The organism is Kitasatospora sp. NPDC001261 (assembly GCF_042896795.1).
Lineage (GTDB): Bacteria > Actinomycetota > Actinomycetes > Streptomycetales > Streptomycetaceae > Kitasatospora.
This window is the reverse complement of the sequence record NZ_JBIAXP010000008.1, coordinates 223,830-280,842: the sequence shown is the minus strand read 5'-3', so window position 1 is coordinate 280,842 and position 57,013 is coordinate 223,830. Positions and strand designations below refer to the sequence as shown.

Below are 57,013 nucleotides of genomic sequence, written 5' to 3'. Positions count from 1 at the left end.
TCCGCACGACCCTCAATGCTGAGCTCGGCATCCGCGACCTCTTCCGGAACCCGACCGTCGTCGGGGTGATGGAGAAGCTGAAGGAGGGCCGTCCGGCGCGTCCCGCGCTGGTGGCGGGTGAGCGTCCGGAGGTGCTGCCGCTGTCGTTCGCCCAGCAGCGGCTGTGGTTCCTGGATCAGCTCGAAGGCGCCTCCGCCACCTACAACAGCCCGTTCGCGTTCCGCCTGCACGGTTCGGTGGACGTCGAGGCCCTGCGCGGGGCGATCGGTGACGTGGTCGGCCGCCACGAGGCCCTGCGGACGGTCTACCCGGCGGTCGACGGCCAGCCCCGCCAGCTGGTCCTGCCCGCCGAGGACGTCCAGGTGCCCTTCAGGGTCGAGCCGTGCACGGCCGACGAGGCCGCAGGGCGGATCGAGGCCGAGGCCTTCGCCACCTTCGACCTCTCCGCCGAACTCCCTCTGCGGGTGGCCCTGTTCACCCTCGGCGCGTCTGAGTCCGTCCTAGTCCTGACCCTGCACCACATCGCCAGTGACGGCTGGTCCTCCGGTCCGCTCTGGCAGGGCATCGCCTCGGCCTACCGGGCCCGTCTGGCCGGTCTCGTCCCGCAGTGGGAGTCGCTGGCCGTCCAGTACGCGGACTACACGCTCTGGCAGCACAACGAGCTCGGCGCGACCATGGACCAGCAACTCGCGTACTGGTCCGAGGCATTGAGGGGTTCGCCGCAGGAGGTGGCTCTGCCCTTCGATCGGCCCCGCCCCGCCACCGCCTCGCACGAGGGTGAGCTGCTGGAGTTCCACGTCGGCCCCGAGCTGCACGCCGAGCTGGACGCGGTGGCGCGTCGGCACGGCGTGACGCTGTTCATGGTCCTGCACGCGGCTCTGGCGGCTCTGCTGTCCCGCCTGGGCGCCGGCACGGACATCCCCATCGGCACCGTCGTCGCCGGACGCTCGGACCAGGCGCTGGACGACCTGGTCGGGTTCTTCGTCAACACCCTGGTCCTGCGGACGGACCTCTCGGACGCCCCCAGCTTCGGCGACCTGCTGGGCCGGGTCCGGGACACCGACCTGGCGGCGTTCACCCACCAGGACCTGCCGTTCGAGCGGCTCGTCGAGGAGCTGAACCCCGTTCGCTCCAGCTCCGTGCATCCGCTGTTCCAGGTGATGCTGGTCCTGCAGAACAACGACGAGGGCACCCTTCAACTCCCGGGCCTCACCGCCCAGCCCGAGTCCTTCGGGATGCCGCCCGTCAAGTTCGACCTCAACCTCACCTGCGTCGAGAACCGCGACGCCGCCGGCGCCCCCTCCGGCATCCTCGCCGTTCTCCACTACGCCACCGAGCTCTTCGACCGCGACACCATGGCCCTGCTGGCGGACCGCCTGCTCCGGCTGCTGACCGCCCTGGTCGCGGACCCGGACCAGTCGATCGAGGCGGTCGACATCCTGAGCCCGGCCGAGCGCCGGCAGATTCTCGTCGAGTGGAACGACACCACGCGCGTCCCGGCGGACACCGGGCTGGCCCCGGAGGTCTTCGAGGGGCACGTCCGGCGGACGCCGGACGCGACCGCGCTCGTCTTCCAGGGCGAGGTTCTGACGTTCCGTGAGCTCAATGCGCAAGCGAACCGCCTGGCGCGGCTGCTGATCGACCGCGGGGTGGGGCCGGAGCAGTCCGTGGCCGTCCTGCTCCCGCGGGGCACGGACCTGGTCGTCTCGCTGCTGGCGATCCTGAAGGCCGGGGCCTGCTACGTCCCGGTCGACCCGGAGTACCCGGTCGAGCGGGTCGGGTACATGCTCGACAACTGCCGGCCCGGCCTGGTGATCACCGGCGGGGACACCGCCGAGCGGTTCGCCGGTCTGGCCGGGCGGGTGCCGCACCTGCTGGACCTGGCGGAGCCGTCGCTGGGCGCCGAGCTGGCCCGCCGGTCCGAGGCCGACGTGTCGGACGCCGACCGGCTCGCGCCCCTGCGTCCCGGGCACGCCGCGTACGCCATCTTCACCTCCGGGTCGACGGGGACGCCGAAGGGCGTGCTCGTCGAGCACCGCTCCCTCGCCAACCTCGTCCACAGCCACCGGGAGGACGTCTACCGGGCCGACATCGCCTCGGCCGGCCGCCCCCTGCGGGCCGCCATGATCGGGGCGACGACCTTCGACGCCAGCTGGCTGCTGCTCTTCTGGCTGCTGGACGGCCACGAGCTGCACCTGGTGGACGACGAGACGCGCCGGACGCCGGAGCTCCTGGTCGACTACATCGACGGCGAGCGGATCGACTACCTGGAGACGACCCCGACCTACTGCCGGCAGCTGGTCGAGCTGGGGATGCTCTCCGAGCAGCGCGCCTCCCGCCCGCGGATCGTGGACGTCGGCGGTGAGGCCGTCGACGAGGCGCTGTGGGATGTTCTGCGGCGGGCCGGGGTCACCGCCAACAACCAGTACGGTCCCACCGAGTGCACCGTGTACAGCACGAACGCCGTGATCGGCGAGTACGAGCGGCCGGTCATCGGCCGGCCGATCCGCAACACCCGGCTCTACGTCCTGGACGACCGCCTGCGGGTGGTCCCGCCGGGCGTTCCCGGCGAGCTGTACATCGCCGGGGAGAGCCTCGCCCGCGGCTACCTGGGCCGGCCGGGCCTGACGGCCGAGCGCTTCGTGGCGGATCCGTTCGGTGCGGCGGGCGAGCGGATGTACCGCACCGGCGACCTCGTGCGGTGGCGCGCCGACGGCGCCCTGGAGTACGTGGGGCGTGCGGACGACCAGGTGAAGATCCGGGGCTTCCGGATCGAGCCGGGCGAGGTCGCCGCGGTGCTGATGGCGCACGAGGCGGTGGCGCAGGCCGCCGTGGTGGTGCGCGAGGACCAGCCGGGGGAGAAGCGCCTGGTGGGCTACGTGGTGCCGGTCGCCGACCGGGCGGCCGACCCGGAGGAGCTTCAGCGCTTCGCCGCGGGCCGTCTGCCGCGGCACATGCTGCCGTCGGCGGTCGTGGTGCTGGCGGACCTGCCGATGACCTCGCACGGCAAGCTGGACCAGCGGGCGCTGCCCGCGCCGGTCGCCGGTGCGGGAGGCGGCGGACGGGCCGCGCGCTCGGCGCAGGAGGAGATCCTGTGCGCGGTCTTCGCCGAGGTCCTCGGGGTGCCGTCGGTGGGCATCGACGACGACTTCTTCCTCCTGGGCGGGCACTCGCTGCTCGCGGCCCGGCTGATCGGCCGGATCCGCACCGCCCTCGGCGCCGAGATCGGCATCCGGGACGTCTTCGACGCCCCCACCGTCGCCGCGCTCGCCGGCCGGCTGGACGACGCGGGGGACGGGGACGGCGCGCTCGCCACCCTGCTGCCGTTGCGCAGGAGCAGCGGCCCGGCGGCCCGGCCGCTGTTCTGCGTGCACCCCGCGGCCGGCGTCAGCTGGGTCTACTCGGGCCTGCTCCGCCACCTCGACGGCGGCCGTGCCCTGTACGGTCTCCAGGCCCGCGGCCTGCTGGCCCCCGAGGCCGTTCCGGCCGGCCTCGACGCCATGGTCGACGACTACCTGGCGCTGATCCGCTCCGTCCAGCCGCAGGGCCCGTACGCGCTGCTGGGGTGGTCGTTCGGCGGGGTCGTGGCGCACGAACTCGCCGTCCGGCTCCAGGAGGAGGGCGAGGAGGTCGAGGCGCTCACCCTGATGGACAGCTTCCCGAGCGGGGGCGGCGGCGGATCGACCGAACCGGCCCGGGAGTTGACCGGTGCGGAGGCCGTCGGGGCGCTCCTGGAGTCGCTCGGCCACGACCCGGAGTCCGCGCGGGCCGCGGACGGTCCGTTCGCCCTGCTCGGCGACGCCGCGCTGGAGGCGATGGCCAGGGTCTTCCTCGCGAACATCGCGGTGCTGGACTCCTTCAAGTCCCGTACGTTCAGGGGCGATGTGCTGTTCTTCGAGGCGACCCGGGAGGAGCCGCGCCCCCCGGTGCGGCCGGAGGACTGGCGGGCCCACGTCACCGGTCGGATCGAGGTGCACCGGGTGACCGGGCGGCATGGTGAAATGACGAGGCCCGATCAGCTCGCCCAGATCGGCCCCGTTCTCGCCGCCTGGCTGGCCGGCGGGCGCGACCGGTCCTAGCCGGCGGGGCCGGCGGCCCGTGCGCCGACCGGCGTACGGGCCGCGCGGCGGTCCTGCTCCCCGCGCCGGCGTCGGCCGCGGGGTGCCGGAGGGGACGCAACCAGTGGGCGGCTCCGGGCAGTTCGGATTTCCTACCGCGACAGATCGGAGCGTTCAATGGGCAACGGCACACGTGGCGGCTTGCTCCGCCGCCACCGGGACTTCCGGCTCCTCTGGTTAGGCGAGACGGCGGGGCGCTTCGGCCAGTCGGTCACGGTCCTCGCCGTTCCGCTGATCGCCGTGTCGACTCTGCACGCCGACACCTTCGAGGTCAGCCTGCTGAGCGCGGCGCCCTGGGTGCCGTGGCTGGTCATCGGCCTTCCGGTGGGCGTCTGGGTGGACCGGCTGCGGCGCAGGCAGGTGATGTTCTGGGCCAACGTCATCTGCTTCGCGCTCTTCGCCAGCGTCCCGGTCGCGGCGTGGGCCGGAGTGCTGGGGGTGACCCAACTGCTGCTCGTGGCCCTGCTCGCGGGCGCCGCCACGGTGTTCTTCCAGACCGCGTACACCGCCTACCTGCCGGACCTGGTGAAACCGGAGGACCAGGCCGAGGGCAACGCCAAGCTCCAGGGCAGCGCCTCCGCGGCGCAGATCGCCGGGCTCGGCTGCGGCGGCCTGCTCATCCAACTCGCGGGCGCCGCCAACGGGATGCTCGTCAACACGACGACCTTCCTGCTGGCGACCCTCTGCCTGGTCGCCATCCGGCACCGGGAGTCCGCACCCGAGCGGGTCCAACGGCCGCGCGGCGCCATGGCCAAGGAGATCCGGGAGGGGCTGGGACTGCTCTTCGGCGACCCCTTCCTGCGGAGCCTGGCGCTCTTCGGAGCGGCGTCCAACCTCGCCCTGACCGGGTACCAGTCGCTCATGGTCGTCTTCCTGGTCCGTGAGGTCGGCCTGTCCTCCGGCGAGATCGGCAGCCTCGCGATGGTCAGCGGAATCGGCGGTGTGCTGGGGGCGTTCGTCGTGCGCCGGGTCAGCGCCAGGCTGGGCAGCGGACGCGCCCTGCTGGTGTTCGAGCTGGTGCTGCCGGCGCTGGCCCTGCTCATCCCGCTGGCCGGCCCCGGGTGGGGCCTGCTGATGATCGTCCTCGCCTACAGCGGGGTGGCGATCGGCATCGTGGCGGGCAACGTCATCAAGTCCGGGTTCGTCCAGAGCTACGTCCCGAGCGCCGTGCTCGGCCGGCTCGTGGCGAGCTCCGCGTTCCTCAACTACGGCACGATGCCGCTGGGCGCCCTGCTCGGGGGTGCGCTCGGCACCTGGCTCGGCCTGCGCCCGGCCCTGTGGATCCTGACCGCGGGCGTACCGGCGGCGGCCCTGTTCCTCTACTGCTCCCCGATCCGCCGCCACCGGGACCTGCCGACCGGGCAGCTGCCCGGGCACCGGCCGCAGGCCGAGCCGGAAGCGGTCGAGGCGGTGCGGTAGAGCTTGTCGCGGAAGGTTCGGGCGCCGGGTCGGGGCACCTGAACGGGGGAGTCCCCCGCGCGGCGGGCGGGTGCGGCCGGTGAGCATGTAGTCCGACCGCCCGTGGCGCCGGGCCGGGTCCGCGGCGCGCGTCGGCGGGCGGGCACGGCCGCCCCGGGAACCCGCGGCGCAGGCCCGCGAGCCCCGCCGGGGGACTCCCCGAGGAAGGACGTACCCGCCATGGAGGCATCGGCACAGATCGGCGTGACGGGGCTCGCGGTGATGGGCCGCAACCTGGCGCGGAACTTCGCCCGCAACGGCTACACGGTCGCGGTGCACAACCGGAGCGAGGGCCGGACCAAGTCCCTGGTCGAGGAGTTCGGCCACGAGGGCGCGTTCGTCCCGGCGTGGTCGCCGCAGGAGCTGGTGGCCGCGCTGGAGCGCCCCCGCCGGCTGCTGATCATGGTGAAGGCCGGCCGGGCCACCGACGAGGTCATCGAGGAGTTCGCCCCGCTGCTGGAGGCGGGCGACATGCTCATCGACGGTGGCAACGCCCACTTCGCCGACACCCGCCGCCGGGAGCGGGCGCTGCGCGAGCGCGGCATCCACTTCGTCGGGACCGGCGTCTCCGGCGGGGAGGAGGGCGCGCTGCACGGCCCCTCGGTGATGCCCGGCGGCTCCGCCGAGTCCTACGCCGTGCTCGGCCCGATGCTGGAGCGGATCAGCGCCCACGTGGACGGCGACCCGTGCTGCACCCACATCGGCACCGACGGGGCCGGCCACTTCGTGAAGATGGTGCACAACGGCATCGAGTACGCCGACATGCAGCTCATCGCCGAGGCCTACCACCTGCTGCGGGAGGTCGGCGGGTACGCCCCCGCCGAGATCGCCGAGACCTTCCGGCGCTGGAACGAGGGGCGGCTCGACTCCTACCTGATCGAGATCACCGCCGAGGTGCTCGCCCACACCGACGCCGCCACCGGCGAGCCCTTCGTCGACGTCGTCCAGGACGCCGCGGAGCAGAAGGGCACCGGACGCTGGACCGTCCAGACCGCCCTCGACCTCGGCTCCCCGGTCACCGCCATCGCCCAGGCCACCTTCGCCCGGGTCGCCTCCGCCCGGGCCGAACTGCGGGCGGCCTACCGGCCGCTGCCCGGGGGCGGCCGGCAGGAGTTGCGCCCGCACGAGGCCGAGCGCTTCACCCGGGACGTCGAGCAGGCCCTCTACGCGTCCAAGGTCATCGCCTACGACCAGGGCTGGACGATGATCCGCGACGCCGCGGCCGAGTACGGCTGGGACATCGACCTGGGGGCGGTGGCGAGGATCTGGCGCGGCGGGTGCATCATCCGCGCCGCGTTCCTCGACCGGATCCGTGCCGCCCACGCGGCCAACCCCGACCTGGTCAGCCTGCTCGCCGAGGAGGAGTTCGCGGCCGAGGTCTCCGACGCCCAGGCGGCCTGGCGCACGGTGGTGGCCGGCGCGGCCCAGCACGGCATCCCGGTGCCGGCCTTCTCCGCCGCGCTCGCCTCCTACGACACCCTGCGCAGCCCGCACCTGCCCGCCGCGCTGATCCAGGGGCAGCGCGACTTCTTCGGCGCCCACACCTACCGCCGCACCGACCGCCCGGGCAGCTTCCACACCCTCTGGGCCGAGCCCGGCCGCCCCGAGGTACGGACGGACGGCGGGACGGCGTAGCCGGACGGCCCCGGCGCCCCCGGGGGGGCGGGCGTCAGGGCCTCGCCGGGGCGGGCCTCAGGGCTTCTCCGGGACGGTCTTCCGCTCCGCCGCCCGCTCGATCTCCGCGAGCATGTCGCGCGGGAACCAGAGGCTGCTCGCGCCCGCGAGGGCGACGGCCGCCGCGCCGACCAGCACCGGCACGATGCCGACCCGGGAGGCGAGCCACCCGCCGACGAAGGCGCCGACGGGCAGGGTGGCGGTCAGCACAGCCTGGAGGAAGGCGTTGACGCGGCCCAGCAGGTGGGCGGGGGTGACGAGTTGGCGCCCGGTGGTCATGGCGATCGACCAGATGGTGGCCATCAGCCCGAACAGCAGCTGGTACAGGACCAGCACGGCGAAGGACAGCCCCAGGGACGCCGCCGGGATGAGGAAGAGGGCGGCGCCCGCGCCCACGGCGCACAGTCGGATGGCCCGGGCCATGCCCAGCGCCCGGGTCACCGAGGTCGCGACCAGCACGCCGGTGCCCATGCCGACGGCGTACGCCGCGTAGACCGTGCCGAGCTGCCACGGGGACAGTTGCAGCTCCCGGTCGGCGTACAGGACGAACAGGCCGCCGCCGGCCCCGCCGCCGAGGTTGAGCCCGGCCGCGGCCAGCGCCTGGCGGCGCAGCAGGGTCTCGCGCCGGATGACCGCGAGGCCCTCCCGCAGTGCGTCGAGGCGGGAGCGCGCGCCGCTGCCCGCCTCCTGCGCGGACCGGTTCAGCGTGGCCGGCAGCGCGAGGAACAGGGCCCCGCCGACGAGGTAGGCGGCGCACTCGACCAGCAGCGCCGGGGCCGGGTCGATCAGGCCGATCAGGATGCCGCCGAGCGCCGGCCCGCCGATCAGGCCGATGGTCCGGGCCCCGGTGAGCGAGGAGTTGGCCGGCAGCAGGCGGTCCGGGGGCACCACCCGGGGCAGACAGGACTGCAGCGCGACGCCCTGCGCGGAGTTCAGCGCCCCGGAGGCGGCGGCCGCGGCGAACAGGTGCGGCCAGGTCAGGCCGTCCAGCGCGGCGGCGAGCGGCACGCTGCCGATGGCGGGGACCTGCAGCCAGGACACCGCTACCAGCATCCGCCGCAACCGGGCCCGGTCGACGGCCACGCCGATCAGCGGGCTGAGCAGGACGCCGGGCAGGTAGGTCATCGCCATCAGCGCCGAGGCGCCCAGCGGGCCGGCGTGCAGGTGGGCGATGGCCAGCAGCGGCAGCGCCAGCGCGGTGACCTGACGCCCCACCGAGCTGGTCGTCTGCTCCGTGACCAGCAGCAGAAGCGGCCGGTGCCGGCGCAGCGGTACGGATTCCGGGGCCTTGGCCGGGGCCGGGGTGGCGGCCGGGGTCGCGGCCGGGCCGGACTCTGGGGGTATGGACGACTCCTCGGCCGTGGAGGATCCCATGTATCAAACTCCTGTGTCGGGCACGGGCCAGTGGCGGATGCGGGGCGGGAGCGTCACCGCCCAGCCCCGGGTGACGAGCACGAGGCCCTCGGACGCCGGCACGGACACCGCCTCACGGCCCGTACTGCCGAGGTCGTCCAGGGCGGTGGGGGTCAGGCAGGCCCGGAAGGTGGCCACCAGGTCGGGGTGGTCCAGGGCGAAGCGGGCCGAGGCGTCCGGGGTGCGGCGGTCGCGGACCTGGAGGACGTCCGGTCCCCGGATGCGCAGGCCCCACGTGCTCTCGGCGGCCCGTGGCGGGGAGTCACGGAAGTAGTCCATGCCGATGATGTTGTCGACCGTGATGACGTCGAGCAACTTGTGCTGGTGGACGAGCCGTTCGGTCTCGGACTACGCCCGGCTCGCGGCCGTGGAGAAGGCGTACGACCCGGCCGACGTCCTGCGCGGCAACCTGAACATCCGACCCGAGGACGAGATAGGGGCAGGCGGCGTCGGCGGTCCGGGCCTAGTCCGGGGCGGAACCGCCCGGCCCGGCGACCAGCCAGTGCGCGGGCAGCTCGATCCGGGAGCCGTCGGCGGCGGACTCCGTGGTGGCCAGCGGCAGTTCGCCGGCGGCGAGGACGTCGAGGCCAGCCGTGCGGAACAGCTCCGGGAAGACCGCGTCGGCGACCTCGGCGGGGGCGAGCCCGTGCGAGAACACCGGGCGCAGCTTCGGCGGCGGACCGTCCGGGGCGTGGACGAGCTCGCCCAGGACGCCCTTGGCCGCCTCGGCGAGCTCGAACACGAAGGCCCGGCCGCGGTCCCCGAGCAGGATGCGAACGGCCTCGACCACCCGTGGGCGGTCCGCCGGCTCGCTCTGGTGGATCACCCCGCGCACGTACACGTTGGCGTCGCCGAGGCGCTGGTGGAGCGCCCGGACGGCCTCGGGGTCGGTGGCGTCCAACCGGGTGAACTCGGCCCGCCCGGCCGGGTCGCAGCGCCGGGCGAGGTCCAGCGCGGCGGCGGACAGGTCGACCCCGAGGGCGAGCGGGAAGCGCTCGGCGAGGAAGCGGGTCTGGGTGCCGTTGCCGCAGCCCAGGTCGACGATGGGCAGCGCGGGGTCCGCCAGGTGCGGGCGGAGCAGCGTGAGGTGGCGTTCGGCGCTGCGGGCCGGCTCCGCGTCCCAGATCACCCCGCCCGGTTCCTCGGGCGCGTCGCGCCAGAAGCCCTCCCAGGCGTCCAGGTACCGACTCGTCACGCTCATGGCGGAGGCCTCCGGGTGGTGCGCGGGGTGTCTGGCTCGTGTCTATCGGTACCCGGCCGGGGCGGCAAGCGGGTACCGGCGGGCGGCGGCGGGCGCGCGCGGTCGGCGTGCGGGGGGCGCGTACGGCGGCGCGCGGGATCGGCTCGCGAGGTCAGCCCGCGGCGCGCGCCTGGCGCAGCAGGTAGAGGCCGGAGGCGGCGGCGAGCACCGCCATGCAGGCGGCGAAGACCAGGCCCGCGTGCGTCAGGCCGAGCGGCCCGGTCAGCAGGCCCACCCCGATGACCGGGATCGAGATGCCGAAGTAGGCGACCACGAACAGCGCCGAGAGGGCGCCGCCGCGGTGCTCGGGAGGAGCGGCCGCGGCCACCTCGCCCACCGCCCCGCGCAGGCCCATGCCCTGCCCGGCGCCGCCCGCCAGGGCGCTGAGCACCAGCGGCGGCAGGCTCTCCCAGGCGAGCGAGGCGGCCAGCAGGGCCATCCCGGCGATCAGCACCAGGCAGCCCAGCGGCACCGCCCGGGCGGTGCCCAGCCGGGGCACCAGGAGCTGGCCGAGGGTGGAGGCGAAGAAGGCCGTGAAGACGACCAGGCCGACCACCGCGCGGTTGTGGACGCCCAGACCGGTGGCGAGGAAGGCGGGACTGACCGAGGTGAACAGGCCCAGCAGGGAGAAGCCGGCGAACGCGGCGATCCCGGCCGGCACGAACACCCGGCGGACCTCCGGCGGCAGCGCCGGCCGGTCGGGCCGGGCCGTGCGCAGCGGACGGGCCCCGGCGACCGTCTCCGGGAGCATCCAGGTGAGGGCGAAGGAGACCGCGAGCAGCCCCAGGTGCACGACGAACGGCAGCACCAGCGGGTACGGGGCGTACTGCGAGAGCAGGCCCGACAGCAGCGGCCCGCAGCCGAGCCCGCCCATGTTGGCGGCGGTCGCGACGAAGCCCGCGCGGGCCTGGTGCCCGGGCGGGGCGAGCTCCAGCACGTATGCCGTCCCGGTGCCGGTGAACAGGCCCGCCGAGAACCCGGACAGCAGTCGGCCCAGGCAGAGCAGGGCGACGCTGTCCGCGGTCAGGAAGACCACGGCGCTGGCGGCCGAGCAGACCAGCCCGCAGAGCAGCACGGGCCGGCGCCCGACGGAGTCCGAGACGTTGCCGATCAGCAGCAGGACGCCGATGACACCGAAGGCGTACACCGCGAACACGACCGTCACCGTCAGCTCGGAGAAGCCGAGCTTCTCCTGGTACAGGCCGTAGAGCGGGGTGGGCAGCGTGGTGCCCGCCATGCAGACGGCGAACGCGGCGGCGGCGACGAGGTGGCCCACCCGGGCCGTACCAGGCCCGGCGGTCCGACGATCGGTCATTCGCCCACGATAGGCGCGCACCCGGGAGGGGGGCCGTGCCGTGCGGGGGAGCGCTGCGCCGAATGGCCGTCCGGCCGTGCTCGGCGGCTATCGGGCGCGGGAGGGCAGGGTCAGCGGTCCGGGTGCCAGGTGGATTCGAGGGCGGTGGTGCCGTCCGGCCGGGGCACGGGGTGCCAGCGGGCGCGCAGACCGGCCGGACGGGCGGCCGGCCGGGGCGCGCCCAGGGCACCGAGCACGGTGCTGTCGAGCGGGCTGGCGGCCAGCCGGTCCAGCACCCGCGCGCAGGCGCCGCGCAGGCCGTGGCCGTGGCGGCGCGCGTCGGGGACGTCGGAATGGAAGGCAGCGAGGACGGACATGCGGCTCACCTCCGGAGCGACCTGCGGGTCGTGCAGGCGTGGTCCGTCCAGCTTCGGGCCGTCCGGGGGCACCGGGCTCCGGATTGACGGGCTATTGACGGCTGCCGACACTCCGCTGACGGACTGCTGACGCGGAGGCGGTCCCCGCGCCCGCTCCAGTGGGTCCCGGACCCGCTCGGCGGAGGCCTGTCCGGTGGCGGGACGCGGGGTCAGCCCGTCGCCTGCCCGGCCTCGCCCTGGTGCATCCAGGCGATGACGTCCAGCACCCGCAGCACGCCGATGTCCTCGCCGATCCCGGCCTCCGTACGGAGCTCCGCCAACCGGGCGCGGAACGCCCCGCCGTCCGCGCGCAGGGCGTCGGCCAGCGCGGACCAGAAGGTGGTGTCGACCTTCGGCCGCCGGAAGAGCGCCTTCACCCGGATGTCGTAGACGGGTATCAGGTGCGGCCGCTTGCGGGCCAGCAGCTTGCCCGCGACGACGGGGCCGACCCCGTCCGGCTTGCCCGGGTACGCGGCGCGGGGGTTCGCCAGCCGGTCCCACAACTCGGCGGCCGGTCCGCCGGGGGCGATCAGCGGGGCACTGGCCGGGTCCTCCAGCCGGGCGTCGCGGGGGATCGCGGACAGCAGCCGGCCCCAGTGCCCGTCGGGGTCGGTGAGCAGTTCGACGGCTCCGTGGGGCTCGACCGAGACGCTCAGCATGGTGATCGCGAGCAGGTCGTCGGCGGTGAAGGCGTCCGCCGTCTCCGGGCGGTCGCCGCCGCCGGTGAGCCGCTCGAAGTGGGCGCCCGTGTAGTAGTGGTCGCCCTTCGCCCGCCGCCGGGTGAAGTAGTCGCGCAGCAGCCGGACGGAGGCCCCGGTGTCCCCGTACACCGGGGGAATCCACAGCGCCGTCATGAGGGACCCCCTTCGAATCCGTGCGTCCGGGGGCAGTGTGGCAGAGGGGTCCGACAATCCGGTCCGGAGGCCGCTGAACCGGGCCGGTGCCGGGGGCCGTAGGACCGTAGTGGGCGCGCAGCGGTGCGTCCGCGAAGCGGCGGGCGCGTCCGCGAGGAACCCGGGAGGAAGTGGATGCAGTCCCGACGCGACCAGGTGCGGGCGCACCCGGTCGTGCTGAACAGGCCGGTCCCGGATGCGTTGCGGGCGGAGCCCGACGCACCGGACACCCCCACCCGGCGCACCACCCGGGGCGCCACGACGGGCCCGGCGGAGGAGGAGTGATGGGCGCTGTGGAGGCCCCGGAGGCGGTCGGCGCCTCGACGCTGCGGGCGCTCGGCGCGCACTACGTGATCGCACCGCCCGGCGCGGAGGCCGACGGACTGGCCGAGGCGCTGGCGCCCGTACGCGCCCAGCCGGGGGCGCTGCTGCTGCTCGCCGCCGCCGAGGACGCGGCACCCGTCCTGCTCGCCTCGCTGGGAGAACTCGCCCGGGCCGCGCGCGGGCGCGACGCCGACGTGCTGGTGCTGGCCGCCTCCGGACTGGCCGCGGTCGGCCCCGACGGCCGGCGGCCCGCCGAACTGCTCGCCCGGCGCAGCGGGTTGACCGTCGTCGCACCGGACACGGTGGTCAGCGTCGAGCCGGACGGCACCCTGCCGGCCGTGGACGGGACGTGGTGGCGCTGCCGGCCCGGCGGGGGAGCGGAGCCGCTCGGCGGCCGCTGGCCCGCCGACGCGACCATCACCCCGCTGGCCGGCGGGGCGTACTGGATCACCGACGCGGCGGTGGGACCGGTCCGCCCCGCCGTGCTGGACCGGGCCTTCGCACCGCGCGACCGGCTGCTGCTGATCATCGGCGCGCCCGCCCGGTCACTGCCCAGCGGTGCCCAACTGGCCAGTGCGGCGACCCTGTTGAAGGAGCAGGCGCCCCATCGGGAGTACCTCGCGCTGAGCGCGCCGTGGGCCGCGCCGCTCGAACTCATCGAGACGGCCGCCGTGCTGGCGGCCTCGCTCGGGCAGGAGGTGCGGGCGGCGATCGGCGTGCCGGTGGCCAGGTCGGGCGTGCCGGGGGCGCCCGGGTGCGGCGTGCGGCACGTCCACGTGGCGCCGGACGGGGGCGAGGGCTGGGAACCGTACCTCATCGAGTTGTCCGCCCGCCCGCGCGAACGCACCGTCACCGCCGTCGGCTGGCGCGTCGGGCCCGGCCCGGGTGTGGGGTTTGGGGCGGAGCGCTTTCCGGCTCTCCCCGGCCCGGGTGCGGGGCCCGGTCCGGGCCGCTTCCCGGCCTTTCCCGGCCCGCCTCCGGTCCCCGGCGCGGGGCGTTTCCCGGTCTTCCCGGGCCCGGCTGTGGGGCCTGGGGCGGGGCGTTTCCCGGCTCTCCCCGGCCCGCCCGCAGGGCCCGGAGCGGGGCGGCTTCCGGCTCTCCCCGGCCCGCCCGCGGCCCCTGGGGCGGGCCGTTTTCCGGCTCTCCCCGCGCCGCCTTCGGTGCTCGGGGCGGCGCGCTACCCGGCCTTCCCCGGCTGGGAGGTGGAGGCGGTGGCGGCCGGACTGTGGCTGCGCCCGGCCGCGACCCCGGAGCGGGGCCCCCGGCTGCGTCGGCCGGACCCGGCCCAGCCCGTGCTGGTCGTGGGCACGCCGGGCCGCCCGGTTCCGGACGCGGTCTGGGACCACCTCGGTACGGTGCTGGGCTCGCTCCCGGCCGGGCCGGTACGCCTCGCGCTCGTGGTGGCGGGGGTGTTGGACGTGGAGTCGGCCGCGGTGGGGCGGTTCTGCGCGCGGCAGTACGGGCTGGACTGGCTCGGCGAGGAGGCGGTCGAGGCCGCGGAGGTGCGGGTGGCCGTGCTCGGTTCCGAGCCGGTGACGGCTCCGGAGCCCGTCGCCACGGTGCCGACTTCGGAAGGGGCGTCGGTGGCGGAGGCTCCCGGGGAGGCCCATGAGGGAACAATATTGGCCCCTGAGGTCGTCGTGGAGGAGCCTGAGGAGTCGGTTGCCGAAGTCCCGCTAGCAGAGCCCGAGTTGCTGTCCGAGCCTGAGGTGGAGGAGTCGGTCGCCGAGGCCCCGGAAGTCGATCCCGAGCCCGAGCCCGAGGTGCCCGCTGCGACGCCCCCGGCCCCGGAACCGTCCCCGGAGCCGGAGCCGTCGGAGCCCGCCACCCCCGCCGGGGACGGCGAGGCCCTGGTCGCCCAACTCGGCGCCGCCTACGAGCCCTTGGCCCGGCGGGCCGAGGACGTCGCCACCCGCCTGCCCGCCCTGCGCGCGCAGGCGGAGGACGGCGACCAGGGGCCCGAGCTGGTCGCCCTCCTGCTGCACGCCGGCGACTCCGGCCCCCTGGCCCCGCGCGCCGAACTCCTCGCGGCGGCCCGCTCCGGCGAGCCCGGCCGCTACGGCCCGTACCTGCGTTGCCTGGCCGCCGGCCTGCGGCGGCTGCCCGGGTACTACGGCGGTGTGCTGGTCGCCGGTCCGGCGCAGGCCTGCGACCTCGCCGCGTACGCCCCGGGCACGGTGCTGACCGAGCGGGCCCCGGTGACCGCCCTGGCGGTGCCCGAGGCGGACCTGGGGGAGGACGTCGGGATCGAGTTCGCCATCTGGTCCGTCGGCGGCCGCCGCAGCTCGGCCTTCGGCGAGCCGGGCGACCCGCCCATGGTGGTCTTCGTCCCGGGCGCGGAGTTCGAGGTGGTCGAGGTCCAGCCGGCGGACCCGGAGGAGGGCCGTCCGGCCCGGGTCCTGCTCCACGAGATCGGCGGCGTCCGCCCGAGCCCCGAGCGGCTGCGCACCTGGCTCGCCCGCCGCGACGCCGTCGCCCCCGCCGACCGCGTCCGCCCCGCCGACCCCTCCCGCTACGCCCTCGACCTGGGCGTCGGCTCCGGACCCGCCGACTGACTGTCGGTGGGGCCGGATACGGTGCGTCCCGGAGCCGGACCACAGGAGGGGTCATGGAAGCAGGGGAAGCATCCGTCGCCGCGCTGAAGGCCGTCATGTCGCCGCACGACGGCGCCGACGAGCAGGTGGACTGGGCCGCGGTGGGCCAGGCCTGGGGCGTCCGGTTCCCCGCCGACTACGTGGCGTTCATGGCCACGTACGGGGCCGGTGGAATCGACGAGGCGTTCGGCGTCCTGGCCCCCGAGGCGAGCACGGCGCCGCCCGAGGGCCCGGGCTTCGGCAGCGCGGCCGGGGAGACCGCCATCCTGCGGAGCCTCTGGTCGACCGAGGGCGGGCCGGCCGGCGTCGAGGCCGGGCCGGACTCGGTGATCGCGTGGGGGGTGAGCTGCGGGGCGGACATCCTCGGCTGGCTCACGGTCGACGACGACCCCGACAAGTGGCCGGTCCTGGTGTGGGAGCGTCATGGGTCGCCGAACTGGCAGCTCTACGACTGCGGGATGGCGGAGTTCCTGCGCCGCCTGTTCACCGAGGGCTTCGACCGCTGTCCGCTCAGCGACGCCTCCCTCTGGGGCGATCCGTCCCCGCACTTCGTCCACTGGCGTGAGGAGCGGCGCCGAATCGAGGAGCGGTTGGACCCGTACACCGGAGAGCCGCTCTCCTGGTCCTTCTGAACCACCCGGTGAACCCCGCACGGGCGGCCGGCCGTCGGACGGAACACAGGGACGTGGTCGGTGGGAGGGGCGCGGGGTGGGACCCGGCCGGTGGCGGGCGCGGAGCCGGTCCGGACGGTCGGGTCCGAGGCGCGCCGATTTCGGCTGAACCGGTTCGGCCGTGCGGGCCGTAGCTCCCCACAGGAGTGTCATCGAGCACAGGGGATGCATGGTGGGCGAGGAGCAGCGCGGCGGGCCGGAGCGGAGGCCGGGCGGGTTCCGGCTCCCGGCGGTGAACTGGGCGTTGGCGGCCGAGGCGGACCAGGGGAAGCCGCCGGAGGCGCCCGTGAGCGCGGAGACGGCGGCGCCGCCCGCGCGGCCGGGCGCCGGTGGCGGTACCGGCACTGGTGCCGGTGCCGGTGTCAGCGCCGGGGCCACGGGCGCTGCGACGGGCGGGGCGCGGACCGGTCCGAAGCCCGAGACCGGGTCCAAGCCCGCGAGCCCCGCACCGACGGTCCCGCCCGCACGGCTGGGTGCCGGTCCCGAGGCCGGTGCCGGGCCCAAGCCCGCGAGCCCCGCGGCGCCGGTGCCGCCCGCGGGGTCGGGCGCCGAGGCCGGTGTCAGCGCCGGGCCCAAGCCCGCGAGTTCCGTTCCGGTGGTGCCGCCCGCGACGTCGGGTGCCGGTGCCGGGGCCAAGCCCGCGAGCCCCGCGCCGACGGTGCGGCCCGCGCAGCCGGGCGCCGGCGCCAATGGCGGTGCCAGTACCGGTGCCAGTACCGGTGTCAGTGCCGGGGTCAGTGCCGGGGTCACCGGCGCTGCGACGAACGGGGCACGGCCCGGTCCGAAGTCCGAGGCCGGGCCCAGGTCCGCGAGCGCCGAGACGGCGGTGCTGCCCGTGCAGCCGGGCGCCGGTGTCGGCGCCGGAGTCGGTGTCAGTTCCAGGGCCACGGGCGCCGCGACGAACGGGGCGCGAACCGGACCGAAGCCCGCGTCCGGGCCCAAGTCCACGGTCGGAGCCAGGCCCCCGGCAGGGACCGGTATCGGGCCGGCGCCCCTGCCGTCCCCCGCCAAGGGCCCGACGGCACCCGTCGGCCCGGCGACCCCCGCGGGGCCCGTGGGTCCGGGGGACCCTGGGCCGCGCACCGGCCGGGTCTCCCGTCCGATGATCGCCGCGGCCGTCGCCGTCGGCCTGGTGCTGGTCGGCACCTCCGTGATGGTGACCCAGCGCAGCGGCAGCGACCCGCACGGACCGGCCCAGGCCGACGCCCCGCCCGCCAACGTCCCCGGCTTCGACGAGCACGGTGGCACCGCCGGCGGCGTCGCGCCCGACGGGCAGTCGGGCTCGGCGGCACCGCAGCCGGACGGTTCGGCCGCACCGGCGTCGGGCGACCAGGCGGCCTCGGCCCCGAACGGCACCGGCGGCGGCGCTGGTGGCGGTGCCGGCGGTGGCGGGGGCGGTGCCGGTGCGGCCGCTCCTCCCGGCGGCGGGGCCAACCCCGCTGGGGGCGGCGCGGGTTCGGGCGGTGGGGGCGATCGCGCGCAGGGCGGCGCGGCCGCCGCCTCGGGTGGTTCGGGCGGCGGTGGCCCGGCCGCCGGTGGCACGGGCGGCGGCGGTGCGGCCAACCCGGCGCCGAACCAGCCGGCCCCCAACCAGCCGGCTCCGAACAAGCCGGCCCCGAACCCGTCGGCGCCCCAGCAGCCCGTACCCCCGGCCGCCAAGCCGCCCGCGCCGGTCACCGTGATCGCCGGCCCGTACTGCTCGGGCGGCGGCCAGTACAAGACCAACGGCTGGTTCGACCAGGGCAGCAGCGGCTGGCGCAACAACTCCGGTGGCTACAGCGGCGACGGCTGCAACGGCACCTACGCCTCGATGCCGATGTCCGGCAACGCCAACAAGGACGACAACGGCAACTCGGTCGTCTGGACCTTCACCGTGGACAAGGTCACCAGCTGCACCCTGTCGGTCTACATCCCGGCCAGCGGCGACGTGAAGCAGGTCGGCGGCAACCCGAGCACCTACACGGTGCAGAGCGGTGGCGGCCAGGTGGGCTCGTTCACCATCAACCAGACGGCGAGCCGGGGCAGTTGGGTGAACAACGGGCCGTTCACCTACCGCGGCCCGATCTCCGTCACGCTGCACAGCCGCGGTGTGGACTGGGGCGGCTCCAGTGGCGCCCACCACGCCGCCAGCGCCGTCCGCGCCACCTGCACGGCCTGACCCCGGCACGTACCGGGGCCCGGACCCGTCGAGCCACCGAACCGCTGAGTCACCAAACCACCGAGCGACCGAACCACAACGCCCCACGACGAAGGGAACCCCAGGCATGTCGCGCCCGGTGCTGACGGTCTGCGCGGAGCAGCGGGAACCCGGCTCCTACCGGACGATCGGCGAGGCCCTCCGGGCGGCCGGCGGCGGCGCGGTGATCTCGGTCCGGCCCGGCCGGTACGACGAGAACCTGGTGCTCACCAAGGCCGTGAGCATCACCGCCGCCGACGTCCGGGGCAGTGTGCGGATCAGCCCCCGGCGCGGTTCGGTGGTCCAGGTGCTCACCGAGGCCGTCCGGTTGACCGGTCTGGTGCTCCAGGGGCAGGACGACGAGCTGCCCGCCGTCGACGTCCCGCGCGGCCGCCTCACCGTGCGGGACTGCGAGGTGATCGGCAACGCCTGGACCGCCGTGCTCACCCGCGGGCCGGGCGAACTCGCCATGTGCGGCAGCCGGGTCACCAACCCGGCCGGCGCCGGGCTGGTGGAGACCTCCACCGGCTCCAGCGTGATCGAGGACAGCGTCGTCGAGCACCTGGGCACCTCGGCCGTGGTCATCGGCGAGCGGGCCGACCCGACCGTCCGGCGCTGCGTGCTGCGCGACGCGCGCGGCAACGGCCTGTGCGCCAACGGCGAGGCGCGCGGCGTCGTCGAGGACTGCGAGATCTCCGGCACCGACAAGCCCGCCGTCGCCCTGGAGGAGCGGAGCAGCACGCGCCTGCTGCGCACCGCGATCCGGGACAGCGCGCTCGGCGTCTTTGTCGGCTCCGCCGCCCGGGTCGTGCTGGAGGACTGCACCGTCACCGCCGTGCGCGGCCACGGCTACGTCCTCACCGACGGCACCGACCCGCTGCTGCGCCGCTGCCGCGCCGTCCGCCCCCAGGGGTACGGTCTGCACATCGCGGGCCGGGCCCGGGGCACCCTGGAGGACTGCGAGGTCACCGCCCCCGCCGGGGTCGGCATCCACGTCGGCGGGTCGGCCGGGCCCAGCCTGCTGCGGACGGTGGTGCGCGACGCCGGGACCGACGGCGTCGAGCTCACCGGCGGGAGCGCCGCCGAGTTCGACCGCCTGGAGGTCCGCCGCGCGGCCGGCGTCGGCATCGTGGTGCGCGACGGCGCCGACCCGCTGCTGCGCCGCGGCACCGTCACCGCCGCCGGCCGCCACGGGATCGAGGTGCTGGGCGACGGGCGCGGCCGGCTGGAGGACGTCACCGTCGTCGACGCCGGACGGCACGGGGTGCGGATCGCCGACGGCGCCCACACCCACCTCGGCGGCGGCCTGGTGCGCGGCAGCGGGTCCTGCGGGATCTCGGTCGGCGCCGGGGGCGTCGCCATCCTGCGCGACGTCGAGTGCACCGGCAACGCCCTCGACGGCGCGAGCGTCGAACGCGGCGGCGAACTGGCCGCCACCCGCGCCCGGTTGGGGAGCAACCGGCGGCACGGGCTGCACCTGCTGCCCGGCTCCCGGGCCACCCTGACCTCCTGCCGGCTCGGCGACAACACCGTGGACGGGCTGCGCTCCGAGTCCGCGGAGCCCGTCCGGTTCACCGACTGCACGGCCGCCGGGAACCAGGGCGCCGGGCTGTGGCAGACCGCGCCGACCGACCGCCTCGTGGTGGAGAACCTCGACAGCCGGGACAACCGCTCGCCGGACGCCCACGGCACGGCGGCCGCCGCCGCCGTCGCTGCGGACGCCGCCGGCGACGGTACGGAAGCCCCCGGGGAGGAGGCCGTCGGCCCGCAGGCCGTCCTCCGGGCCCTGGTCGGGCTGGAGGGCGTCAAGGAGCAGGTCGCCACCCTGGTCAACCTCGGCAAGCTGACCCGCCGCCGCGAGCAGGCCGGGCTGCCCGCCCTGCCGATGAGCCGGCACCTCGTCTTCGCCGGTCCGCCCGGCACCGGCAAGACCACCGTCGCCCGGCTCTACGGGGCGATCCTCGCCGAACTCGGCGTGCTGCGCAGCGGCCACCTGGTCGAGGTCGCCCGGGCCGACCTGGTCGCCCCGGTCGTCGGCGGGACGGCCCTGAAGACCACCGAGGTGGTCAGGGAGGCCCTCGGCGGGGTGCTGTTCGTCGACGAGGCCTACACCCTGTCGGCGGGCTCCGGCGTGGCCGGCCCGGACTTCGGCCGGGAGGCCGTCGACACCCTGGTGAAGCTGATGGAGGACCACCGCGACGACCTGGTGGTGATCGTCGCCGGGTACGAGGCCGGGATCCGCGGGTTCCTGGCCTCCAACCCCGGCCTGGCCTCCCGGTTCAGCCGCACCGTCGAGTTCCGGAACTACCGCGCCGACGAGCTCGCCACGATCGTCGAGCAGGCCGCCGGCGGACACGGCTACGAGCTCGCCGAGGGCACCCGGGAGGCGCTCGCCGCGCACTTCGACCGGATGCCCAAGGGCGCGGAGTTCGGCAACGGCCGGGCCGCCCGCAAGGTGTTCGAGGAGATGGTCGACCGGCAGGCCTCCCGGCTCGCCGAACTGGAGCACTTCGACAACGCGGCGCTCACCCGGCTGCTGCCCGCCGACGTCGGCGAGGAGTTCGCCCCGGCCGCCGCCGGCGAGGGGCGGGCCGGGGAGCCCGGCCTGCTCGACCGGCTGCGCGCCATGGTCGGCCTCGCCGCCGCCAAGGAGCAGGTCGAGGACCTGGTCAACCTGACCCGCCAGTCCCGGCGCCGGGTCGAGGCCGGGCTGCCCGCCGCCCCCCTCGGCCACCACCTGGTGTTCTCGGGCCCGCCCGGCACCGGCAAGACCACCGTCGCCCGGCTGTACGGCGAACTCCTCGCCGAACTCGGCGTGCTGCCCTCCGGCCGGCTGGTCGAGACCGCCCGCGCCGACCTGGTCGGCCGCTACCTCGGCCACACCGCCCACCTCACCCGGGACGCCTTCGAACGCGCCCGGGGCGGCGTGCTGTTCATCGACGAGGCGTACACCCTGACGCCCCGAGACGGCAGCGGCGGGGACTTCGGGCAGGAGGCGGTGGACACCCTGGTGAAGCTGATGGAGGACCACCGCGACGAGGTCGTGGTGATCGTGGCCGGCTACCGGGAGGAGATGCGCGGCTTCCTCGCCTCCAACCCCGGCCTGGCCTCCCGGTTCTCCCGGGAGATCACCTTCGAGCACTACGCGGACGAGGAACTCGTCGCCATCGTCCGGGCGCGGGCCGAGACCGCCGGCTACACCTGCACCCCGGAGACCCTGGCCGCACTCGGCACCCTGTTCGGCGCCGTCCCGCGCGACCGCTCCTTCGGCAACGGCCGGTTCGCCCGGCAGGTGCTCGAAGCGATGGTCACCCGGCAGGCGGGCCGACTCTCCCGGGTCGACGTGGTGGACCTGGACGAACTCAGCCTGCTGCTGCCGCAGGACATCCCGGCCGAACGGTTCGGCACCTTCGCGTGACCACGCCGCCGCCCCGCCCCCGGGCGGTGGCCGACCCGGGCTCGGCCGCCGCCGTCCTCGGCTACCGCCCGGACCTGACCGTCGACCAGCCGGCCGAAGAGCGGGAAGCCGCCGCCTCCCGCTGCCCCGGCCATCAGTACGGCCACGGCACCGTCGGCCCCGTGGCCGCTGTCACCCCGGCGGTCGTCCTCACCACGCGCCCCGCTCCACCCGAGAGCGGCGCCGGCATCGAGGCGGGCCTCCTCGCCCTCACCGTCCTCGCGGCCGTTGCCCTGGCGGCGGTGGCCGCCGCCGTGGCCCCGCGCGCCCGGGGCCGGCGCCCGGGCCGTGCGGAGGCGAGCCGGTCGTCTGGCCGGGGCCGAGGGCCTGACGGGAGGAATCCGCTCGTCGTGGTGATCGGCGCCGTGGGACCATCGGGGCCCGTCGGGGACCGGACGCGCCCGGCGGGTGAGATGTCGACACGGCACGGGAACGGAGGGCCCTGATGACGGAGCGGCAGTCGCCGACGGCGAGAGAGCTGGTGCTCGGCTTCCTGTCCGCGCTCGACCGGGCGGAGGCGGCGTTGTGCGAGGCGGTGCCCCCGCTGGAGCGCTTGGCGGACATCCTGGCGGCGGCACGCTCGGGGCGGCTCAGCCGGAGTGGTGAGGCCGGCGGCTACGCGTACCTGGTGCACGGGGCGGGATGCCGGATGACCGACCTGGCCGGAGTCGAGATCGACGTGGACTTCATCGACGGCACGGCGGCGTTCGACCTCTGGCGGCTGCGCTGCTACGGGCGGAGCCTGGCGACGCCCGTCGAGTGGCCGTCGGAGGAGCCCGGTCCGGCGGTCCGGGGGCTCGACGACCTGCTCGTCGAGCTGCGGCCGGGCTGGTTCGCGCCGACCGGATCCCGCGGGGTGGCCCTGGCGTCGGGTTGACCGGTGGCCGCCCGGTCGGCTCAGCGGTGCTCGGCCATGCCGTCGCCGATGAGGGCGGCGAGTTCCAGGTAGTCGAGGCGAGCCCGGGCGCGGAGGGCGGCGGGGGCGGCCGGGAGGGTGAGGGCGGCGCGGCAGCGGGTGCGGAAGTGGGGGAGGAGGTCGCGGTCGGCGACCGGGCGGTCGGTGGGCGGGGCGGGGGTGAAGGCGGCGACCGCCCCGCGGGCCAGGCCGTGGTGGCCGAGGGCGGCGAGGTGGTCGAGGAGGGCGTCGGCGGTGCGGGCTCCGGTGGCGGAGGCCGGGGCGCAGAGGAGCAGCCGGTCGGCGTGTTCGACGGCGGCGAGCCGGACCTCGGCCGGGGCGCCGGTGGTGTCCGCGAGGACCACCGGGTAGTGGCCGTCGGCCTCGCCGAGGGCCTCCCGCAGGGCGGCCGGGTCCGGCCGAACGGACCGCAGCACCCGGCCGCCCGTGCGGCATTCGCTCCCGGCGGGCCCGGCGGTGGTGAGGACGAGCACCGGGTGGGCCCGGTGTTCCGCGAGCAGGGCGCCGAGGAGGGCGGCGGCCCCCTCGGCGGGGCCGCCCAGGACGGCGATCCGGTGGCGGGTCCGCAGCGGCGCCCGGACGCGGTCGAGCAGGCGCCGCCGCCGTGCCTCCCCGCCGCCGGGGAGGGCGAGCCGCAGGGTGCGCGGGCGGTCGGTGTCGGGGCGCGGTACGGGCGGTGCGGGCAGCGGTGCGAGGGCAGGCGGGCTCGGCGGCAGGAACGGCAGCGGCGCCGCCGAGGACGGTCCGACGGCCGGCTCCCGGGTGGACGGCCGCCGTTCGGCGGGCGGGATCAGGACGGTGCCGAGCGGGTCCAGCGGGCGCGGGGGCAGCCGGGGCAGTGGGGGCAGCAGGGCGACGGGCTCGGGCCAGACGGCCGGCGAGTAGTCGGGTGCGGCCTGGGCGGTGCCGCCCGCGCCCGCGGTGCCGTCGGAGTAAGCCATCGGACGACCTCCCGGTCCCTGGTGCGCCGGACGGGTGCCTCCGGTCCGGCCGACCGTACGGTCTACCCGTACAGCCGGGAGTACGGCTGAAGGCTACCCTCCGGTTCAGCTGAACCGCTGGTGGTGGAGGGCCCGTTGAGCGGAACAGGGCGCACGGCGCGCCCCCTGTCGCTTCGGGAGGCCCGTAACGAGAAAACCCTCCGCCCGACCGGCTACCGATCGGTACCGTCATCGGGTGGCACCCGGCGTCCGCCGAGTGTCACCGAGTCGGAAGGAGCGTGAGTCCCGTGAACGGGACGGGGGAGGGCCGCGGCATGGCCGCGGACGGGCCGGAGGCGCGGGAGTTCGTCGCGGCCCTGGTGCGGGCCGGGGCGCCGAGCGCGGCCGGGCCGGCCGGGCTGGCGGTGCCCGAGGCGGCGGCGGAGCGGGTGATCGCGGTCGCCCGGCGGCTGGCGCTGCGTGCGGCGCCGGAGGAGCGGCCGCGGCCGGAGTCGGGGCTGCTGGGCGTGGCGACGGCGCTGGTGGTGGACGAGCACCCGTCGGCACCGGTGTGGTCGGCGGCGGAGCGGCAGCTGTTGGCGGGCTGGGTCGCGGTGCTGATCGAGCACCGGGGCGAGGACGGGGTGCGGGAGCTGCTCGGGGCGCTCGCCGAGGGCTGACACCGCGGCCCGGTGCGGCGCTCGGCGGGGGGCCGGGCGCCGAACCGGGCGGTGGCGGAAGAAGCCGCAGCTCACGGCCGCTAACGACCGGCCAACAGTCGTCGGCGCCCGCCAACGGTGGCACTCGGGGGCGGCCCGAGTGCCCCGGGCGGGGGCGTTGGCGGATCCTTGGTGCGGACTTGGCGGGCTCCGGCAGTGTGCTGGTGCAGCCACCGCCGGGGATCTCCGGCGGTGCCCAGCACGCCCTGCCCGTGCTGCGTCCCCTGCCCGTGCTGCGCCCCCTGCCCGACCTGAGAGGTAGCGCGTGTCGAAGCCGTCCGTCGCCCAGCCCACGTCCGTCACCCCGCCGTCCGAGGGTCCGGCCGCCGCGCCGGAGGGCGCCACCGCCCCGGCCCGCCCGACCCTCGACCCCGACGTGCTCGCCGAGATCCACCGGCTGCACGGCGGCTACCTGCTGCGCGCGCTGCTGCGGGCCACCGGCGGGGACCGCGGCAAGGCCGAGGACATCCTCCAGGAGACCCTGCTGCGCGCCTGGCAGCACCCGGAGGCGCTGGCCGCCGGCGCGGAGGCGGCCCGGCCCTGGCTGTTCACGGTCGCCCGGCGGATCGCGATCGACCACTACCGGATGGCCGCCGCCCGCGCCAAGGAGGTGATCGGCGAGACGGTCGAGGACCGGCCGGTCGCCGACGACCCGTACGAGCAGGTGGTGGTGGCCCGGGACCTCGCGCTGGCGCTGCGCCGGGTGCAGAAGCACCACCGCGAGGTGCTGGTCGAACTCCACCTCAAGGACCGCTCGGTGCTGGAGGCCTCGGCCCGGCTGGGGGTGCCGCCGGGGACGGTCAAGTCCCGCAACTTCTACGCGATCCGGGCGCTGCGCCCGGTGCTGGCGACGGAGCACGGGTACGCCCCGACGGTGCGCGGGGCGGCCTCGGCGGCCGGCTGACGGGGCCGTCCGGCTCAGGCTGACCGGGACGAAGGCTGACCGGGGCGCGGCCCCTCGCGCCGACCGTCCGGTTCAGTCGTCCGTCGCCCGCCGGCCGGTGCGGAGGTTGAGCGACTCCTCCAGGCTGGTGGTGAACTCGCTGCAGTGGCCCGCCTGCCGGTCGTGCGAGCGGAAGCGGTCCAGCGCCGTGCGCAGCCGGCCGCGCACCTCCGGCTCCCGTCCCCGGGCCAACAGGTAGGCGGCGTAGGACTGTTCGGCCACCGCGTGCAGGTACAGCAGGCCGGCCTCCTCGCAGGCGGCGAGCAGCCGGTGCCAGGCGAGGTCGGCGGCGTCGTCGCGGACGGTCGGCGCGAGGGCCTGCGCCTCGGTCAGCAGCGACCAGAGGTGGACCTGGGTGACGGGCGTGGCCGGCAGCAGCTCGCGGGCCTCCCGGGACCGGCGCTGGGCGCCCTCCCGGTCCCCGGCGGCCAGGCTCACCCAGCCCTGGTGCACCTTGGCGTCGACCAGCCGGCGGCGGTCGCCGGACTCCAGGGCGAGCGCCGTGGCGGCGGCGGCCAGCCGCTCGGCCTCGGCGGCGTGGCCGAGCATCGCGGTGACCAGCGCCAGCGTGGCGAGCGCTCGGACGTGCGCGGACGCGGCGGCGGGCCCGGTGGCGGACTCGGCCGCTGCGACCGCCTTCCGGGCCGCCTCCGCGGACTCCTGCCGGCGTTCCAGCGCGACCAGGGCCTGCGCCCGGCAGTTGAGCAGCAGCGCGACCGCGACCGGGTCGCCGCAGCGTTCGGCCGCGGCCTGCCCCAGCCGGGCACTGGCGAGCCAGTCGGTGAAGCGGCTGGCGCCGTAGTAGAGCGAGCCGCAGGTCAGCGCGAGCCGCCAGGCCCGGGCCGGGTCGGTGTCGGGGGACGCGACCAGCGCGGAGACCGCCGGCTCCTCGGCGTCGAACCAGTCGAGCGCGGTGCGGATGTCGCCGACGGCCGGGAGGGCCTGCGCCGGACCGGCGGGCGGGGCGGTGTCCTCCTGGCCGGGGTCGAGGAAGGACCCGCAGTGCCCGAGGGCCGTGAGGTAGTGGTCGGCCAGGCGGTCGCGCAGCAGCCGCCGGTGCTGTTCGGGCTGTTCGGCGAGCAGCCCGGCGCCGTACAGCCGGACCAGGTCGGTACGGGCGTGGCGGCCGGGGGCGGTGCCGGTGAGCAGGTGGTGGGAGGCCAGCTCGCCGAGCACCCGGTGGGCGGTCGCGGTGTCGCTGCCGAGCAGGGCGGCGCCCGCCGGGGTGTCCACCTCGCGGCCGGGGTGGGCGGCCAGGGCGGTGAGCAGCTCGGCCGCGGGTCCGGAGAGCCGGCGGTGGGTCAGCCCGAGCCGGCCCGCGACGGAGAGCGTGCCGTCCGCGTCCAGGACGGCCAGCCTGGTCCGTTCGTCGGCGAGTTCGGCGACCAGCCCGGCGATCGTCCGGTCCGGCCGGTCGGCCAGGCGGGCGGCGGCGATCCGCAGGGCGAGCGGCAGGTGGTCGCAGAGCCCGGCGAGGCGGGCGGCGGCCTCCGGCTCGGCGCGCAGCCGCTCGGGCGTCAGGGCGCGCTCCAGCAGGTGCAGGGCGTCGTCCTCGGGCAGTGCGGCCAGGCGCAGCAGGGTGGCCCCCTCGACGGCGACCAGGCCCTCCAGCGAGCCCCGGCCGGTGACCACGGCGGTGCCGGCCGGGCCGGCGGGCAGCAGGTCGGCGACCTGGTCGGCGTCGGCGGCGTCGTCCAGCAGCACCAGCAGCCGCCGGCCCCGGGTGCGCTCGCGGTAGAGCGCGGCCCGGGCGGCGCGCCCCTCGGGGACGCCGTCCTCCGGTACGCCGAGCGCGCGCAGGAAGCCGGCCAGGACGGCCTCGGGCCGGGCGGGGCCGTCCGGGGCGAGGCCGTGCAGCTCGGCGTGGAGCAGTCCGTCCGGGAAGCGGTCGGCGACCCGGTGCGCCCAGGCGGTGACCAGCGCGCTCTTGCCGACCCCGGCCGGGCCGACCACCAGCACCGGGCCGTCCCCGGCGCGGCCGGTCCCGCAGGCCAGGTCGAGGCGGGCCAGGTCGGTGGTGCGGCCGACGAAGTCCGGGTGGCGGCGGGGGAGTCGGCGCGGCACCGGTGCGGGCTGCGGCGCCGCTCCGGGGGCCGGCGCAGCGGCGGGCGGCGGCTCCGCCGTACGGTCGTCGGCCAGCACCTCGGCGAGCGCCGCCCGCAGCGCCGGGCCGGGGTTGATGCCCAGTTCGTCGTCCAGCCGGACCCGGGCCTGGTGGTAGGCGGTCAGCGCCTCCGCGGACCGGCCCGCCTGGTGCAGGCAGCGCATCAGCATGGCCACCAGCTCCTCGCGCAGCCCGTCCAGCCGCACCCCGTGCTTCAGCAGCGGCACGGCCGAGGCCCCGGCGCCCTGGCCCAGCCGCAGCCCGGCCCAGCAGAGCAGGGCGGCGGTGCGGGACTGCCTCAGCCGGTCCACCGCGGCGTCCCGCAGGGGGGTTTCGGGCAGGTCGGCCAGCGCCTCGCCGCGCCACAGCCGCAGCGCCTCCTCCAGCAGCGCGACCGCCGTGGCGCAGTCGCCGAGTCCGGCCTGCCCCTCGGCCTCACCGGCGAGCTCCTCGAAGCGCAGCGCGTCCACGGCGTCGGCCGGCCCGGTCAGCAGGTAGCCGGAGTCCCGGGTGTGCAGCTCGAACGGGGTGTCGGCGAGCACCTTCCGCAGCGCGGCGACGTGCCCCTGCACGGCGGCCCGGGCGGTGGGCGGCGGCTGCTCGTCCCAGAGCAGCTCGCACAGCTGGTCCATGGTGACCACGAGCCCCAACCGCAGCGCCAGCATCGCCAGGACGGCCCGCCGCTGGGCACCCGCCACGCTCGCGAAGCCGTCCGCCCCGACCCGCAGCTCCACCGGCCCGAGCAGCCGAATCCGCACCGGTACCCCCCACCTCGCCCCAAAACCGCACATCACACCCGAAGCGGCCATCGGCCCTCGGGGTGGAGCAGTGTAGTGCGAGAACCTGTCCGGTCCACGCCGGACGGCTGCTCCCGCCCTCGGACGCCCGCCCGCGCGGGGCGCCCGCCCCCGGTCCGACCGGGCTCCACGGGGCACCCCTGAGAGGGATGCCGATGGGGCCGGTGACGGTTGCACCGGACGGCGGCCACGGGGCCGTGCCGCCGTGCCCGGCCCGTCCGGAGCGGCGGACGCGGGGCCGTGCCGCGGTGGCCGCTCGGCCGGGAGCCGCGGACGCGACGCCGGTGTCGTACCGGCCCGGTACCGTACGGCCGACGTCAAGGGCCCGGTCGGCCCTATCCTCGAACCAGCCGGGGAGTCGACGGATGGTGGGGGAGGGGAACGGGCGCGTGCACATCGATCTGCTCGGGCCGGTGGTGGTGCGGCGGGAGGACGGGACGGCGGTGACGCCCTCGGCCCCCAAGCGCCGGGCGCTGCTGAGCGCGCTCGCCGTACGGCTGAACCGGACGGTGGCCACCGAGGAGCTGATCGAGCTGGTCTGGGAGGGCTGCGCGCCGCCCACCGCGCGGGCCGCCCTGCAGGGCCACGTCGCGGCGGTGCGCCAACTGCTGGACGGCTCCGGGCTGGAGCTGGGCACCCGGGGGGCCGGCTACCTGCTGGCCGGTGAACCCGACCGGGTCGACGTGCTGCGCTTCGGCCGGCTCTGCGAACAGGCCGGCGTGCTGCTCCCCGAGCCCGCCGCCCCGCTGGACGGTGCCCCGCCGGGGACCGCCCCGCCGGAGCCCGCCCCGATGGAGGCCACACCGGTGGAGGCCGCGCCGGCGGACGGCGCCCCGCCCCTGCTGCGCGCCGCGCTGGACCTGTGGCGCGGCCCGGCGCTCGCCGACTGCGGCTCCGCCCTGCTGCGCGAGCGGACCCTCCCGTACCTGACCGACCTGCGGCTGCGCGCCCTGGAACGGCTGGCCGACGGCCTGCTCCGGGCCGGCCGGGGCGGCGAACTGGCCGCCGAACTCGCCGAGGCCGCCGACGGCCACCCCGCCCGGCAGACGCTGACCGCCCGGCTGGTGCGCTGCCTGGAGCAGGACGGGCGGAGCGCCGAGGCGCGGGAGCGCTACGAGCGCGCGGTGGCCCGGCTCTCCCGGCCACCCGGCCCGGAGCTGCGCCTGGCCGGCGAGCAGTCCGGTGCCCGGCCCGCCGCCGACCGCCGGTTCGTCGGCCGGACGGACGAACTCGCCCGGCTGGACCAGGTGGTGCCCGCAGCCCGGGACGGCCGCCCGATCCTGGTCACCGGCCCCGCCGGGGTCGGCAAGACCAGCCTGGTCCGGCAGTGGACGGCCCGGCGCGGCGACGCCTACTTCCCGGACGGCGTCCTCCACGCCGAGCTGCGCGGCTTCGACCCGGACGGGCCGCGCGAACCCGCCGAGGTGCTCGGCGAGTTCCTCACCGCGCTCGGTACGGCCCCGGACGCCCTGCCCCGCGACCCCGAGGACCGCGCCCGCCGCTACCGCGAACTGGTCGGCGGCCGAAGGATGCTGGTCGTGCTGGACGACGCCGCCTCCTACGAGCAGCTCGCCCCGCTGCTGCCCGACCCACCGGCCACCGACAGCGAGCCCGCCCCGGTCGCGATCGTCACCAGCCGCAGCCGGCTGCGCCACCTGGTGGTCCGCACCGGCGGCATCCCGCTGCCGCTGGCCGTGCTCGGCCCCGAGGAGGCCGCCGCCCTGCTCGCCCGCGTCCTCGGCGAGGACCGCACGGCCGGTGAGCCGGAGGCGGTCGCGGAACTCGCCGAGCGCTGCGACCGCCTGCCGCTCGCGCTGCGCCTGGCCGCCGCCCGGCTGGCCGCCCGGCCCGACTGGTCCGTGGCCGACCTCGCCGCCGAACTCGCCGACGAGCAGACCGGTCCGGCCGCCCTCTCCGGCACCGGCACCGCCGGCGGCCCGCTCGGCCTCACCGCCGCGCTGGACCGGACGTACCGCACACTGGCGCCCGACGCCGCCCGGCTGTTCACCCTGCTCGGCCTGCACCCCGGCGCGGAGCTCGACACCGCCACCGCCGCCGCCCTCGCCGACCTCCCGCCCGCCGCCACCCGCACCCTGCTGACCCGGCTGGACGCCGTCCACCTGCTGGAGGAGAGCGGCCCCGGCCGGTACGCCCGGCGCGAGCTGGTCCGCCGCCACGCCGCCGCGCAGGCCGCCGAACTCACCTGCGACGAACGGTTCCTCGCCCTCGACCGGCTGATCGCCCACTACCTCGACGTCACCGCCGGCTGGACGGCCGGCGGCGCGGCGACCGTGGGCGCGGGGGCCTGGTTCCGCCGCGAGGAGAGCGCCCTGCGCGCGGTGGTGGTCTGCGCCGAGCAGCAGGGACGGCCCGCCGCGGCCTGGCAACTCGCCCACCGGGCCTGCCGGTTGTACGAGACCACCGGCCACGACCGGACGCACTGGCGGGCCGTGGTCGAGGCCGGGCTGCGCGCCGCCCACACCGACCGGGACGAGGCGGCGGTGGCCCGGCTCGCCACCGACCTCTCCGTCCTGCACGTCGACCGCGCGGCCCACCGCACCGCCGCCGACACCCTGGAGCGGGCCGTCGCGGCCGCCGACCGGTCCGGCGACGCGGCGCTGCGCCACCACTGCCGCAGCCGGGTGGCCGCCGCCCTGCTGCGGGCCGGCCGGTACGAGCGGGCGGTGCCCATGCTCGGCGACCTGGTCGCCGCCGCCCGCACCCCGGCCACCGACCACCTGCTGGTCCGCTCGCTCACCGACCTCGCCGACGCGCTGGTCCTGGCCGACGACCCCGGGCCCGCGCTGCGCCACGCCGACGAGGCGGTGCGCGCCGCCACCGCCCGCTCCGGCGGCGCCGAGGCCGTCCTCGCCACCCACAGCCGGGCCCGCGCCCTGCACGCGCTCGGCCGCCGGGACGCCGCGCTCTCCTCGGCCCGGCTCGCCGTCGCCCTCGGCCGCACCGTCGGCGACCCGGCCCTCGAAGCCCGCTCCCACAACCTGCTCGCCGACCTGCTGGACGCCCTCGGGCGCACGGTCGAGGGCGCGGAGGCGAGGCGGCCGGCGTAGCGGCCCGGCGCAGGAGGCCGGGGTGGAGGTCCGGCGCAGGGGTCCGGCATGGACCGGGGCCGGCCGCCGGTGGCGGGAAACCGCTGTTCGACCAGCGGAACCACAGGCGGAACTACCGGCGTCCCGCCCCTCGCGGAACCGCCCCCGCCCCGCCGCCCCGCCCGTACCCGTCCCTCCTGACCTGGGCGGATGCCCCGGGAGAGGGCGGAATAGGTGGAACCTGTCCGCCGGGGCATACTTCTGCCTGGAGCGCACCGCAGCGAACCGCCGGAGGCGACTCCAGGCAGAAGTGCGGAACTGCGCAGGACCGAGCGAGTGGGGGCGGGGCATGGCGGCCGGGGGCGGCACGGACACGGACGCGAACGAGTTCAGCCGCCTGCTGGCCGGGCACCGGGTGGCGGCGGGCCTGACCCAGGAGGAGCTCGCCGCGGCCGCCGGGGTCAGCCTGCGCGCCCTCGGGGACATGGAACGCGGCCGCACCCGCGGACCGCAGCGGCGCACCGTACGGGCCCTGGCCGAGGCGCTCGGGCTGGACGGCGCGCAGGCGGACCTGCTGGACCGGGCCGCGCAGTCCGGACGCCCGCGCGGGGCGCGGCCGGCCCCGACGCCCGCCGGAGGCCGGGCCCGGCCCGGCCGGCCGGCCCCGCGCGAAGCCTCCGCCGACTCCACCGCCCGCGCAGCCGGCGCCCGCGACGACGCCCCGCCCGCGATCCCCGCCGAGCTCGGCCAGAGCGCCCTCGCGCTGCCTCGCGACATCGCCGACTTCACCGCCCGCGAGGACGCCCTCGCCCTGCTCGCCCGCCTCGCGGAGGACGAGCGCCCGGCCCACCCGCGCGTGGTGCTGGTCAGCGGTCAGCCCGGCCTCGGCAAGACCTCCTTCGCGCTGCACGCCGCCCACGCCCTGGCCGGGCGCTTCCCGGACGGCCAGCTCTCCCTCGACCTCGGCGGCATGTCCCCGCAGCCGCTGCCCGCCCGGGACGCGCTCGGCCAGGTGCTGCGCGCCCTGGGCGTCGCCGACGCCGCGGTGCCCGCCGGGACGGAGGAGCGGGCCGGCCTCTACCGGGCGCTGGTCCGCGAGCGGCGGCTCGTGCTGGTGCTGGACAACGCCGCCGACGAGAGCCAGGTGCGCCCGCTGCTGCCCGGCTCCGGCCCGGCCGTGACCATCGTGACCAGCCGCAACGTGCTGCCCGGCCTGGAGTCGGTGCACCGGCTGAGCCTGGACGTGCTGGCCCCGGCCGAGGCGGCCGGGCTGCTGGCCCGGATCGCCGGCCGCGAGCGGATCGAGGCCGCCCCCGACGCCACCGCCGAGCTGGCCAGGCTCTGCGGCTACCTGCCGCTCGCGCTGCGGATCGCCGGGCAGCGCCTGGTCGCCCGCCCGCAGCAGCCGGTCGCCCACCTGGTGCGCCAGCTCGCCGCCGAGGAGAACCGGCTGGACCTGCTGGAGACCGGCGACCTGGCCGTCCGCCCGGCCTTCGAGCTGTCCTACCGGCGGCTGCCCGCCGAGTCCCAACTCGTCCTCCGCCGCTGCGCGTTGACCGCCGGCCAGGACTTCACCGCGGAGATCGCCGCGGCCTACGCGGGCCGGTCGGCGGCCCGCACCGAACTGGTGCTGGAACAGCTCGTCGACGCCGGACTGATGCAGGCGGCCACCCCGGACCGCTACCGCCTGCACGACCTGGTGCGGCTCTACGCCGGCGAGCGGCTGGCCGCCGACGAGACGGGCCAGGAACTGGCCGAGGCCCGCACCCGGGCCGGCCGCTGGATCCTCGGCCGGGCGGCCGAGTACGGCCTGCGGTTCGACCCCGACCACGCCACGGACGCGACCGGCACCGGCGGCACCGCCCCCGCGCACCTCACCGAGGCGGCCGCCTGGCTGGAGTACGAGCACCCGGAGTGGCTGGCCGCCCTGCAGCAGGCCCAGCGGGCCGGCCGCCACCGGGAGGTGGTGGACACCGCCGAGGCGATGCACTGGTTCTCCGACCGGCTGCTGAGCTGGGGCATCTGGGCCGAGGTGTTCCAGCTCTCGGCGGACGCCGCCCGCGCGATCGGGGACGAGCGGGTCGAGGCGGTGCACGTCAACTACCTGGCCTGGACGTACGTCACCTGCCTGCACCGCTACCAGCGCGGCATCGAACTGGCCACCGAGGGGCTGGAGCTGGCCCGCGCGGTGGGCGACCGGGAGCAGCAGGGCTGGGCGCTGACCTACCTGGCCTCGGGCCTGCGCTACCTCCAGCGGCACCGCGAGGCGACCGACGCCTTCCACCGGGCGGCCGACGCCTTCGCCGAGGTGGCCAACCGCTCCGCGATGATCGGCCGGCTGGTCACCCTGCGGGGCGCCGCCAACTGCCTGCGGGAGTCCGGCCGGGCGGAGGAGGCGGTGGAGTCGCGCCGGCGGGCCCTGGCCGGGGCGCTGGAGCTGGTGGAGCGCTGGTCCTCGCCGCTGATCCACCTGCTGGCGGCCATGACCGCGCACGAACTGGGCCTGGACCGCGCGGCGCTGAAGCGCTGGCCGGCCGCCGAGAAGGCCTACCGGCAGGCCCTGGTGCACTTCGAGGCGGTGGGCCGCCCGGACAGCATGACCAAGACGCTGACCGAGCTGGGCACCGCGCTGATCGAGCAGGGCCGCGCGGAGGAGGCCCGCGAACTGCTCACCGAGGCGCTCACCGACCTGAGCGCGGAGGGCCCCCGCGCGGCGGGCGCCCGGCACTGACCGGTGCCCTCCGGGGGCCGTGTCCGGCACCGACCGGGTGCCCTCCGGAGGCCGCGTCCCGTCACGCCGATCGCCCGCCCCCGGCCGGACCGGAGCGGGCCGGAGGCGGGAGCGGGCGCGGGCCGTACGGCCGGTGTCAGATCCGGGTGTCCTCCACCACCGGCAGCGTGTCGACCGGGGCCGAGCCGACCGGGGCCGAGGCCGGCGCGAAGGCCGTCCGCGGGGCGACGGTGGGCTGCTTGCCGCAGAAGGCCGGCTCCAGGGTGTTCATCAGGCCCTGCGTCACCGCGCCGTTGTTGGAGGCGTTGGCGAAGACCACCACGCTGCGCCGCCCGTCCGGGGTCGTGAAGGACTGGGTGTTGAAGCCCTGCACGATGCCGCCGTGGCCGTACACGTCCCCGCAGGAGAGCGAGATGCGGCGCAGGCCCAGACCGTAGGCGATCTTCGCGGTGGGCGTGGGCAGGGCGGCGGTCATCTGCTGGAGCGAGGCGTCCGAGACGAGCCCGCCCTTGCCGCCGGCCATCAGCGCGGTGAGGAAGCGGTCGAGGTCCCCGGCGTCGGAGATGACGGCCCCGGCGGCCCACACCCAGGAGCCGGTCTGCGCGGTGGAGTCCAGCAGCGGCTTGGTGCGGTCGTCGTTGGTGAGGTAGCCGGTGACGTGGGCGCCGGTGATGCCCTGGTCGGGCACCACGAAGGAGGTCTTGTGCAGGCCGAGCGGCTGGATGATCCGCTCGTTCAGCACCTCCGGGAAGGTCTGGCCGGTGAGGTGCTCGACGGCCAGGCCCATCAGCACGTAGTCGGTGTTGGAGTAGGAGTAGCGGCTGCCGGGGGTCGACTGCAGGCCGTGCCTGACCGACATCGCGACCAGCGCGCGCGGGTCGTACACGGTGCTGCGGATGCGCGCCTCGAACGCGCTGGTGGTCTCCTCGCCGGCCTGCTCCAGCAGGTCGTTGGTGTGGTCGTAGACGCCGGCCCGGTGCTCCATCACCTGGCGGCCCGTCATGGTCCAGCTCTCCGGCAGGGTGTCCGCGGGCAGGTACTCGCGCAGCGGCCGGTCGAGGTCGATCCGGCCCTCCTGCGCCAGCTGCATCACGAGAACGGCGGCGAACATCTTGCTGTTGCTGCCGACCCGGAACCTCCACGAGGAGTTCATCGGGGTCCCGTCCAGGTCGGCCAGGCCGACGTTCACCGAGCGGGTCCGGTCGACGGCGCCGTGGTCGCTGATCACCGCGAAGGCGCCCGGGGCGCCGGCCGCGGTGGTGGCCTGGAGGGCGGTGCGCACACCGGTGAGGTCGGGGGCGGTCGGGTCGGTGGTGTCCTGGCCGGCGGCCGCGGCGGGCAGGGCACCGGTCGCCACCAGGACGGCGCCGGCGGCGGCCACCGCGAGCGGACGCAGAAGGCTGGTCTTCGCCATGTTCCTCGGTTCTCTCGTGAGCTGACGCGGCGTCGGACCGCGCCGTTCGAAGATCACTATCACCGGACGGGGCGGTTGCTGGCAATGTGAACCGGTTCGCCCGCATTTCGCGTTGTCAGTGGCGGTTTCGGCGCGTCGGGGCGGTGGCACCGTTCGTTTCCCGCTCCGGGGCCAAGGTTTCACCTGCCGTCGTCTGCCCGCGTCACCCCGGGGGCCCCATGCTGTTCGGGCGCTTCCGCGCACTCCGGTGCGCCCGCCGCGCCGGCCCTCCCCTCACCGACCACGGAGCTTCCCCACGCCCCGGCCGGGCCGGCGGGGCCGGGGCGGCGTCCTGCTGCCCGCCGGGCCGTCTCCTAGCCGAGGAATTGTCATGACTTCGTCCACAAAGCCCCTGAACCCCCGCTCCCGCCGCACCGCGACCGCGATCGGCTCCGCCGTCGCCCTGCTCGCCGCCTCCGCCGGCCTCTGGGCGGCCACCGCCCCCACCGCCCAGGCGGCCGCGCTGCCCACGCCCGACCACATCGTCGTCGTGGTGATGGAGAACCACGCCTACACCCAGGTCATCGGCAGCAGCAGCGCCCCGTACCTCAACAACACCCTGAAGGCGGGCGGCGCCAACCTCACCCAGTCCTTCGGCATCACCCACCCGAGCGAGCCGAACTACTACGCGCTGTTCTCCGGCTCCACCCAGGGCACCGTCGACGACAGCTGTGTGACGGTCGGCGGCTTCCAGGCGGCCAACCTGGCCTCCGAGGTCATCGCCGCCGGCAAGACCTGGGCCAGCTACAACGAGTCCCTGCCCAGCCAGGGCAGCACCGTCTGCAGCAGCGGCAGCTACGCCCAGAAGCACAACCCGTGGTTCGGCTTCGGCAACGTCCCGGTCAGCTCGGCGAAGACCTTCGCCCAGTTCCCGACCGACTACAGCACCCTGCCGAACGTCTCCTTCGTGGTGCCGAACCTCTGCAGCGACATGCACGACTGCTCGGTCGGCACCGGCGACACCTGGATCAAGAACAACCTGGGCGCCTACGCCACCTGGGCGCAGACCCACAACAGCCTGCTGGTCGTCACCTTCGACGAGGACAACAAGCTGTCCGGCAACCGCATCCCGACCCTGGTCTACGGCGCCCACGTGACGCCCGGCAGCAGCAGCGCCACCACCTACAACCACTACAACGTGCTGCGCACCCTGGAGGACCTGGCCGGCGCCACCGGCCACGCGGGCAACGCGGCCTCCGCCGCCGACATCACCGGCATCTGGAACTGACCGGCGGCGATCAGCCCTTGACCCCGGTTCGGGTTCGCGCCCGCGCCTGATCCCGAGCCCGGGCCGGTGGCCGTTCGGTCGGCGGCCCGGGCTCGGGCACGGTCGTCCGCCGGGCGCCGTACCGCCGGACGCCGGGCACCGCCGCCGTGCCCGCGCAGACCGCCGTCACCAGCCCCGCCGCCGCCAGCAGCGGCACCCGGTCGCCCCAGGCCCCGGCGGCCAGCGGGGCCAGGACGTAGCCGAGCGGGGCGGCGGCCAGCGAGAGCAGCCAGTCGTACGAGGTGACCCGGGCCAGCGTCCCGGGCGGGAAGTCCTGCTGGACCACCGTCTCCCAGAGCGGGTTGAGGAAGCCCAGCCCGGCCATCGCCACCGCCTGCGCGGCCACCGCGACCGGCGCCGGGGCGGGGAGGGCGAGCGCGAGCAGCGGCAGCCCGTACAGCGCGAGGGCGAGGTTGCCGGCCAGCACCGGGTGGCGGGGCCGCAGCCGGGCGGCGACCAGCGAGCCGACCAGCAGGCCCACCGCGCCAGCCTGGGTCAGCGCCACCCAGGCGCCGTCCCCGCCGAGCCGGGTGGCGGCGATCAGCGGGCCGAGGGTGAGCAGCACGGCGCTCGCGCCGTTCCACACCCCGTGGGCGATCAGGCTGGTCCAGTACCAGTCCCGGGAGCGCACCTCGCTCCAGCCCTCGGCGAGGTCCCGGCGCAGCGAGCGCGGGGCGTCGGGCACGGTGTCGTCGGGTGCGGTGTCGCCGGTCGCGCGGTCGACGCGGAGCCGGGCGAGCAGGGCGGCGCTCAGGACGAAGGAGGCGCCGTCCAGGACGAACGCCCAGCCGGGTCCGGCGGTGTACACCAGCAGTCCGGCGAGCGCCGGGCCGCCGAGCCGGGCGGCGCCGGTCGCGGTGCCGAGCAGGGCGTTGGCCCGCAGCCGCAGCTCGCCCCGGACGGTGGCCGCGACCAGCGGCGAGGCGGTGGGCATGGCGAAGGCGGAGGCGATGCCGCCGACGGCCGAGGCGGCCGCGACGTGCGACAGGCGGGGGTGTCCGTCGAGCGGTTCCAGGCCGACGAGCAGCTGGGCGAGGGCCCGGACGAGGTCGGTGCCGAGGGCGACCAGGCGGGGATCGAAGCGGTCCCCGACCACTCCGCCGACCGGCAGGAGGAGCAGCTTCGGCACCATCGCGCAGCCCAGGACCAGGGCGAGTGCGGCGGCCGAGCCGGTGGCGCGGGTGATGGCGATGGCGAGCGCGGCCGGGACGACGGCGTCGCCGAGCGTGGAGACCGTCCGGCCGATGAAGAGCAGGCGGAAGCCGCTCAGGCTCAAGGGGTGTGCTGTCACGCGCCGCACTGTATTTCGGCGCCGAAATTTCGGCAACGAATATTTTGATGCCGTCGTTTCTGTGGCGGTTTGTAGACTCCTTCCCATGGCCGAGCACCCTTCCGAACAGCACACTCCGCCCCGCGGCCGGACGGGGCCCCACGACCGGACGGAGCCCCGCGACTGGACGGACGGTCACGTCGACCGATGGCAACCGGTGCTGCCCGACCTCGACCCGGTCATCGAGGCCTCCGTCACCCGGATGTGGCGGCTCACCCGCCACCTCGGCCGGGTCCGCGAACAGGGCGTCGCCGACTACGGCCTGCACAAGCACGAGTTCGACACCCTGCACGTGCTCGCCGGCCGCGGCGGCCACGCCGCCCCCTCCGACCTGCGGGCCGACCTCAACCTCGCCCCGGCCTCGGTCACCGGCCGGCTGGAGACCCTGGAGCGGCGCGGCTTCGTCCTGCGCACGCCGTCCACGGAGGACCGCCGGAAGGTCGACATCGTCCTGACCGAGGCCGGGCGCGCCGCCTGGCGCAAGGCCCTGGACGTGGTGGGCCGGGAGGAGCAGCGGCTGCTGGGGGTGCTGTCCGAGGAGGAGCGGCGCACACTGGCGGACCTGCTGCGGAAGGTGATGCTCGCTCAGGAGACGACGCCGGAAGGCTAGACGTCCGCCACCGCTCCGGTACCGGGGTCGACCCGTGGCGCCCGCCCCTGGTATCGATGGGGGCGGGCGATTCGAACGAGTGCCGGTGCCGGACGGTGTGGGGGCGCGGCCCCGGGACGGGCGGGGCAACCCGTACCGGCGATCACGCCCTGGCAGGACGGCCTGCCGCAGTTCGCGCTGACCGACTACGGGCGCAGCGCCGAGTGCGCGCTGGAGCGCACGTGCTCGGTGTGCGGGCGGTTCATGGAGCGCGGACCGGTGTGGCGGGTGGTCGGCGCCGCCGAGAGCGCGGCGATCGCAGTGGCGCTCGCGGCCGGGCAGCCGTACCGCAACCTCGCGCCCACCATGGAGGGCCCCGGCCACCGGGCCTGCATGCTGTACGCCGCCATGGTCTGCCCGTACCCGGCCCGCCCCAACGCCCGGCGGCGGGCGGGCGCGGCGGGCACGGCGGGTTCGGGGGATCCGGCCGCCGTCCGGGGTGCGGTGCGCGGCGGCACGGGCGCGGTGGTCGGGTTCGGCGACTACGAGTACGCCGTCACCGGGGCTCAGGTGCTGTTCCGCTTCCTCGACGTGGTCGAGTTCCTGCCGCACGAGTCGGCGGACGAGCACCTGGCCGAGCTGCGCGCCGAGTTGGCGAAGCCCTCGTAGCGCTGGCGGCCCTCCCGGCTTTCGTGGCCCTCGTGGCGCTCGTGGCCCTCGCGGCCCGGTGGCCCGGTCGGCGGGAGGTGCCGGCCGGGCCGGGGCGTGGGCCGGAGGGTCAGAGCGCCCGGCTCTGCGCCCAGTCGTAGAGCCGGTGGGCGCTGTCCCCGAGGCGGGTGGCGTACAGCGTGTTGACCGGGCCGCCCGCGAGCTCCTCGGAGGTGGTGGTGACGCCGACGAGGGTGCCGGTCCCGGTGGCCGGGTCGAACCGGGCGAAGTGGGGGCCGCCGCTGGCCCCGTGCGACATGTCGCAGGACTCGCCCCACAGGACCGGGGCCTGGGGGCCGGGGCGGGCCGGTCCGGCGCAGTGGATCATGCGCGAGCCGGAGTACGTGGCGGCGGGGTTGTTCAGCCGGTCCTTGGGATAGCCGAAGGTGTGGACGAACTCGCCCTCGGCGGGCGGGGTGAAGGCGATCCGCTGGGCACCGGTGACGTCGGCGATCCGCCGCCCCTCGGCCGAGGCGTTCGCCACCAGGACCCCGGTGTCGTAGCCGGCCACGGCGACGTCGTTCGAGGTCGTCCCGCCACGATCGGCGTCCCAGCGGGAGGAGGTGGCCATGGTCCTGATGCTGAAGCCGCCGAGCGGCTTGGTCCCGTTGCGGTAGCCGGGCACGAAGTAGAGGTTGTGATTCCAGGTGTCGGCGGTCGCGGGGGCCCCGACGCCCCGCAGGCAGTGCGCCGCCGTGAGGAGGGTGCTGCGGTTGGCGCTGTTGACGACGGTCGCGGTGCAACTGCCGTCGTAGCCGTCGGAGAAGGTGAAGAAGAGCCGGCCGACGCTCCGGTCCACCGCTCCGCCGTGGGTCCACACGGCCCCGGGGTCCGGGGTGTCCGCGGGCAGCGGCCGCGGGTCGTCCGGCGTGTTGTCGTCCTCGGGCAGGGGCGTGATCTCGGGGACCAGGGCGCCCGCCAGCTTCATCCGGTCCGGTGTCCAGTAGGCGTCGATCCGGCCGCGCTCCTGCGCGGTCGTGGCGCCGGCGTGCGTGGTGACGGTCTCCCGCTCCGCGGCGAGGGCCGTGTTCGGCAGCAGCACCGCCGCCGTGGTCGCACTCAGCAGGAGGGCGCCCACGGCGGCGAGCCTGCGGGGCATGGCGCGGTCGGTGGTCGGTGTTCCGGGTGTCTTCGGCATGCACGGCACCGTAGGCACGGGATGTCAGGCTCCCGTGTGGATCGGGTCTCGGCCGGCCGTCGAAACGATCAGGTTCCGGTAACGGCGTCCCGGTCCTGTACCGGTGGCCGCCGCGCCGCCTGAGCTGGAATCAGGGCCGGTAGGAGGGAAGGTCCTTGACGGTGGACACCTGGGTCGGCGCGGCCGAGCCGTCGGCGGGCAGGGTGCTGATGCCGTCCGGGGTGCGGACCGCGATGGTCCTCCCGTCGGGGGACCGGGCCAGGTCGCGGACGACGGTGCCGAAGTCGACTTCGACCTCGACGAGGAGCTTCGCGGGGCGAGGCCAGCGGCGGATGCGGGCCGTGTCACAGCCGTGGAACAGGACGGGCGCGCGCCGTGGCCCGCGCGGGGTGCCGGTTCAGAGGCCGAGGTCGGTGAGGCCCGGGTGGTCGTCGGGGCGGCGGCCGAGCGGCCAGTGGAACAGCCGCTCCGCGGCGGTGATCGGCAGGTCGTTGATCGAGGCGTGCCGCTCGGCCATCAGGCCGTTCCGGTCGAACTCCCAGTTCTCGTTGCCGTAGGAGCGGTACCAGTGGCCGTCGCCGTCGTGCCATTCGTAGGCGAAGCGGACCGCGATGCGGTCCCCGCCGTACGCCCAGAGCTCCTTGATCAGGCGGTAGTCCAGCTCGCGCTGCCACTTGCGGGTGAGGAAGTCGGCGATCCGGTCGCGGCCGGTGAGGAACTCGGAGCGGTTGCGCCAGCGGCTGTCCGGTGTGTAGGCGAGGGCGATCCGCCGGGGGTCGCGGGTGTTCCAGGCGTCCTCGGCGGCCCGGACCTTCCGGTGGGCGGTCTCCTCGGTGAACGGGGGCAGGGGCGGGCGCTGCTCAGTGCCGGTCTCGGGCATGGATGCTCCTCGGAATGGGCGTTCCGTCGTTGAGAACGATCGTTCTCGCTGTTGTGGCTACAGTAGGAGAACCATCGTTCTCACGCAAAGGGCACGGCAGATGGAGCAGGAAGACCCACGGACCCGGATCCTCGACGCGGCCGAGGAGCTGTTCTACGGGCAGGGCGTCCAGTCGGTCGGCATGGACGCCGTCCGGGCCGCCTCCGGCGTGACCATGCGCCGCCTGTACCAGCACTTCCCGTCCAAGGGCGAGCTCGTCGAGGCCTACCTGCTGCGCCGCGACGGCCGCTGGCGGGCGAACCTCGCCGTGTACGTCTCACGCACCGGGGGCTCCCCGAGGGAGCAGCTGCTCGCGGTCTTCGACTGGCTCGGCCGGTGGTTCGCCGAACCCGGCTTCCGGGGCTGCGCCTTCGTCAACTCGCTCGGCGAACTCGGTGCCGTCAGCCCCGCGGTGGTGGCCGCCGCCCGGCACCACAAGGAGGAGTTCGGCGGCTACCTCGCGGGCCTGGTCGAGGCCGCCGGAGCCCCGCCCGCCACCGCCGTCCACCTGGCCCTGCTGGCCGAGGGGGCGATCACCAGCGCGGCCGTCCACGGGGATCCGACGGCCGCCGCCGACGCCAGGGAGGCCGCCCGGCTGCTGCTGGACGCGGCACCGGCCCGGTAACCGGCGGCCCCGGCGCGGATGCCGACCGTCCGGCCCGCGGCCGTCACCAGGTCTGTGGAGCAGGTGAGTTGTGGCACCGGGTGGTACCGGGTGGTGCTGGTGGGGCGTCGTCGGATGCGAGCGTTCCGGGCCGAACCGCACCGGGCGAGTGCTTTTCGCTCGAACGCGCGTTTATCGCCCATTGATCGACACCGCCTAGCCTCGGGTGCATGGACGAGAGAACGGCCGAGCGGCCGGGGGCGTTGCCCGAGGGGCGGATGACGGAGCAGGACACCGAGCGGTTCCGGCAGCTGCTGGCGCGGCTGGAGGACTCGCTGGCGGTGGACCGGAAGACGGCGCGGCGCGATGCCTGAGTGCGCCGAGCCGGGCCCGGTGGCGGTGCTGCCGGTGGCGGTCCCGCCGGTCGAGGTCCTGCCGCTCTGGCGGCGGGGCGAGGCCGGGCAGGACCGGAACGCGGACCGGCCCGGGGTGCTGCGGGGGCACCCCGGGCCCGGTGGCGGCCGGTCGGTCCGGTCGGTCCGCTCAGGACGGTCAGGCCGGCCGGTCCGGTCAGGACGGGAGGGCCGGCACGGAGCCGGCGGGCTGACCGGTCAGCTGCAGCCGCAGTCGCAGCAGCAGCCGTCGCAGCAGTCGCACCCGTCGCAGCAGTCCCCGTCACAGCAGTTGCAGCAGTCGCCGCAGCCGGGGTCGCCGCAGTCGCAGCAGTCGTGGCGCTGGCAGAAGCCCTCGCGGCGCTCGCGGCTGAACGGGTCCTCGTGGTCGCAGCAGAGCAGCTGGCAGGTGCAGGCCATCAGGGCCCACATCGCGCACCCGGCGAGCAGGTTGCGGGGGTTCGGCGGCTTCTGGCCGGGCGGGGTGAAGCCCGGGCCCTGCGGCACCCACGGCGGGATCGGCGTCTGGCCCGGGGGCGTCTGTTGTGGCGGCGCCTGGTGCGGGTGCTCGCCCGTGGTGGTGCCCGCGGTGGCGCCCGCGGTGTCCGGGCGGCGGCAGCTCGCCGTGTGCCGGGCGCGCCCGAAGACCCGCTCCACCGCGCGGTCGGTCTCGTGTCCGAGCAGGACGTGCACGAGGGTGCGGTCGGTCAGGTCGACCTCGCGCAGCGCGAGCCGGATGCCGTGGACGGCGTCGCGGCAGAGCCGTTCGGCCTCGGCGCGGTCGGTGCCGGTGGCGGTCAGCGGGTTCCAGGCGCCCGAGGCCGCGTCGGCGGCCTGGTCCTCGGCGGCGTCGAGGAGGTGGGCGAGCCGGCCGAACAGCCGCCCGGCCTCGGCGAGCGGGGCGGCGTTGCCGGGGCGCCCGGCGATCACGGCGGTGTGCGCGAAGGCGGCCGAGGTGGCGGTCTCGGTGGGCTCGGTGACCAGCAGGACGGAGCCGCCGGGGCGCAGCGAGCGCTCCAACTCGCCCTGCCGGGAGGCGGCGTCGAGCAGTACGGCGGTGTCGAAGCCGACGGCCGAGGCGCTGCCCGCGCTCTGCCGGTCCCAGCGCCGGGTGACGGCACGGGCTCCGGCGGCGACCGGGCGGCGGGCGAAGACGCCGTCGCGGTCCTCGACGTGGTCGCGGATCTTGACCGAGGCGAGCGCCAGCGAGACGGCGGCGGCGAGCCGGGCGCCCTCGCCCTTGGCGACGGAGGCGGTGCGCATGCCGCGCAGCGGGCACGGTCCGGCGGTGCGGCGCCAGGAGGAGTCCTCCCGGGCGGCCTGGGCCTCGACCAGGACGGAGATGATCAGACCGTCGTAGTTGGTCGCCGTCCGGGCGAGCTGTCCGTGGTCGTCCCGCAGCGCGAGGCAGAGCCCGCACAGGTGGGCCATCCAGGAGGTCTGCAGGCGCTCGGACAATCGATGCCTACACGGTCTGATGATGCCGAACACGCTGGTCCCCCTCGCCTTACGGGCCGCCGACCGGCCACGATTCGCCGCACATCATATGATCAGCGCCCCTCCTGGAAGCCGAGGTCCCGTCAAGCCGCCGCCCGTCGGCCGGGCGCGCACCCCGCCCGGCGTCCGCGCGCACGCCACGCCCCGCCCCGGCGTCCGCGCGCACCTCGCCCCGGCTCGGGGCGCCGCGTGCGCCGGGGCGGGGCCGCCGCCCGAAGGCTTCCGACGACCCGGGGCCCCGGGGCCGACTCCGGTGAGTGGATCTCATATCCGGGATAGCATCGCGAATATGGGAATCGACGCGGCCGCCGACGAGCGGCTGGCACAACGACTCGCCGAGCTGAGGCTGGAACGCGGGTGGACCTTGGAGGAGTTGGCACGGCTGGCGGACGTCAGCCGGTCGACGCTGTCCCGGGTGGAGCGGGCGGAGGTCAGTCCGACGGCCGCGCTGCTCGGGCGGCTCTGCGCCGTGTACGGGCGGACCATGTCCCGGCTGCTCGCCGAGGTGGAGTCCGGTCCGGCCCGGCTGGTGCGGGCCGGGGAGCAGCAGGTGTGGCGGGACGGGACGACCGGGTTCGTCCGCCGGTCGGTCTCGCCGCCGCACGGCTCGCTGCGCGCGGAGATCATCGAGGGTCGGCTGCCGGCCGGCGCGGACATCGCCTACGACCGCGCCTGCACGCCCGGCCGGGAGCACCACCTCTGGCTGCTGGAGGGGAACCTGGAGCTGACCGTGGACGGTGAGCCGCAGCCGCTCGGCCCCGGCGACTGCCTGCGCTACGTCGGCAGCACCAGCCGCTTCCGCAGCCTCGGCCCGGGCGAGGCCCGGTACGTGCTGGTGGTGGTCGAGCCGTGAGCGCCGCCACCGGGCCGATAGCGAAGGAGCCCGAGGAGAGCCCCGGGAACGGCGGGGCGCCCCAGGAACCCGGGAAGCCCGGGGGACCCAAGGAGCGCTTCGACGCCGCCGGGCGCCGGGTCCTGCTGGTCTGCGTCGCGGGCGGCTTCACCACGCTGCTCGACCAGTCCGTCCTCAACACCTCCATCCCCGCCCTGCGCGAGACCCTGCACGCCGGGCCCGCCGACCTCCAGTGGATCGTGGCCGGCTACTCGCTCGCCTTCGGCCTCGCGCTGATCCCCGGCGGGCGGCTGGGCGACGTCAAGGGCCGCAAGTGGTTCTTCGTCACCGGCCTCGCCCTGTTCACCCTGGTCAGCCTGGTCTCCGCGACCGCCACCGAGCCCGGGGTGCTGATCGCCGCCCGGCTGCTCCAGGGCGTGGGCGCCGGCCTGGTCAACTCCCAGATGATCGGCACCCTCCAGGACGTCTTCGACGGCCAGCTGCGGGCCCGCGCCCTCGGCATGTACGCCGTCACCGGCGGCCTCGCCTTCACGCTCGGCCCGCCGATCGGCGGCGCGGTGCTGGCCCTGGCCGGCCCCGAGCACGGCTGGCGGCTCACCTTCCTGCTCAACGTCCCCTTCGGCCTGGCCACCGTCGCCCTGGCGGCCCGCCACCTGCCGAAGCCCCGCCCCAGCGCCCGGAACGCCGACCTCGACGTCCTCGGCCTGCTGCTGGTCGGGGCGCTCACCCTGGCCCTGATGCTGCCCTTCGTCCGGCCGCCCGGCTGGACCGGCTGGCTCGCCTTCGCGGCCGCCGCCCTGCTGCTGCTCGGCGCGCTCGCCTGGTGGCAGCGGCGCTACGCCCGGTCCGGCGGCCACCCGCTGATCCACCCGGCCCTCACCCGCTCCGCGCCGTACGCGCTCGGAACGGCCACCGCGATGGCCCAGTTCGGCTCCTCGCTCGCCGCCTCGCTGGTCCTGACCATGTTCCTCCAGGACGGCCTCGGCCTCTCCCCGATGGGCGCCGCGCTGGTCGCGCTGCCCTCCGCCGTGGCCATGGGCGTGGCCTCCGCGCTCGCCTGGCGGGTCGTCCAGCGCTACGGCCGACGCACCGTCACCGTCGGGATGGTCGGCTCCGCGCTCGCCATGCTGCTCAGCGGACTGCTCGCGCACTGGGCGCCCGCCGCCGTGCTGCCCTGGCTGCTGGCCCTGCTGCAACTGCTCGGCGGCGCCTCGGTGGGCCTGATGGGCTCCACCAACCAGGCCTACGTGCTGCGCCACGCGCCCGCCGAGGCGGCCGGGGTGAGCGGGGCGATCCTGCAGATGGCCCAGCGGATCGCGGCGGCCGTCGCGGTCTCGGCCCTGTCCGGGGTCTACCTGCGGGAGACCGTCGGCGGCGGCGGGCACCGCTCCGCCTACCTGACGGCGAGCGTGGTGTGCGCCGCGGTGGCCGGACTCGCCGTCCTGGCCTCGGTGTTCGCCGGCCGCGCCACGGCCCGCGAGCAGCGCGACGGCGGACCGGTCGCGATGAGCCGAGGGCGAACACCGGTCCGCTAGGTGGTGGTCGGCGCGTACCGTGGCGGGCATGACCGACGTACGGACCCGGACCGTGGACCTGCCCGAGGTGACGCTCGCCTACCGCGAGAGCGGACGGCCCGGCGGCCCGCCGCTGGTGCTGCTGCACGCCCTCGGCGAGCGGGCCGCCGACTGGGACACCGTCCTGCCGGAGCTCGCCCCCGGCCACCACGTGTACGCGCTCGACCTGCGCGGCCACGGCGACAGCGCCCGCACCGCCGCCTACGCGCTGGAGGCGATGCGGGACGACGTGCTGGCCTTCCTCGACGCCCTCGGACTCGCCCGCGTCGACCTGGTCGGCCACTCGATGGGCGGCGCCGTCGCCTACCTGCTCGCCCAGGCCGCGCCGGAGCGGATCGACCGGCTGGTCCTGGAGGAGATCCCCGCGCTGTACCCGCGCCCGGCGAGCGCGCCGCCCGAGGACCCGGACCCGGACGTGCACTTCGACTGGGCGGCGGTCCGGGCGGTCAAGGCCCAGCTCGACGACCCCGACCCGGCCTGGCGGGAGGGGCTGGCCGGGATCACCGCCCGCACCCTGGCCGTCGCCGGCGGCCCGGCCAGCCACGTCCCGCAGGAGCGGATCGCCGAACTCGCCCGGCTGATCCCGGACTGCCGCCTGGTCACCGTCGAGGCCGGGCACCTGGTGCACGGTGCCCGGCCCGCCGGGTTCGTCGCCGCGGTGGCGCCGTTCCTGGCCCGCTGAGCCGCCGGGCCGCTGCCGTCGAGTGAGGCGGACGCCGGGCGGGGCAGGCGGCGGATCGGTCAGACGCCGTGCTCGACGGGCAGCCGCCCGTTGCGCACCGCCGTCAGCAGGTCGGCGTGGTCGGCCTCGGTGCGGTCGGCGTAGGCCACCGCGAAAGCGGCGACGGCCTCGTCCAGCGCCTCGCTCTTGCCGCAGTACCCGGCCAGCAGGCCCGGGTCGGCGGTGTGCGAGTGCGCCCGGGCCAGCAGGGCGCCGGTGATCCGGGCGTAGTCGTCCAGCTGGCCAGGCAGCAGCGCCGCCGGGTCGACGCTGCCCTTGCGGTTGCGGAACTGCCGTACCTGGTACGGGAGTCCGTCGACCGTGGTCCAGCCCAGCAGGGTGTCGCTGACCACCTGCATGTGCTTCTGGCCGAGCACCACCCGGCGGCCCTCGTGCCCGTCCGCCGCGGGCCGCGGCCCGGCCGGCAGGTACGGCAGCAGCGCCGACGGGCGGGCCTCCTTCACTTGCAGCACCAGCGGCTGGTCCCGGTGGTCGGTGAGCAGTACCACGTACGAGCGGGTGCCCACGCTGCCGGTGCCCACCACCCGGAACGCCACGTCCTGCACCCGGTAGCGGGACAGCAGGGTGCGGACCTCGGCCGGAACCGTCTCGACGTACGGGCCGAGCGCGTGCGCGACGGCGCGGGCGGTCGCGTCGGTCACCTCGGTGAGCACCGGGGGAGCGGCCGTGAACCGCCAACCGCCGTCCGCGGTACGGGCGGTGCTGCGGGCGGCGAACCGGGCGCTGGTGTTGCCGAGCGCCTTCGCGCCGACCTTGCGCAGCACCTCGGCGAGGTCGTGCGCCTCGGCGAAGGAGACCAGCTGCTCGTCCGCGATCGCGTTCCAGGCGTCCAGCCCGGGCAGCTTGGCGAGCGTGCGCACCGTCCGGCGGTAGGAGCCCGCCACGTGCTGGGCGGCCTCGCGCGCGGTGGTCTCGCTCGCCCCGGCCTCCCGGGCGGCCAGCACCAGGCTGGCGGCGAGCCGCTTGAGGTCCCACTCCCAGGGGCCGGGGACGGTCTCGTCGAAGTCGTTGATGTCCAGCACGATCTGGCCGCGCGCGTCGCCGTACAGGCCGAAGTTCGCGGCGTGCGCGTCCCCGCAGAGCTGCGCGCCCACCCCGGTCACCGGGGTGCCCGCGAGGTCGGCGGCCATCAGCCCGGCCGAGCCGCGCAGGAACGCGAACGGGCCGGCGGCCATCCGGCCGACCCGGATCGGCACCAGCCGGGCTATTCGGCCGGCGTTGGAGGCCTCCAGCGCGGTCACGGCCGTCGGCCGGTCGGGTGCGGGCGCGAACTCCGCGTGCCGCTCCCGGGGCACCAGGGTCCGCAGCTCCTTGCCGCGCTCCCGCGCCCGCCCGTCCTGCGCCGGGGCGAACCCGGCCACCGCGAACCCGCGCCGGGTCCGCTCGTCCCGCCCCGCCGCCGACCCCGACCCGGCCGCCTCGGCCCCACCCACGTGCGCCACTGTCCCCGCCCGTCCCTTCCGGTCCTCGCCCCGCCCGCGACCTGCGCGGACGTTTCATCGGGGGGAGTGACGTACGGGGTGGCGCGGTGGTTCCGGGAGGGGAGGGTCCGCTTGCGGGTCGCGGGGGTGGTGCGGGGGCGGCGGGGCGTGCGTGGGGCGCGGGGCCGGGGCGGAGCCCGTGGGGTGCGGGGTAGCGTGGGGCGGGTGAACGATCTTGGGGGGAGCGGTTCCCGGGCGCTTCGGCGCACGCGCCTGGCGGCCGCGTCGGCGGCGGCGCTGACCGTGGCGGCCGGGCTGGGGGTGCGGGCCGTGTTCGGCGGGGACTTCGCCAAGTGCGCCGGGGACGCGCTCTACACCGTCCTCCTGTACGCCCTGCTCGTGCTGGCCGCGCCGAGGCTGCGCCCCGGCCGGGCCGCCGCCGTGGCCGCCGCGCTCAGCTGGGCCGTGGAGCTGTTCCAGCTGACCGGACTGCCGGACGCCTGGGGGCGGCACAGCACCCTGGCCCGGCTGGTGCTGGGCTCGACCTTCAACCCGCCGGACCTGCTCTGGTACCTGGTCGGCGCGGGCTGCGCCGGGGTGCTCCACCGGGTGCTGCGGACCTCCCGGGTCGCGGCACCCGGCGGAGCCGTCTGAACGCGGCCGACCGGGCCGGGCGAGCGGCCTGACTGACCGTCAGAGCGGGAGCAGGTCCGGCCGCTTGGGCTCGACGTGGTCGCCCGAGGACTCGCCGCGCAGGCGCCGGCCGACCCAGGGCAGCAGGTACTCGCGGGCCCACTGGATGTTCTCCCGCCGCTGGTCGGCGGGGGTGAGCGCCTGGGCGTCCGGCCACGGGGCCTCCGGGTCCTGCGCGGTGCGCAGGCCCAGCGAGCGGGCGGCCAGCAGGGCGACCCGCTGATGCCCCTCGGGGGACAGGTGCAGGCGGTCCTCGCTCCACGCGCGGCGGTCCTGCACCGCGCGCAGCGACCACAGGTCGGCCACCTTGCAGCCGTTGCGGTCGGCGACGGCGCGCATGTGCCCGTTGTAGGTGGCGATCTTGCCGCGCAGGTGCTTCAGCAGCGGCACGTCCTTGGTGTCGAAGCCGGTGCAGATCAGCACCGTCCCGGCGCTTTCGGTGAGTTGGACGACGGCGGCCTCGAAGCGCTCGGCCACCTCGTCCGGGTCGGCGCCCGGTCGGAGGATGTCGTTGCCGCCCGCGCAGAAGGTGACCAGGTCGGGCTGGAGGCGCTGGACCTGCGGCACCTGCTCGGCGGTGATCTGGTCCAGCAGCCGGCCGCGCACCGCGAGGTTGGCGTAGCGGAAGGCGCCCGGCGGGCGCCCGTCGGCGAGGATCCCGGCGAGGCGGTCGGCCCAGCCGGCGAACCTGCCGTCGACGCCGGGGTCGTTCAGACCCTCGGTGAAGCTGTCGCCGATGGCGGCATACGAATCGAGGTCAAGGGTCTCCTGGAGATTCGGCATGAAAGAGATAGTTCACCCAATCAAGTGACCTACGCCACCGTAGGTGACTCCGGCGGCACGTGAGATGGACCACGTGCCCCCGTGGGCCCCTCCCGCCCGCAGAGAGCCGGTCCCCGGAAAGCACAAGATCCGCGCTCCCTTCCGCTTTCCGGCCAGCCCGGCGGATGCTCGAAGGGAGCGGCCGGTCCGGCCGCCGTCCTCCCGGGGGAAGGCACCCATGACCACCGACCCGCGCCCCGACCCGCCCGAGAACTGGTCCATCGACGACCGGTGCACCAACTGCGACGTCGCCCGGCAGCTCGCGCCCGACCTGGTCCGCGAGCACGCGGGCCGCTCGGTGCTGGTCCGCCAGCCGCGCGACGCGGCCGAGCGCCGGCAGCTGCTCGCCGCCGCCCACGCCTGCCCGACCCGTTCCATCCGCCCGGGCACCGGGCCGCTGGACCGGGTCGGGGACCCGTTCCCGCTGGCCCTCGCCGACGACCTGCTGCTGCTCGGCCACAACTCCCGGCAGACCGCGGGCGCCAACTCCTACCTCTGCCGCCGTCCCACCGGCTGGGTGATGGTCGACACGCCGCGCTACAGCGAGGCCCTGGCCGCCCGGTACGCCGCGCTCGGCCCGGTCACCGACGTCCTGCTCACGCACCGCGACCACGCCGCGCACGGACGGGCGTACGCCGACCGGTTCGGCGCCCGGCTCTGGATCCACGAGGGCGATCTGGCGGCCGCCCCCGACGCCGACCGGGTGCTGCGCGGCACCGCGCCGACGGAGGTCTCGCCCGGCCTGGTCGCCCACCCGTTCCCCGGCCACACCCGGGGCAGCGTGCTCTTCCTCGCGGACGAGCGGTACTGCTTCAGCGGGGACAGCCTGTACTGGTCCCGCACCACCGGGGACATCGAGGTGGCGGAGTCGGTCACCTGGTACTCGATCGAGGAGCTCGCCGCCTCGCTGCGGCGCGGCCTCGGCGTGCTGCGCTTCGAGTGGCTGCTGCCCGGCCACGGCGACCGGCGCCGGATGCCCGCGGAGGAGGCGGACCGCCGGCTGCGGTCGCTGGCCGAGCGGTGCCGGGAGCTGCGGCCGAGGCCCGTGGACTTCGGCGCGGTCCGCTGGTAGCCGGCGGCCCGCCGGTACGGGACGGCCTGCCGCTGGCCGGTGGCCGGTGGCCGGTGGCGCGGTCCGCCGGCCGGCGCCGGAGGGTCGGTGCGCCGGTGCCTGCGCCGGGTGCGCGGGGGCGTGCGACCGCCGGGAGCGCCCACCCGGGTGTGCGAACGGTTCCGTCGGGGCAGCCGCCTTGGGAACGAAGGTGTTCGGCCCCGTGAACCCCGAACTCCGTGCGACGAACTCCCCGCGATCCAAGGATGGTTGAGCCATGCTCACGCAGACCCCGGAGCGCCACGCCCGGCCTCGGCGCTACCTGATGTGCCGGCCGACGCACTTCACCGTGGACTACGCGATCAACCCGTGGATGGACCCCGCCCAGCCCACCGACACCGCGCTCGCCCTGCGCCAGTGGGAGCGGCTCTACTGGACGTACCGCCGGCTCGGCCACACCGTCGAGCTGATCGACCCGGTGCCCGGCCTGCCCGACATGGTGTACGCCGCCAACGGCGCCACCGTCCTGGACGGCCGTGCCCTGGTCGCCACCTTCCGCTACCCGGAGCGGGCCGCCGAGTCGGAGGCCTACCTGGCCTGGTTCCGGGAGCGCGGCTACCGCGAGGTGCGCCGGGCCGGGCACGTCAACGAGGGCGAGGGCGACCACCTGGTGGTGGGCCGCCGGGTGCTCGCCGGGACGGGCTTCCGCACCTCGCGCGCCGCGCACGCCGAGGCCGGGGAGCTGTTCGGCGTCCCGGTGGTCAGCCTGACTCTGGTCGACCCGCGCTTCTACCACCTGGACACCGCGCTGGCGGTGCTCGCCGACGACCACGTCATGTACTACCCGGAGGCCTTCGACGCCGACAGCCGTTCGGTGCTGCGCGCGCTCTACCCGGACGCGATCCTCGCCGACCGGGCCGACGCCGAGGTGTTCGGGCTCAACGCGGTCTCGGACGGCCGCCGGGTGCTGCTGCCGGAGGCCGCCAAGAACCTGGCCGGCCGGCTGACCGAGCACGGCTACCAGCCCGTCCCGGTGGACGTCTCGGAGCTGCTGAAGGGCGGCGGCGGGGCGAAGTGCTGCACCCTGGAGCTCAGGCCGGAGTGACGGTGCCGCCCCCGGTGCCGCCCCGGATGCCGTGCCGGGCGTCGTCCGGCTCCGGCGCCGCGGTGACCAGCAGCACCTCCAGGGTGCGCGGCCCGTGCACCCCCTCCACCCGGTCCAGCTCGATGTCGCTGGTGGCGGACGGCCCCGAGATCCAGGTCTGCGGCCGTACCGGATCGAGCCGGGGCAGTGCGAGCGGCACCGAGGCGACGACCTGCTCCGGGGCCCGCACCACGCAGACGTGGTGGTCGGGGACGAGCGAGAGCAGCCGTCGCCCCTGGCCCGGTCCGGCGTCCAGCACGATCGTCCCGGTCTCGGCGACGGCCAGCGCGCAGCCGGTCACCACGCTGTCCACGGCGTCCAGCCGGGTGGCGGTCAGCGTCCCGTCGTCCGGGAGGAGTTCGACCCCCTCGGCCTCGGCCGCGGTGAGCCAGTCGGCCGGCAGCCCGGTCGGCACCACGACCGTCCGGCTGCCCCGCTCGACCAGCAACCCGGCGATCCGCCGCGGCAGTTCGTCCTCGTGGCAGCGGTGCACCAGGGCCCGGTAGTCGGCCAGGTTGCGGTGCAGCAGGTCGAGCACCGCCGCCGGGTCGTCCGTCGGAACGTGCGCCGTCAGGTAGTCGCGGGGCGGCGGCTGTTCGGCCACCCCGGCGGCGTCGCCGAGGGCGGCCCGGATCCGGCCGAGCACCAACTCCCGGGAGTTCGACGGACGTTCGGGCCGGTCGGGCCGGTCGGATGCGGTCATGTGCGGTTCCTCCGCCACCAGTCGCGGAACGGTTCGGCCGGCACCTCCGGCAGGTCCCGGGTGTCGGTCCAGGCCCGCCCCGGCCCGGGCAGCCGGCGCGGGTGCAGCGACCGGGTGCGCCCGGCCAGCCGCTCGGCGGCGGCGAGCGCCGCCGGGTGGTCCAGCACGAACCCGGCGGCGGCCATCGCGGCCCGCTCCAGCGGGTGCCCGCCCTGCTCGGCGACCCGCTCGCGCAGGTGCACCAGCACCTCGGGGATGTCGATCGCCACCGGGCAGACCTCGTAGCAGGCCCCGCAGAGCGAGGAGGCGTACGGCAGCGAGGCGTCCACCGGGCTCGCGGTGCCGCGCAGTTGGGGCGTCAGGATGGCGCCGATCGGCCCCGGGTAGACCGAGCCGTAGGCGTGCCCGCCGGCCCGCTCGTACACCGGGCAGACGTTGAGGCAGGCCGAGCAGCGGATGCAGCGCAGCGCCTGGCGGCCGACCTGGTCGGCGAGCGCGGCGGTGCGGCCGTTGTCCAGCAGCACCAGGTGGAACTCGGACGGGCCGTCGCCCTCCGTCGTCCCGGTCCAGAGCGAGGTGTACGGGTTCATCCGCTCGGCGGTGGAGGAGCGGGGGAGCAGCTGGAGGAAGACCTCCAGGTCCCGCCAGGTCGGCACGACCTTCTCGATCCCGACCACCGAGATCAGCGTGCGCGGCAGGGTGAGGCACATCCGGCCGTTGCCCTCGGACTCGACCACCACCAGGGTGCCGGTCTCGGCGACCATGAAGTTGGCGCCGGAGACGGCGACTTCGGCGCGCAGGAACTTCTCCCGCAGGTGCAGCCGGGCGGCCTCGGCGAGTTCGGCGGGCGAGTCGGTGAGGCCCCTGGGCGCCGGGCGGCCCCAGGAGGCCATCCGGTCCGCGAAGACCTGCCGGATCTCCGCCCGGTTGCGGTGGATCGCCGGCACCAGGATGTGCGAGGGCCGGTCGTCGCCCAACTGCACGATCAGCTCGGCGAGATCGGTCTCGTAGGCGGTGATCCCCTCGGCCGCCAGCGCCTCGTTGAGCTCGATCTCCTGGGTGGCCATCGACTTGACCTTGACGACCTCGGTCCGCCCGGTGGCCTTGACCAGTCCGGCGACGATCCGGTTGGCCTCCTCGGCGTCGGCGGCCCAGTGCACGGTGCCGCCGGCCGCCGTGACGGACTCCTCCAACTGCACCAGGTAGCGGTCGAGGTGGCGCAGCGTGTGGTCCTTGATCGCCTTCCCGGCGGCGCGCAGCCGGTCCCAGTCGGCGAGTTCGGCGACCGCCCGGGCCCGCTTGTCGCGGATGGTGTGGGTGGCGTGCCGCAGGTTGGCGCGCAGCCGCTCGTCCCGTACGGCCTTGGCGGCGGCCTGCGGGAAGGCGGGCATGCCGAGGAACGTACCGCTCACACGGGCCTCCAGGGGTGCTCCTCGGTACTGGCCAGGATCTCCGCCAGGTGCAGCGGCCGCAGCGGCGCGCCCCGGCGGCGCAGGGTGCCGCCGAGGTGCAGCAGGCAGGAGTTGTCGGCGCCGCAGAGCACGCGGGCGCCGGTGCCGAGCGCGTTGGCGATCTTGTCCTCGGCCATGGCCGCCGAGACCGCCGCGTTCTTGACCGCGAAGGTGCCGCCGAAGCCGCAGCACTCCTCGGCCCCGGGCAGCTCGACCAGCTCCAGGCCCTCGACGGCGCCCAGCAGCCGGCGCGGGCGCCCGCCGAGGCCGAGCAGGCGCAGGCCGTGGCAGGAGGGGTGGTAGGTGACGGTGTGCGGGAAGTACGCGCCGACGTCCTCGACGCCGAGCACGTCGGTCAGGAACTCGGTCAGCTCGACCACCCGGGGCACCAGGTGGGTGGCCAGGTCGGCGAGTTCGGTGCCCCGGCCCTCGGTCGCGGCCCTGGCGCCGATCCGGGGGTAGTTGTCCCGGACCATCGCCACGCAGGAGCCCGAGGGCGTCACCACGTGGTCGTACCCGGCGAAGGCCTTCGCGGTCCGTCGGACCAGCGGCTCGCAGCCCCTGCGGTAGCCGGTGTTGTACTGCGGCTGCCCGCAGCAGGTCTGCCCGGCGGGGAAGTCCACCGTCACGCCGAGCCGTTCCAGCAGCCGGACGGTGGCCACCGCCGTGGCGGGGAACAGCGCGTCGTTGACGCAGGTGGCGAACAGCGCGACCCGCATCCGGGCTCCCTTCTGCCGAACCGGACCCCGCTGGCCGCCCGAACCGCCGGACGGCCGAACTGCCGGACGCCGGAAGCCGAACGGCACCGGACCGCTCGTGATCGTACCGAGCGGACCGGTGCCGCGGTGGGACTTCGGCCGTGCGACCTCGGCCGGGGTGCTCAGCCCGGGCTGGGCCTCACGGCCTCACGGCCTCAGGCGCCGAGCCAGAGGTCCGGCCCGAACACCTCGTAGTGGATGTCCGCCGCCGGGACGCCCGCGGTCAGCAGCTGCTCGCGGACGGCGCGCAGGAAGGGGAGCGGCCCGCAGAGGTAGGCGGTGGTGCCGGCCGGGACCTCGACGGTGGAGAGGTCCACCAGGCCGGTGCGCTCGGCCGGCCACTCGCCGAGCGGCCGCTCGTAGAAGACGTGCGAGTCCGCGTTCGGCAGGTCGGCGGTGAGCCGTGCCAGTTCGGCCCGGAAGGCGTGGCTCAGCTGGTCGCGGTCGCCGTGGACGGAGACGATCCGCCGGGTGGAGCCGGTGGTGGCGAGGTGGTCGAGCATGGCGGTCATCGGGGTGTTGCCGATGCCGGCGGAGGCGAGCAGCACCGGGCCGTCGCCGTCGGCCAGGGCGATGTCGCCCAGCGGGGGCGCCAGTTCGACGGGGTCGCCGGCCTTCAGGTGGTCGTGCAGGTGGCCGGAGACCTCGCCGCCGTCCTCGCGCTTGACGCTGAAGCGCAGGGCGCCGTCGGCGCCGCCGGAGAGGCTGTACTGGCGGATCTGCCGGGCGCCGTCGGCCAGTTCGGTGCGCACCGAGACGTACTGGCCGGGGCGGAAGGCCGGGACGGGGCGGCCGTCGGCGGGGCGGACCAGGTAGCTGGTGACGGCCTCGGTCTCCTGGTGGCGGGCGATCACGGTGTAGGGGCGCCACAGGTCGGCCGGGTCGCCGCCGGCGGCGGCCTCGGCGCGCAGCCGGTCCTCGACGGCGATCAGCGCGTTGGCCATCAGCCAGTAGACCTCGTCCCAGGCGGCGGCGACCTCGGGGGTGACGGCCTCGCCGAGCACCTCCACGATGGCGGCGAACAGGTGCTCGTGGACGATCTTGTACTGGCTGCTGTCGATGCCGACCGAGACGTGCTTGTGGGCGATGCGGGCGAGCATCGCGTCCGGCCGCTGGTCCGGGTCGGCGATCAGGGCGGTGGCGAAGGCGGCTATCGAGCCGGCCAGCGCCTCGCGCTGGGTGCCGTTGGCCTGGTTGCCCCGGTTGAAGAGGTCGCGCAGCAGCTCCGGGTGCGCGGCGAACAGCCGGTCGTAGAAGCGCGGGGTGATGTCGCCGATGGCGGCGCCCACGACGGGCAGGGTGGCCTCGATGACCTCGGTGGACTTCGCGGACAGCATCAGTCGGGCTCCTAACTGGTATCTGAGATTCGCATTAAAGGCTGTGAAAGAGGCGCGCGGCCCCGGTGGGCCGATCGGCCGGTGGGTCCGGCGGTCTCGGTGGATCAGGCGGTGCCGGTGACGCCGGTGGGTCAGGCGGTGTCGGCGGGTCTCGCGGTGAGGCTGAGCAGGACCGGCCCGGTGGGGGAGGCCACCAGGTCGTCGATGGAGAGGTGGTCGAGCGCGGCGAAGAACGCCTCCTGGGCGCCCCGCAGCGCTCCGCGCAGCCGGCACGCGGCCCGCAGCGGGCAGGGCGGGTCGTCCTCGCAGCCGACCACGTCGCCGACCCCCTCCAGCTCCCGCAGCAGTAGTCCGAGTGAACCGGTCCGCCCGGCGAAGGTGAGCATCAGCCCGCCGCCGCGACCGCGCCGGGCCTCCACCACGCCCAGGTGCTGCAGTCGGCTGACCACCTTCGCCGCGTGGGTGTACGGCACGCCGACGGACGCGGCCACCTCGCGGGTGGTCGGGTTGTCGCCCTCGCCCAGGACGGCCAGTCGCATGGCGATCCGCAGGGCGATGTCGGTGCTCTTGGTCAGCCTCACGTTCGGAACGCTATCGAATGCGACTCCGCAACTCCAATTTTCTGCACGACGTCGATCGAGACCCCGGTCACGTCGATCCGG

General features: G+C 76.1%; 45 protein-coding genes (1 of these 45 running past the window's edge). 25 read left to right on the top strand and 20 right to left on the bottom strand.

Going from position 1 to position 57,013, the window contains the following annotated elements:
- The 3 genes from ACFY4B_RS13985 to gndA all read left to right on the top strand — a co-directional run.
- Positions 1-4,079: the final stretch of an amino acid adenylation domain-containing protein gene (locus ACFY4B_RS13985; RefSeq protein ID WP_387967995.1), read on the top strand. Its footprint begins 4,873 nt before the window's first position; only the last 4,079 of its 8,952 coding nucleotides appear in the window; the start codon falls outside the window, past its left edge; its stop codon occupies positions 4,077-4,079.
- A gap of 156 nt (positions 4,080-4,235) precedes the next feature.
- Positions 4,236-5,537: an MFS transporter gene (locus ACFY4B_RS13980; RefSeq protein ID WP_074004955.1), complete on the top strand. Its 1,302-nt coding sequence runs from the start codon at positions 4,236-4,238 to the stop codon at positions 5,535-5,537.
- Positions 5,538-5,756: 219 nt separating this feature from the next.
- Positions 5,757-7,211 (top strand): NADP-dependent phosphogluconate dehydrogenase, encoded by a 1,455-nt coding sequence (gene gndA / locus ACFY4B_RS13975; protein ID WP_049657393.1) that lies wholly within the window; start codon positions 5,757-5,759, stop codon positions 7,209-7,211.
- A gap of 57 nt (positions 7,212-7,268) precedes the next feature.
- Here the strand turns inward: gndA and ACFY4B_RS13970 are convergent, their stop codons facing one another.
- The 6 genes from ACFY4B_RS13970 to ACFY4B_RS13945 all read right to left on the bottom strand — a co-directional run bounded on the left by ACFY4B_RS13970 (position 7,269) and on the right by ACFY4B_RS13945 (position 12,467).
- Positions 7,269-8,624, bottom strand: coding sequence for an MFS transporter (locus ACFY4B_RS13970; RefSeq protein WP_387967980.1), 1,356 nt, complete (start codon positions 8,622-8,624; stop codon positions 7,269-7,271).
- Between the two features lie 3 nt (positions 8,625-8,627).
- Positions 8,628-8,978, bottom strand: coding sequence for a DUF5825 family protein (locus tag ACFY4B_RS13965; protein WP_387967977.1), 351 nt, complete (start codon positions 8,976-8,978; stop codon positions 8,628-8,630).
- 148 nt (positions 8,979-9,126) lie between these two features.
- The gene (locus ACFY4B_RS13960) at positions 9,127-9,864 is read right to left on the bottom strand and encodes a class I SAM-dependent methyltransferase (protein WP_074004953.1); all 738 of its coding nucleotides are present in this window, start codon (positions 9,862-9,864) and stop codon (positions 9,127-9,129) included.
- A gap of 151 nt (positions 9,865-10,015) precedes the next feature.
- Entirely contained in the window at positions 10,016-11,218 is a 1,203-nt protein-coding gene (locus ACFY4B_RS13955; protein WP_074004952.1) for an MFS transporter, read from the bottom strand.
- 110 nt (positions 11,219-11,328) lie between these two features.
- Positions 11,329-11,574, bottom strand: a complete 246-nt coding sequence (locus ACFY4B_RS13950) for a hypothetical protein (protein ID WP_375873703.1) — start codon at positions 11,572-11,574, stop codon at positions 11,329-11,331.
- A gap of 209 nt (positions 11,575-11,783) precedes the next feature.
- Entirely contained in the window at positions 11,784-12,467 is a 684-nt protein-coding gene (locus tag ACFY4B_RS13945) for a DUF6308 family protein (RefSeq protein ID WP_387967974.1), read from the bottom strand.
- 174 nt (positions 12,468-12,641) lie between these two features.
- Between ACFY4B_RS13945 and ACFY4B_RS13940 the strand changes: the two genes are divergently transcribed.
- From ACFY4B_RS13940 to ACFY4B_RS13910, 7 genes are all read left to right on the top strand, one after another.
- Positions 12,642-12,791: a hypothetical protein gene (locus ACFY4B_RS13940; RefSeq protein ID WP_158077761.1), complete on the top strand. Its 150-nt coding sequence runs from the start codon at positions 12,642-12,644 to the stop codon at positions 12,789-12,791.
- Positions 12,791-15,385 (top strand): hypothetical protein, encoded by a 2,595-nt coding sequence (locus tag ACFY4B_RS13935; RefSeq protein WP_387967972.1) that lies wholly within the window; start codon positions 12,791-12,793, stop codon positions 15,383-15,385. The genes ACFY4B_RS13940 and ACFY4B_RS13935 overlap by 1 nt, the downstream gene beginning before the upstream one ends.
- A 53-nt stretch (positions 15,386-15,438) precedes the next feature.
- Positions 15,439-16,056 (top strand): hypothetical protein, encoded by a 618-nt coding sequence (locus ACFY4B_RS13930; RefSeq protein ID WP_198959472.1) that lies wholly within the window; start codon positions 15,439-15,441, stop codon positions 16,054-16,056.
- A gap of 1,141 nt (positions 16,057-17,197) precedes the next feature.
- Positions 17,198-18,253, top strand: a complete 1,056-nt coding sequence (locus tag ACFY4B_RS13925; protein ID WP_387967970.1) for a hypothetical protein — start codon at positions 17,198-17,200, stop codon at positions 18,251-18,253.
- A 106-nt stretch (positions 18,254-18,359) separates the two neighbouring features.
- A complete protein-coding gene (locus ACFY4B_RS13920) occupies positions 18,360-21,689 on the top strand; it encodes a right-handed parallel beta-helix repeat-containing protein (RefSeq protein WP_387967968.1) in 3,330 nt (1,109 codons plus the stop codon).
- Positions 21,686-22,174, top strand: coding sequence for a hypothetical protein (locus ACFY4B_RS13915; protein WP_387967966.1), 489 nt, complete (start codon positions 21,686-21,688; stop codon positions 22,172-22,174). The genes ACFY4B_RS13920 and ACFY4B_RS13915 overlap by 4 nt, the downstream gene beginning before the upstream one ends.
- Positions 22,174-22,605: a DUF6896 domain-containing protein gene (locus tag ACFY4B_RS13910; RefSeq protein ID WP_387967964.1), complete on the top strand. Its 432-nt coding sequence runs from the start codon at positions 22,174-22,176 to the stop codon at positions 22,603-22,605. The genes ACFY4B_RS13915 and ACFY4B_RS13910 overlap by 1 nt, the downstream gene beginning before the upstream one ends.
- A 20-nt stretch (positions 22,606-22,625) precedes the next feature.
- Here ACFY4B_RS13910 and ACFY4B_RS13905 read toward each other — a convergent pair whose 3' ends face one another.
- Positions 22,626-23,585, bottom strand: a complete 960-nt coding sequence (locus tag ACFY4B_RS13905; protein ID WP_387967962.1) for a hypothetical protein — start codon at positions 23,583-23,585, stop codon at positions 22,626-22,628.
- Positions 23,586-23,872: 287 nt separating this feature from the next.
- On the opposite strand from ACFY4B_RS13905, the gene ACFY4B_RS13900 reads away from it, so the two are divergent.
- Together ACFY4B_RS13900 and ACFY4B_RS13895 are read left to right on the top strand one after the other, a co-directional pair.
- Positions 23,873-24,244 carry a hypothetical protein gene (locus ACFY4B_RS13900; RefSeq protein ID WP_074004943.1) on the top strand — a complete coding sequence of 124 codons (372 nt, stop codon included), beginning with the start codon at positions 23,873-23,875 and terminating at the stop codon, positions 24,242-24,244.
- A 304-nt stretch (positions 24,245-24,548) separates the two neighbouring features.
- Positions 24,549-25,187, top strand: a complete 639-nt coding sequence (locus ACFY4B_RS13895; protein WP_074004942.1) for a sigma-70 family RNA polymerase sigma factor — start codon at positions 24,549-24,551, stop codon at positions 25,185-25,187.
- 72 nt (positions 25,188-25,259) lie between these two features.
- Here the strand turns inward: ACFY4B_RS13895 and ACFY4B_RS13890 are convergent, their stop codons facing one another.
- Complete coding sequence (locus ACFY4B_RS13890) at positions 25,260-28,088, bottom strand: BTAD domain-containing putative transcriptional regulator (RefSeq protein ID WP_387967960.1); 2,829 nt, start codon at positions 28,086-28,088, stop codon at positions 25,260-25,262.
- A gap of 428 nt (positions 28,089-28,516) precedes the next feature.
- Here ACFY4B_RS13890 and ACFY4B_RS13885 point away from each other — a divergent pair, with 428 nt between their 5' ends.
- Positions 28,517-31,195, top strand: a complete 2,679-nt coding sequence (locus ACFY4B_RS13885; RefSeq protein WP_387967957.1) for a BTAD domain-containing putative transcriptional regulator — start codon at positions 28,517-28,519, stop codon at positions 31,193-31,195.
- Between the two features lie 328 nt (positions 31,196-31,523).
- A complete protein-coding gene (locus ACFY4B_RS13880; RefSeq protein ID WP_387967955.1) occupies positions 31,524-33,905 on the top strand; it encodes an ATP-binding protein in 2,382 nt (793 codons plus the stop codon).
- A gap of 136 nt (positions 33,906-34,041) precedes the next feature.
- On the opposite strand, the gene ACFY4B_RS13875 is transcribed toward ACFY4B_RS13880, so the two are convergent.
- Positions 34,042-35,319, bottom strand: a complete 1,278-nt coding sequence (locus tag ACFY4B_RS13875) for a serine hydrolase domain-containing protein (protein WP_387967953.1) — start codon at positions 35,317-35,319, stop codon at positions 34,042-34,044.
- A 370-nt stretch (positions 35,320-35,689) separates the two neighbouring features.
- Between ACFY4B_RS13875 and ACFY4B_RS13870 the strand changes: the two genes are divergently transcribed.
- Complete coding sequence (locus ACFY4B_RS13870; RefSeq protein WP_387967951.1) at positions 35,690-36,586, top strand: alkaline phosphatase family protein; 897 nt, start codon at positions 35,690-35,692, stop codon at positions 36,584-36,586.
- Positions 36,587-36,596: 10 nt separating this feature from the next.
- Here ACFY4B_RS13870 and ACFY4B_RS13865 read toward each other — a convergent pair whose 3' ends face one another.
- Complete coding sequence (locus ACFY4B_RS13865) at positions 36,597-37,916, bottom strand: MFS transporter (protein ID WP_387967948.1); 1,320 nt, start codon at positions 37,914-37,916, stop codon at positions 36,597-36,599.
- Between the two features lie 85 nt (positions 37,917-38,001).
- Between ACFY4B_RS13865 and ACFY4B_RS13860 the strand changes: the two genes are divergently transcribed.
- Positions 38,002-38,565, top strand: coding sequence for a MarR family winged helix-turn-helix transcriptional regulator (locus tag ACFY4B_RS13860; protein ID WP_079272614.1), 564 nt, complete (start codon positions 38,002-38,004; stop codon positions 38,563-38,565).
- A 243-nt stretch (positions 38,566-38,808) separates the two neighbouring features.
- Positions 38,809-39,213, top strand: a complete 405-nt coding sequence (locus ACFY4B_RS13855) for a hypothetical protein (RefSeq protein WP_387967946.1) — start codon at positions 38,809-38,811, stop codon at positions 39,211-39,213.
- Positions 39,214-39,322: 109 nt separating this feature from the next.
- Here ACFY4B_RS13855 and ACFY4B_RS13850 read toward each other — a convergent pair whose 3' ends face one another.
- Together ACFY4B_RS13850 and ACFY4B_RS13845 are read right to left on the bottom strand one after the other, a co-directional pair.
- Positions 39,323-40,390, bottom strand: a complete 1,068-nt coding sequence (locus ACFY4B_RS13850; protein ID WP_387967944.1) for a trypsin-like serine peptidase — start codon at positions 40,388-40,390, stop codon at positions 39,323-39,325.
- 397 nt (positions 40,391-40,787) lie between these two features.
- A complete protein-coding gene (locus ACFY4B_RS13845; RefSeq protein ID WP_387967942.1) occupies positions 40,788-41,270 on the bottom strand; it encodes a DUF1348 family protein in 483 nt (160 codons plus the stop codon).
- 100 nt (positions 41,271-41,370) lie between these two features.
- Here ACFY4B_RS13845 and ACFY4B_RS13840 point away from each other — a divergent pair, with 100 nt between their 5' ends.
- The gene (locus tag ACFY4B_RS13840) at positions 41,371-41,934 is read left to right on the top strand and encodes a TetR/AcrR family transcriptional regulator (protein ID WP_375873717.1); all 564 of its coding nucleotides are present in this window, start codon (positions 41,371-41,373) and stop codon (positions 41,932-41,934) included.
- A gap of 209 nt (positions 41,935-42,143) precedes the next feature.
- Complete coding sequence (locus ACFY4B_RS13835) at positions 42,144-42,287, top strand: hypothetical protein (RefSeq protein WP_158077759.1); 144 nt, start codon at positions 42,144-42,146, stop codon at positions 42,285-42,287.
- Between the two features lie 237 nt (positions 42,288-42,524).
- On the opposite strand, the gene ACFY4B_RS13830 is transcribed toward ACFY4B_RS13835, so the two are convergent.
- Positions 42,525-43,796, bottom strand: a complete 1,272-nt coding sequence (locus tag ACFY4B_RS13830) for a DUF5685 family protein (protein ID WP_074004932.1) — start codon at positions 43,794-43,796, stop codon at positions 42,525-42,527.
- Positions 43,797-44,091: 295 nt separating this feature from the next.
- Here ACFY4B_RS13830 and ACFY4B_RS13825 point away from each other — a divergent pair, with 295 nt between their 5' ends.
- From ACFY4B_RS13825 to ACFY4B_RS13815, 3 genes are read left to right on the top strand one after another with little or no spacing between them, the layout of a single operon-like run.
- Entirely contained in the window at positions 44,092-44,655 is a 564-nt protein-coding gene (locus ACFY4B_RS13825; protein ID WP_387967940.1) for a helix-turn-helix domain-containing protein, read from the top strand.
- On the top strand, positions 44,652-46,190 hold the full coding sequence (locus ACFY4B_RS13820; RefSeq protein ID WP_387967938.1) for an MFS transporter: 1,539 nt from the start codon (positions 44,652-44,654) through the stop codon (positions 46,188-46,190). The genes ACFY4B_RS13825 and ACFY4B_RS13820 overlap by 4 nt, the downstream gene beginning before the upstream one ends.
- Before the next feature lie 28 nt (positions 46,191-46,218).
- The gene (locus ACFY4B_RS13815) at positions 46,219-46,911 is read left to right on the top strand and encodes an alpha/beta fold hydrolase (protein ID WP_375873721.1); all 693 of its coding nucleotides are present in this window, start codon (positions 46,219-46,221) and stop codon (positions 46,909-46,911) included.
- A 59-nt stretch (positions 46,912-46,970) separates the two neighbouring features.
- Here the strand turns inward: ACFY4B_RS13815 and ACFY4B_RS13810 are convergent, their stop codons facing one another.
- On the bottom strand, positions 46,971-48,404 hold the full coding sequence (locus tag ACFY4B_RS13810; protein WP_387967935.1) for a DUF2252 domain-containing protein: 1,434 nt from the start codon (positions 48,402-48,404) through the stop codon (positions 46,971-46,973).
- Positions 48,405-48,617: 213 nt separating this feature from the next.
- Between ACFY4B_RS13810 and ACFY4B_RS13805 the strand changes: the two genes are divergently transcribed.
- The gene (locus tag ACFY4B_RS13805) at positions 48,618-49,046 is read left to right on the top strand and encodes a DUF2809 domain-containing protein (RefSeq protein ID WP_387967933.1); all 429 of its coding nucleotides are present in this window, start codon (positions 48,618-48,620) and stop codon (positions 49,044-49,046) included.
- Between the two features lie 39 nt (positions 49,047-49,085).
- Here ACFY4B_RS13805 and ACFY4B_RS13800 read toward each other — a convergent pair whose 3' ends face one another.
- Entirely contained in the window at positions 49,086-49,868 is a 783-nt protein-coding gene (locus ACFY4B_RS13800; RefSeq protein WP_074004931.1) for an SGNH/GDSL hydrolase family protein, read from the bottom strand.
- A gap of 217 nt (positions 49,869-50,085) precedes the next feature.
- Between ACFY4B_RS13800 and ACFY4B_RS13795 the strand changes: the two genes are divergently transcribed.
- Positions 50,086-50,979 carry a 4Fe-4S domain-containing protein gene (locus ACFY4B_RS13795; protein WP_387967930.1) on the top strand — a complete coding sequence of 298 codons (894 nt, stop codon included), beginning with the start codon at positions 50,086-50,088 and terminating at the stop codon, positions 50,977-50,979.
- Between the two features lie 256 nt (positions 50,980-51,235).
- Complete coding sequence (gene ddaH, locus ACFY4B_RS13790) at positions 51,236-52,063, top strand: dimethylargininase (RefSeq protein ID WP_049652461.1); 828 nt, start codon at positions 51,236-51,238, stop codon at positions 52,061-52,063.
- On the opposite strand, the gene ACFY4B_RS13785 is transcribed toward ddaH, so the two are convergent.
- The 5 genes from ACFY4B_RS13785 to ACFY4B_RS13765 form a co-directional block, all read right to left on the bottom strand.
- A complete protein-coding gene (locus tag ACFY4B_RS13785) occupies positions 52,050-52,805 on the bottom strand; it encodes a lactate utilization protein C (RefSeq protein WP_387967928.1) in 756 nt (251 codons plus the stop codon). The genes ddaH and ACFY4B_RS13785 overlap by 14 nt on opposite strands.
- Positions 52,802-54,217 (bottom strand): lactate utilization protein B, encoded by a 1,416-nt coding sequence (locus ACFY4B_RS13780; RefSeq protein WP_387967926.1) that lies wholly within the window; start codon positions 54,215-54,217, stop codon positions 52,802-52,804. Before ACFY4B_RS13780 ends, ACFY4B_RS13785 begins: the two co-directional genes overlap by 4 nt.
- Positions 54,214-54,975, bottom strand: a complete 762-nt coding sequence (locus ACFY4B_RS13775; protein ID WP_387967924.1) for a (Fe-S)-binding protein — start codon at positions 54,973-54,975, stop codon at positions 54,214-54,216. The genes ACFY4B_RS13780 and ACFY4B_RS13775 overlap by 4 nt, the downstream gene beginning before the upstream one ends.
- Before the next feature lie 194 nt (positions 54,976-55,169).
- Entirely contained in the window at positions 55,170-56,351 is a 1,182-nt protein-coding gene (locus ACFY4B_RS13770; protein ID WP_049652452.1) for a globin domain-containing protein, read from the bottom strand.
- Between the two features lie 131 nt (positions 56,352-56,482).
- Complete coding sequence (locus ACFY4B_RS13765; RefSeq protein ID WP_049652449.1) at positions 56,483-56,932, bottom strand: Rrf2 family transcriptional regulator; 450 nt, start codon at positions 56,930-56,932, stop codon at positions 56,483-56,485.
- Between the last annotated feature and the right edge of the window lie 81 nt (positions 56,933-57,013).

Coding starts and splice junctions, on each gene's coding strand:
- ACFY4B_RS13980 (WP_074004955.1), top strand. CDS start 4,236: ATGGGCAACGGCACACGTGGCGGCTTGCTCCGCCGCCACCGGGACTTC.
- gndA (WP_049657393.1), top strand. CDS start 5,757: ATGGAGGCATCGGCACAGATCGGCGTGACGGGGCTCGCGGTGATGGGC.
- ACFY4B_RS13970 (WP_387967980.1), bottom strand. CDS start 8,624: ATGGGATCCTCCACGGCCGAGGAGTCGTCCATACCCCCAGAGTCCGGC.
- ACFY4B_RS13960 (WP_074004953.1), bottom strand. CDS start 9,864: ATGAGCGTGACGAGTCGGTACCTGGACGCCTGGGAGGGCTTCTGGCGC.
- ACFY4B_RS13955 (WP_074004952.1), bottom strand. CDS start 11,218: ATGACCGATCGTCGGACCGCCGGGCCTGGTACGGCCCGGGTGGGCCAC.
- ACFY4B_RS13950 (WP_375873703.1), bottom strand. CDS start 11,574: ATGTCCGTCCTCGCTGCCTTCCATTCCGACGTCCCCGACGCGCGCCGC.
- ACFY4B_RS13945 (WP_387967974.1), bottom strand. CDS start 12,467: ATGACGGCGCTGTGGATTCCCCCGGTGTACGGGGACACCGGGGCCTCC.
- ACFY4B_RS13940 (WP_158077761.1), top strand. CDS start 12,642: ATGCAGTCCCGACGCGACCAGGTGCGGGCGCACCCGGTCGTGCTGAAC.
- ACFY4B_RS13935 (WP_387967972.1), top strand. CDS start 12,791: ATGGGCGCTGTGGAGGCCCCGGAGGCGGTCGGCGCCTCGACGCTGCGG.
- ACFY4B_RS13930 (WP_198959472.1), top strand. CDS start 15,439: ATGGAAGCAGGGGAAGCATCCGTCGCCGCGCTGAAGGCCGTCATGTCG.
- ACFY4B_RS13925 (WP_387967970.1), top strand. CDS start 17,198: ATGATCGCCGCGGCCGTCGCCGTCGGCCTGGTGCTGGTCGGCACCTCC.
- ACFY4B_RS13920 (WP_387967968.1), top strand. CDS start 18,360: ATGTCGCGCCCGGTGCTGACGGTCTGCGCGGAGCAGCGGGAACCCGGC.
- ACFY4B_RS13910 (WP_387967964.1), top strand. CDS start 22,174: ATGACGGAGCGGCAGTCGCCGACGGCGAGAGAGCTGGTGCTCGGCTTC.
- ACFY4B_RS13905 (WP_387967962.1), bottom strand. CDS start 23,585: ATGGCTTACTCCGACGGCACCGCGGGCGCGGGCGGCACCGCCCAGGCC.
- ACFY4B_RS13880 (WP_387967955.1), top strand. CDS start 31,524: ATGGCGGCCGGGGGCGGCACGGACACGGACGCGAACGAGTTCAGCCGC.
- ACFY4B_RS13875 (WP_387967953.1), bottom strand. CDS start 35,319: ATGGCGAAGACCAGCCTTCTGCGTCCGCTCGCGGTGGCCGCCGCCGGC.
- ACFY4B_RS13870 (WP_387967951.1), top strand. CDS start 35,690: ATGACTTCGTCCACAAAGCCCCTGAACCCCCGCTCCCGCCGCACCGCG.
- ACFY4B_RS13860 (WP_079272614.1), top strand. CDS start 38,002: ATGGCCGAGCACCCTTCCGAACAGCACACTCCGCCCCGCGGCCGGACG.
- ACFY4B_RS13855 (WP_387967946.1), top strand. CDS start 38,809: ATGGAGCGCGGACCGGTGTGGCGGGTGGTCGGCGCCGCCGAGAGCGCG.
- ACFY4B_RS13850 (WP_387967944.1), bottom strand. CDS start 40,390: ATGCCGAAGACACCCGGAACACCGACCACCGACCGCGCCATGCCCCGC.
- ACFY4B_RS13845 (WP_387967942.1), bottom strand. CDS start 41,270: ATGCCCGAGACCGGCACTGAGCAGCGCCCGCCCCTGCCCCCGTTCACC.
- ACFY4B_RS13840 (WP_375873717.1), top strand. CDS start 41,371: ATGGAGCAGGAAGACCCACGGACCCGGATCCTCGACGCGGCCGAGGAG.
- ACFY4B_RS13835 (WP_158077759.1), top strand. CDS start 42,144: ATGGACGAGAGAACGGCCGAGCGGCCGGGGGCGTTGCCCGAGGGGCGG.
- ACFY4B_RS13825 (WP_387967940.1), top strand. CDS start 44,092: ATGGGAATCGACGCGGCCGCCGACGAGCGGCTGGCACAACGACTCGCC.
- ACFY4B_RS13815 (WP_375873721.1), top strand. CDS start 46,219: ATGACCGACGTACGGACCCGGACCGTGGACCTGCCCGAGGTGACGCTC.
- ACFY4B_RS13800 (WP_074004931.1), bottom strand. CDS start 49,868: ATGCCGAATCTCCAGGAGACCCTTGACCTCGATTCGTATGCCGCCATC.
- ACFY4B_RS13795 (WP_387967930.1), top strand. CDS start 50,086: ATGACCACCGACCCGCGCCCCGACCCGCCCGAGAACTGGTCCATCGAC.
- ddaH (WP_049652461.1), top strand. CDS start 51,236: ATGCTCACGCAGACCCCGGAGCGCCACGCCCGGCCTCGGCGCTACCTG.
- ACFY4B_RS13785 (WP_387967928.1), bottom strand. CDS start 52,805: ATGACCGCATCCGACCGGCCCGACCGGCCCGAACGTCCGTCGAACTCC.
- ACFY4B_RS13775 (WP_387967924.1), bottom strand. CDS start 54,975: ATGCGGGTCGCGCTGTTCGCCACCTGCGTCAACGACGCGCTGTTCCCC.
- ACFY4B_RS13770 (WP_049652452.1), bottom strand. CDS start 56,351: ATGCTGTCCGCGAAGTCCACCGAGGTCATCGAGGCCACCCTGCCCGTC.